The 57,671-nt window shown below is 74.6% G+C and carries 39 protein-coding genes (1 of these 39 running past the window's edge); 11 read left to right on the top strand and 28 right to left on the bottom strand.

Features of this window, described 5'->3' with window-relative positions; genetic code table 11:
- The 4 genes from IF43_RS0120295 to IF43_RS0120280 form a co-directional block, all read right to left on the bottom strand.
- Window positions 1-4,956, bottom strand: partial view of a type I polyketide synthase gene (locus IF43_RS0120295; protein ID WP_030202423.1) — the 5' portion only. 2,184 nt of this gene lie to the left of the window's left edge; 4,956 of the gene's 7,140 nt are visible here — the first part of the coding sequence; its start codon is at window positions 4,954-4,956; its stop codon lies beyond the left edge, outside the window.
- A complete protein-coding gene (locus IF43_RS0120290) occupies window positions 4,949-7,102 on the bottom strand; it encodes a beta-ketoacyl synthase N-terminal-like domain-containing protein (RefSeq protein ID WP_234332354.1) in 2,154 nt (717 codons plus the stop codon). The genes IF43_RS0120295 and IF43_RS0120290 overlap by 8 nt, the downstream gene beginning before the upstream one ends.
- A complete protein-coding gene (locus tag IF43_RS0120285; RefSeq protein ID WP_234332348.1) occupies window positions 7,099-8,250 on the bottom strand; it encodes a cytochrome P450 in 1,152 nt (383 codons plus the stop codon). The genes IF43_RS0120290 and IF43_RS0120285 overlap by 4 nt, the downstream gene beginning before the upstream one ends.
- Before the next feature lie 168 nt (window positions 8,251-8,418).
- Window positions 8,419-9,639: a beta-ketoacyl synthase gene (locus tag IF43_RS0120280; protein ID WP_030202420.1), complete on the bottom strand. Its 1,221-nt coding sequence runs from the start codon at window positions 9,637-9,639 to the stop codon at window positions 8,419-8,421.
- 320 nt (window positions 9,640-9,959) lie between these two features.
- On the opposite strand from IF43_RS0120280, the gene IF43_RS0120275 reads away from it, so the two are divergent.
- Window positions 9,960-12,542, top strand: coding sequence for an AAA family ATPase (locus tag IF43_RS0120275; RefSeq protein WP_324605119.1), 2,583 nt, complete (start codon window positions 9,960-9,962; stop codon window positions 12,540-12,542).
- Between the two features lie 92 nt (window positions 12,543-12,634).
- On the opposite strand, the gene IF43_RS0120270 is transcribed toward IF43_RS0120275, so the two are convergent.
- Window positions 12,635-14,392, bottom strand: coding sequence for a 3-hydroxyacyl-CoA dehydrogenase family protein (locus IF43_RS0120270; RefSeq protein ID WP_030202418.1), 1,758 nt, complete (start codon window positions 14,390-14,392; stop codon window positions 12,635-12,637).
- Between the two features lie 45 nt (window positions 14,393-14,437).
- Entirely contained in the window at window positions 14,438-15,526 is a 1,089-nt protein-coding gene (gene ccrA, locus IF43_RS0120265; protein WP_030202417.1) for a crotonyl-CoA carboxylase/reductase, read from the bottom strand.
- Window positions 15,527-15,679: 153 nt separating this feature from the next.
- Between ccrA and IF43_RS0120260 the strand changes: the two genes are divergently transcribed.
- Window positions 15,680-16,471: a thioesterase II family protein gene (locus IF43_RS0120260; protein WP_030202415.1), complete on the top strand. Its 792-nt coding sequence runs from the start codon at window positions 15,680-15,682 to the stop codon at window positions 16,469-16,471.
- Here IF43_RS0120260 and IF43_RS42165 read toward each other — a convergent pair.
- The 3 genes from IF43_RS42165 to IF43_RS0120245 form a co-directional block, all read right to left on the bottom strand.
- On the bottom strand, window positions 16,408-17,307 hold the full coding sequence (locus tag IF43_RS42165; RefSeq protein WP_199922751.1) for an AfsR/SARP family transcriptional regulator: 900 nt from the start codon (window positions 17,305-17,307) through the stop codon (window positions 16,408-16,410). The two genes, IF43_RS0120260 and IF43_RS42165, sit on opposite strands and share 64 nt — an antisense overlap.
- Before the next feature lie 285 nt (window positions 17,308-17,592).
- Window positions 17,593-18,792, bottom strand: a complete 1,200-nt coding sequence (locus IF43_RS0120250) for an aminotransferase class V-fold PLP-dependent enzyme (RefSeq protein WP_051795679.1) — start codon at window positions 18,790-18,792, stop codon at window positions 17,593-17,595.
- Window positions 18,789-19,985 (bottom strand): thiamine pyrophosphate-dependent enzyme, encoded by a 1,197-nt coding sequence (locus IF43_RS0120245; protein ID WP_051795677.1) that lies wholly within the window; start codon window positions 19,983-19,985, stop codon window positions 18,789-18,791. Before IF43_RS0120245 ends, IF43_RS0120250 begins: the two co-directional genes overlap by 4 nt.
- A 344-nt stretch (window positions 19,986-20,329) precedes the next feature.
- Here IF43_RS0120245 and IF43_RS0120240 point away from each other — a divergent pair, with 344 nt between their 5' ends.
- A complete protein-coding gene (locus IF43_RS0120240; protein ID WP_030202409.1) occupies window positions 20,330-21,058 on the top strand; it encodes a DUF72 domain-containing protein in 729 nt (242 codons plus the stop codon).
- Between the two features lie 70 nt (window positions 21,059-21,128).
- On the opposite strand, the gene IF43_RS0120235 is transcribed toward IF43_RS0120240, so the two are convergent.
- Complete coding sequence (locus IF43_RS0120235) at window positions 21,129-22,679, bottom strand: MFS transporter (protein ID WP_030202408.1); 1,551 nt, start codon at window positions 22,677-22,679, stop codon at window positions 21,129-21,131.
- Between the two features lie 106 nt (window positions 22,680-22,785).
- Here IF43_RS0120235 and IF43_RS0120230 point away from each other — a divergent pair, with 106 nt between their 5' ends.
- Window positions 22,786-24,849: a S9 family peptidase gene (locus IF43_RS0120230; RefSeq protein ID WP_030202407.1), complete on the top strand. Its 2,064-nt coding sequence runs from the start codon at window positions 22,786-22,788 to the stop codon at window positions 24,847-24,849.
- A gap of 176 nt (window positions 24,850-25,025) precedes the next feature.
- Here the strand turns inward: IF43_RS0120230 and IF43_RS0120225 are convergent, their stop codons facing one another.
- The 14 genes from IF43_RS0120225 to IF43_RS0120160 form a co-directional block, all read right to left on the bottom strand.
- Window positions 25,026-25,970: an ABC transporter ATP-binding protein gene (locus tag IF43_RS0120225; protein WP_107048539.1), complete on the bottom strand. Its 945-nt coding sequence runs from the start codon at window positions 25,968-25,970 to the stop codon at window positions 25,026-25,028.
- A gap of 260 nt (window positions 25,971-26,230) precedes the next feature.
- Window positions 26,231-27,316 carry an ABC transporter ATP-binding protein gene (locus IF43_RS0120220; RefSeq protein ID WP_234332346.1) on the bottom strand — a complete coding sequence of 362 codons (1,086 nt, stop codon included), beginning with the start codon at window positions 27,314-27,316 and terminating at the stop codon, window positions 26,231-26,233.
- 17 nt (window positions 27,317-27,333) lie between these two features.
- Window positions 27,334-28,320 carry an ABC transporter permease gene (locus IF43_RS0120215; protein WP_030202403.1) on the bottom strand — a complete coding sequence of 329 codons (987 nt, stop codon included), beginning with the start codon at window positions 28,318-28,320 and terminating at the stop codon, window positions 27,334-27,336.
- Between the two features lie 43 nt (window positions 28,321-28,363).
- The gene (locus tag IF43_RS0120210) at window positions 28,364-29,317 is read right to left on the bottom strand and encodes an ABC transporter permease (RefSeq protein WP_030202397.1); all 954 of its coding nucleotides are present in this window, start codon (window positions 29,315-29,317) and stop codon (window positions 28,364-28,366) included.
- 29 nt (window positions 29,318-29,346) lie between these two features.
- Window positions 29,347-31,092, bottom strand: a complete 1,746-nt coding sequence (locus tag IF43_RS0120205; RefSeq protein WP_030202395.1) for an ABC transporter substrate-binding protein — start codon at window positions 31,090-31,092, stop codon at window positions 29,347-29,349.
- 192 nt (window positions 31,093-31,284) lie between these two features.
- A complete protein-coding gene (locus IF43_RS0120200; protein WP_037889264.1) occupies window positions 31,285-32,022 on the bottom strand; it encodes a GntR family transcriptional regulator in 738 nt (245 codons plus the stop codon).
- 41 nt (window positions 32,023-32,063) lie between these two features.
- Window positions 32,064-33,020, bottom strand: a complete 957-nt coding sequence (locus tag IF43_RS0120195) for an ornithine cyclodeaminase family protein (protein ID WP_030202388.1) — start codon at window positions 33,018-33,020, stop codon at window positions 32,064-32,066.
- Entirely contained in the window at window positions 33,017-34,078 is a 1,062-nt protein-coding gene (locus tag IF43_RS0120190) for a proline racemase family protein (protein WP_234332344.1), read from the bottom strand. Before IF43_RS0120190 ends, IF43_RS0120195 begins: the two co-directional genes overlap by 4 nt.
- Window positions 34,075-35,076, bottom strand: coding sequence for a proline racemase family protein (locus IF43_RS0120185; RefSeq protein ID WP_030202384.1), 1,002 nt, complete (start codon window positions 35,074-35,076; stop codon window positions 34,075-34,077). Before IF43_RS0120185 ends, IF43_RS0120190 begins: the two co-directional genes overlap by 4 nt.
- 2 nt (window positions 35,077-35,078) lie before the next feature.
- Window positions 35,079-35,990, bottom strand: coding sequence for a dihydrodipicolinate synthase family protein (locus IF43_RS0120180; RefSeq protein ID WP_030202382.1), 912 nt, complete (start codon window positions 35,988-35,990; stop codon window positions 35,079-35,081).
- 79 nt (window positions 35,991-36,069) lie between these two features.
- On the bottom strand, window positions 36,070-37,743 hold the full coding sequence (locus tag IF43_RS0120175) for an NAD(P)/FAD-dependent oxidoreductase (RefSeq protein ID WP_063753370.1): 1,674 nt from the start codon (window positions 37,741-37,743) through the stop codon (window positions 36,070-36,072).
- Entirely contained in the window at window positions 37,724-38,083 is a 360-nt protein-coding gene (locus IF43_RS36615; protein WP_030202376.1) for a (2Fe-2S)-binding protein, read from the bottom strand. Before IF43_RS36615 ends, IF43_RS0120175 begins: the two co-directional genes overlap by 20 nt.
- 58 nt (window positions 38,084-38,141) lie before the next feature.
- The gene (locus tag IF43_RS0120165) at window positions 38,142-39,314 is read right to left on the bottom strand and encodes an FAD-binding oxidoreductase (RefSeq protein ID WP_030202373.1); all 1,173 of its coding nucleotides are present in this window, start codon (window positions 39,312-39,314) and stop codon (window positions 38,142-38,144) included.
- Between the two features lie 105 nt (window positions 39,315-39,419).
- Entirely contained in the window at window positions 39,420-41,816 is a 2,397-nt protein-coding gene (locus IF43_RS0120160) for a collagenase (RefSeq protein ID WP_030202369.1), read from the bottom strand.
- Between the two features lie 218 nt (window positions 41,817-42,034).
- Between IF43_RS0120160 and IF43_RS0120155 the strand changes: the two genes are divergently transcribed.
- A complete protein-coding gene (locus IF43_RS0120155) occupies window positions 42,035-43,411 on the top strand; it encodes an aminopeptidase P family protein (protein ID WP_030202366.1) in 1,377 nt (458 codons plus the stop codon).
- Window positions 43,412-43,460: 49 nt separating this feature from the next.
- On the opposite strand, the gene IF43_RS41705 is transcribed toward IF43_RS0120155, so the two are convergent.
- Both IF43_RS41705 and IF43_RS0120145 read right to left on the bottom strand, forming a co-directional pair.
- Window positions 43,461-43,604, bottom strand: a complete 144-nt coding sequence (locus IF43_RS41705) for a hypothetical protein (RefSeq protein WP_158939405.1) — start codon at window positions 43,602-43,604, stop codon at window positions 43,461-43,463.
- Window positions 43,605-43,718: 114 nt separating this feature from the next.
- Window positions 43,719-44,663: a MerR family transcriptional regulator gene (locus IF43_RS0120145; protein ID WP_030202364.1), complete on the bottom strand. Its 945-nt coding sequence runs from the start codon at window positions 44,661-44,663 to the stop codon at window positions 43,719-43,721.
- A 138-nt stretch (window positions 44,664-44,801) separates the two neighbouring features.
- Here IF43_RS0120145 and IF43_RS0120140 point away from each other — a divergent pair, with 138 nt between their 5' ends.
- The 3 genes from IF43_RS0120140 (at window position 44,802) to IF43_RS43525 (ending at window position 52,021) form a co-directional block, all read left to right on the top strand.
- On the top strand, window positions 44,802-46,319 hold the full coding sequence (locus IF43_RS0120140; protein ID WP_030202363.1) for an alpha/beta fold hydrolase: 1,518 nt from the start codon (window positions 44,802-44,804) through the stop codon (window positions 46,317-46,319).
- Between the two features lie 103 nt (window positions 46,320-46,422).
- Window positions 46,423-46,938 carry an RICIN domain-containing protein gene (locus tag IF43_RS0120135; protein WP_030202360.1) on the top strand — a complete coding sequence of 172 codons (516 nt, stop codon included), beginning with the start codon at window positions 46,423-46,425 and terminating at the stop codon, window positions 46,936-46,938.
- A 1,024-nt stretch (window positions 46,939-47,962) separates the two neighbouring features.
- Complete coding sequence (locus IF43_RS43525; RefSeq protein WP_030202357.1) at window positions 47,963-52,021, top strand: GDSL-type esterase/lipase family protein; 4,059 nt, start codon at window positions 47,963-47,965, stop codon at window positions 52,019-52,021.
- Window positions 52,022-52,064: 43 nt separating this feature from the next.
- Here the strand turns inward: IF43_RS43525 and IF43_RS0120125 are convergent, their stop codons facing one another.
- Together IF43_RS0120125 and IF43_RS0120120 are read right to left on the bottom strand one after the other, a co-directional pair.
- Window positions 52,065-52,469 (bottom strand): RidA family protein, encoded by a 405-nt coding sequence (locus tag IF43_RS0120125; RefSeq protein ID WP_030202355.1) that lies wholly within the window; start codon window positions 52,467-52,469, stop codon window positions 52,065-52,067.
- Window positions 52,470-52,509: 40 nt separating this feature from the next.
- Entirely contained in the window at window positions 52,510-53,619 is a 1,110-nt protein-coding gene (locus IF43_RS0120120; RefSeq protein ID WP_030202344.1) for an acyl-CoA dehydrogenase family protein, read from the bottom strand.
- A gap of 234 nt (window positions 53,620-53,853) precedes the next feature.
- On the opposite strand from IF43_RS0120120, the gene IF43_RS0120115 reads away from it, so the two are divergent.
- From IF43_RS0120115 to IF43_RS0120105, 3 genes are all read left to right on the top strand, one after another.
- Complete coding sequence (locus IF43_RS0120115) at window positions 53,854-55,518, top strand: AMP-binding protein (protein WP_030202342.1); 1,665 nt, start codon at window positions 53,854-53,856, stop codon at window positions 55,516-55,518.
- A 4-nt stretch (window positions 55,519-55,522) separates the two neighbouring features.
- The gene (locus IF43_RS0120110) at window positions 55,523-56,380 is read left to right on the top strand and encodes a PaaX family transcriptional regulator C-terminal domain-containing protein (RefSeq protein WP_030202338.1); all 858 of its coding nucleotides are present in this window, start codon (window positions 55,523-55,525) and stop codon (window positions 56,378-56,380) included.
- 170 nt (window positions 56,381-56,550) lie between these two features.
- Window positions 56,551-57,381: a GNAT family N-acetyltransferase gene (locus IF43_RS0120105; protein ID WP_030202335.1), complete on the top strand. Its 831-nt coding sequence runs from the start codon at window positions 56,551-56,553 to the stop codon at window positions 57,379-57,381.
- Window positions 57,382-57,671: the final 290 nt, after the last annotated feature.

Here is a 57,671-nt window from a genome sequence, read left to right as displayed (position 1 = left end):
GGTCCCCGCGGCCGCGGCGTCGAACAGGGCCAGGCCGGCGGCCGTCTCGAACGGCGCGACGCCGTTGCGCCGCAGGCGCAGCAGGTCGCTCTCGTCGAGGTGGCCGGTCATGCCGGTGGCCTCGGACCACAGGCCCCAGGCCACGGAGCGGGTGGGCCGGCCCTCGGCGGACCGCCAGGCGGCGAACTGGTCGAGGAAGGTGTTGGCACCGGCGTAGTTGGCCTGGCCGGGGCCGCCGAGCACACCGTAGAGGGAGGAGAACAGCACGAAGAAGCGCAGGTCGTCCTCGCGCGTCGCCGCGTCCAGGTGCCAGGCCGAGTCGACCTTGCTGCGCAGGACGCGGCGCAGCTGGTCGGGGGTCATGTTCGCGACGATCGCGTCGTCGAGCAGACCGGCGGCGTGCACGACGCCGGCGACCGGTCCGCGGGACCTGATCTGCGCGAGGGCGCGGCGCACGTCGTGCGCGTCGGCCGCGTCGGCCGCCAGCACCTGGACGTCGGCACCGAGTCCGACCAGTTCGGCGCGGAAGTCCGCGATGCCCGGGGCCCGTTCGCCGCTGCGGCTGAGCAGGGCCAGGGACCGCACCCCCCACGTGGTGACGAGGTGGCGGGCCACCTCGCGGCCGAGGGTGCCGGTGCCGCCGGTGAGCACGACGGTGCCGTCGCCCACCTCGGGCCGGGCCGCGGCGGCGGGGGCGTGCGGGACGAGCTGGGGCACCAGTACGCGGCCGCCTCGCACGGCGAGCTGCGGCTCGGTGCGGCGCAGCGCCCGGAGCAGGCCCTCGGTGGCGGCCAGGGCCGCGGCGTCGGCGTCGACCACGCGGAACTGGCCGGGGTACTCGGTCTGGGCGGAGCGGACCATGCCCCAGACCGCGCTGTCCCCGAGGGCAAACGTTTCGTCACCGGGGACGGCCACGGAGTCCTGCGTCATGAACGTCAGCACCGCGGTGTCCGCCAGGGCCTCGGCGCGCAGCCACGTCTGCAGGGCCGCCAGGGTCCGGTCGGCGGACGCGTGCGCCTGCTCGACCGTGGTGTTCCGGGGGGCCGGACAGCCCATGACGACCTGCCAGTTCCCCGGTATCGACGAGACGATCATGATCGCCTCGTCGAGGGTGGCCACCGAGATGCCCTCCCGGTTGGCGTCCCGCAGCGCGGCCGGCAGCGGACCCTCGTCCCCGCCGACCACGCACAGCCGCACGTCCTGGGGCGCCTCGCCCGCCGGCTCCTGCCAGTCGGTCGCGAAGAGGCCGGCGTGGTCGAGGTCGACCGGGGCCGCGCCGGCCCCGTCGAGGGCCAGGCCGCGTACGACCATGCGCTCGACCTCGAGCAGGACGGTGCCGTCGGCCGCGGCCAGGGTCAGCGCGACGGCGTCCGGGCCGACCCGGTAGGCCAGCGCCTCGCAGGCCACCGCACCGGCGGCGGCCGCCGCCGTCCGTACGCCGTTGAAGACGAACGGCACCGCGATCCGCCCCGGCTCCGGCTCGCCGAGCAGGCCGCAGGCCACGGCGGCGTGCAGCGCGGCGTCGGTCAGCGCGGGGTGGGCGGCGAATCCGCTGTGGTTGACCAGGGCCGCCCCGGGCAGCTCGATCCGGGACCGGACCCAGTCGGCGCCGAGGTGCTCTCCGGAGCGCACGCCCTGGAAGGCCTCGCCGTAGCCGTAGCCCAGGCCGCGCAGCAGCGGGTAGAGGGATTCGGCGGCGGGCAGCGCGGTCGCACCCGGCGCCGCGGCCAGGTCCACCGCGTCCGTACCGGGGCGGGCTGCGCCCAGCAGGCCCTCGGCGTTGCGCACCCAGCCGACGTCGGCGGCGGCGCGCGAGTGCACGGTGGCGGTACGCGTGCCCTGGGCGTCCGCGGGCGCGACCGCGACCTGGACGTCCACGGCCGTACCGGCCATCGGCAGCAGCAGCGGGTCGCTGACGACCATCTCCTCGAGGCGCTCGCAGCCCACCTCGCGGCCCGCGGTCAGCAGCAGCTCCATGAAGGCCGTGCCGGGCAGCAGGGCGGTGTCCTCGACGCAGTGGTCCATCAGCCACGGGTGGCTGCGGACGGACAGCCGGCCGGTGAGGAGCACCGTGCCGTCGGCCGTCTCGACGACGGAGCTGAGGAACGGGTGCGCGCCGTCGGCCACGGAGGCGGGGCGGACGACCGGCACCGTGCCGACGGCCGGGGCCGGGGCGGCCGGGACCACTGACGGCATCGCGGACGGGGTCGTGACCTGGGCCGCGACCGGGGTCACCCGGCCCACGCCCTCGGTCTCCAGCCAGAAGCGCTCCCGCTCGAACGGGTAGGTCGGCAGTTCGACGGCCGCCACGGCCCGGGCGGGCACGGCGGGCAGCAGGCCGGTCCAGTCGAGCGCGTGCCCCTGGACGTGCGCCTCGGCCGCCGCGGCGAGGAACCGCTCGAGGGTGCCCTGGTCGCGCTTGAGGGTCGCGGACACCGGTGCGGTGCTGCCGGCCTCCTTCAGGACCGCCTCGAGCGAGCCGGTCAGGACGGGGTGCGGGCTGATCTCGAGGAAGGCGTCGAAGCCGTACGAGGCCATCTCGGCGATCGTGCCGGCGAACCGGACCTGGCCGCGCAGGTTGCGGAACCAGTAGTCGGCGTCGAGCTCGTCGCCGCGCAGCCGCGCCATCTCGACGGTGGAGAACATCGGGACGGCCGACGGGACCGGGGCGACCCCGGCGAGGCCTTCGAGGACCTCCTCGCGGAGCTCCTCCATGACCGGGGAGTGGGAGGCGCACTTGGCGGGGACCCGGCGGGCGTAGCGGCCCCGCTCCTCGCACAGGTCGAGCAGGCGCGCGAGGCCGGGCTCGTCGTCGCCGGAGACCACCACGAACGAGGGGCCGTTGACGGCCGCGACCACCAGGTCGGCGCCGGCCTCGGCGAGCAGCGCCGCGGTCTCCTCGGGGGAGGCCGCCACCGCGGCCATGCCGCCGCGGGAGTGCTCCAGGACCCGGCTGCGGCAGGCCACGATCAGGGCCGCGTCCTCCAGGGACAGCGCGCCGGACAGGCAGGCCGCGGCGACCTCGCCCTGGGAGTGCCCGACCACGGCGGCCGGCTCGACGCCGGCGGACTGCCACAGGGCGGCCAGGCCGAGCATCGTGCAGAACAGCAGCGGCTGGATGACGTCGGTGCGCTCCGGGTCGGTCTCGTCGTCCTCGCCCCAGAGCACGGCCATCAGGTCGTAGTCGAGGTACGGCTTGAACGCCGCGGCGCACTCCTCGACCCGCAGCCGGAAGACGTCGGACTCGGCGAGCAGCGAGGCCGCCATGCCGGGCCACTGCGAGCCCTGGCCGGGGAAGACGAAGACGGGGCGGCGGATGCGCCGGGCCTCGCCGCCGATGACCGGTGCGTCCTCGTGGCCGGCGGCGAACGAGCGCAGCGCGGCGGAGAGTTCGGCGCGCCCGGTGCCGAGCGCGGCCGCACGGTACTCGTAGCCCTCGCGTCGGGTGCGCAGGGCCTGCGCGACCGCCGGCAGGGGGTCGGTCCCGGCGTCGAGTGCGGTGGCCAGCGCCTCGGCGTAGGCGGCCAGCGCGGTGGGGGTCTTGGCGGACAGGGTCAGGACCTGGGTGCCGTCGGCCGGGCCGGCGGCGGGACCGGTTGCGGCGTCGTCCGCGGCGGTGCGGCCGTCCGGCGCGTCCTGGGCGTCCTGGGCTGCCCCGGCGTCCGCGGTCTCGTCCCAGCCCTCCAGGATGACGTGCGAGTTGGTGCCGCTGACACCGAAGGAGGAGACGGCGCAGCGCCGGACGCCGTCGCGGGTCGGCCAGGGCCGGTTCTCGCGCAGGACGTCCACCGAACCCGACCAGTCGACCAGCGAGTTCAGCGGGCCGTCCACGTGCATCGTGCGGGGCATCTCCCCCGCGCGCATGGCCGTGAGGCACTTGATGACGCCGCCGACGCCGGCGGCGGCCATGGAGTGGCCGATGTTGGACTTGAGGGAGCCGAGCCAGACCGGCTCGTCGCGCTCGCCCGCGCCGTACGTGGCGTGGATGGCGTTGACCTCGATCGGGTCTCCCAGCCGGGTGGCGGTGCCGTGCGCCTCGACGAGCTGGACGTCCTCGGGGGCCAGGCCCGCGTCGGCCAGCGCCTGCTCGATGACCTTGGCCTGTGCCTTGCCGCTGGGGGCGGTCAGGCCGTTGCTGGCGCCGTCCTGGTTGACGGCGGTGCCCTTGATGACGCCGAGGATGCGGCGGCCCAGGCGACGGGCCTTCGACAGCGGTTCGAGCACCAGGACGCCGGCGCCCTCGGCCCACACGGTGCCGTTGGCGGCGTCGGAGAAGGTGCGGCAGCGGGCGTCGGGCGACAGCGCCTGCTTCTTGGCGTAGTCGACGAACATGCCGGGGCCGGCGAGCACGGTGCAGCCGCCCGCCAGCGCGAGGTCCGTCTCGCCGCTGCGCAGCGAGCGCACGGCGGTGTGGATGGCCACGCCGGAGGAGGAGCAGGCCGTGTCGATGGTCAGGGCCGGGCCTTCCATGCCCAGCAGGTAGGAGATGCGGCCGGAGGCGACGCTCGGCGAGGTGCCGGTGCCCATGAAGCCGGCCGTCTCGTCCTGCCAGCGCCACAGCGGCATGCCGTACTCGTTGGGCATGACGCCGACGAACACGCCGGTGCGGGAGCCCTTGAGGGTCGAGGGCACGATGCCGGCGCGCTCGATGGCCTCCCAGGCCACCTCGAGCAGGGTGCGCTGCTGCGGGTCCATGGCCTTGGCCTCGGCGGGCCGGATGCCGAAGAAGGCCGCGTCGAAGCGGTCCGCGCCGTGGAGGAAGCCGCCCTGGCGCACGTACGCCGGGTCGTACAGGTCGTCGGTGTCCCAGCCGCGGTTGTCGGGGAACTCGCCCACGGCGTCCCGGCCGCCCGCGACGAGGTCCCACAGGGCCTCCGGGGTGTCCACACCGCCGGGATAGCGGCAGGCCATCCCGATCACGGCGATGTCGTCGCGCACCATGTCGTTCTCAGCCATGCCTCGACTCCATCTCCTTGTTCACACAGGCCGCCATTTCGCTGATCGTGGGGTGGTCGAAGACGACGGTCTCCGAGAGCTCGAGGCCGGTCGCCTCGATGAGCCGGTCCAGGAACTCCAGGAGCGTCATGGAGTCCACGCCCAGGTCCGTGAGGGGGACCTCGGGGTCCAGGTCGGGGACCGAGCCGCCGAGCACGGCGGCGAGTTCGCGTTCGAGCAGGACCTGGGTGGCCCAGAGCCGCTCGCCCTCGTCGCCGGCGGCCGCCCAGGACCGCGGGTACGCGGGGGCGGCGGACCCGGGGGCGGGTCCTGCGGCCGGAGCGGGCCCGGGCGCCGGGGTGGCTACGGGCGCCGGGGCGGCCGGGGCGGATCCCGCGGCGGCGGTGGCCGGGGCCGGTCCCGGCAGCGGGAAGCGCTCCCGCTGGAAGGGGTACGTGGGCAGGCCCGGCACCGGGCGGTGCCGTCCCCGCCCCCCGGACGGGGACGGCACCTCCGGGATCCGGCCCGCGTGGACGTAGTCGCCGGCCGCCCGGACGCAGCCGGCCCCGGCCGGGCCGGCCGCCGTCGCCCAGTCCGCGGGCACGGCGAAGCCGTGACCCGCGGCGACCTTCGCCAGCCCGTCGCGGAAGTGGGCCCAGTCGGCGCCGACCACCGCCGCCCGGTGCTCCCAGTGGGTGCGCCGGGCCAGGGTGGCGCCGACCGCCCGGACCCCGGCCGCGGGGCCGCCGGCGGGATGCCGGTCCAGCTCCCGCAGCAGGGCGTCCGCCAGGTCGCGGACGGCCTCCTTGGAGCGGCCGGACAGGCACCACACGGTGCCGGTGTCCTCGTCCTGGTCGGGGTCCGGTACCGGGTCCTCGGCCGTCGCCGGGGCCGGGCCGAGCACGACGTGGACGTTCGTGCCGCCCATGCCGACCGAGGTGACGCCGACCAGCTCGCCGGCGCCGAACGGCCGGTCCTCGTAGGCGTCGACGACCCGCAGGCCCTGCCCGGCCGGGTCGACGGCGGGGTGGGGCGTCTCGAAGTTGAGGCTCGGCGGCAGGGCGCCGTGCGTCAGCACCAGGCAGGCCTTGATGAACCCGGCGATGCCGGCGGCCGACTCCAGGTGGCCGATGTTGGTCTTGACCGACCCGACGGGCAGCGGGTTCCCGGCGGGCCGGGCACGGCCGACGGCGGCGCCGAGGGCGCGGGCCTCGACCGGGTCGCCGACCTGGGTGCCGCTGCCGTGGAGTTCGACGTACGCGAGGTCCTCCGGCCGGGCGCCGGCCACGCGCAGCGCGCGGGTGACGGCCTCGTACTGGGCGTCCTCGGACGGTACGGCGAGGCCGCCGCGGCCTCCGTCGTTGCCGACGGCGCTGCCGCGCACGACGGCGTAGACGTGGTCGCCGTCGCGCAGGGCGGCCGGCAGCGGCTTGAGGAGCACGCAGCCGCCGCCCTCACCGCGTACGTAGCCGTTGGCGCGGGCGTCGAAGGTGTGGCAGCGGCCGTCCGGCGACAGCCCGCCCCAGAGCCCGATCTGGTCGGTGACCTCCTGGAGGAGGTTGAGCTGTACGCCGCCCACGAGCGCGGCCTCGCACTCGCCCAGCCGCAGGCTCGACACCGCGCGGTGCACGGCGGCCAGGGAGGAGGACTGGCCGGTGTCGACCACCTCGCTCGGGCCGCGCAGCCCGAAGTGGTGGGAGACCCGGTTGGCCAGCATGCACCGGGCGGTGCCGGCGTGGCCGAACCGGTCCAGGCCGCCGCCCGTGAGGTAGCGCGCCCGGAAGTCGTCGGCGGCGGCACCGACGAACACGCCCCAGCCGGAGTCGCGGAGGTCCGCCGCCGGCCGGGCGGCGTCCTCGAAGCACTCCCAGGCCAGTTCCAGCAGCAGCCGCTGCTGGGGGTCCGTGTAGCGCGCCTCGCGCTGCGAGACGCCGAAGAAGGCGGCGTCGAAGGCGTCGGCCCCCTCGACGAAGCCGCCGCGCGCGGCGTCGGCGCCGGGGGGAGCGGTGGCCGGGCGGCGGTCGGCGGGGACAGGGCCCACGCTGTCCGTACCGGCCGCCAGGTTGTGCCAGAAGCGGGCCGGACCGGCCGCTCCCGGGAACCGGCAGGACATCCCGATGACGGCGACGGGGGTCATGGCCCCGTCGCCGGAAGTGTGCTGTGTCATTGCTCCCGTTCCCAGCCTGCGGAGGCGGGGCCGGGCCCGACGCGCAGGGTGCGCAGCCCGCGGAACGTCGGGCTGGCCTTCCAGTCGAATTCCTCGTCCGGTGTGAGCACGGTCAGCCCGGGGCAGCGCTCGATGAGCGTCTCGAAGGCGACTTCCGCCTCCATCCGGGCGAGGTGCTTGCCGATGCAGTTGTGGATGCCGCCGCCGAAGGCGAGGTGGTCGCGGCGCGGTTGGGTGATGTCGAACGTGTCGGGCTCCGGGAAGCGGCACTCGTCGCGGTTGGCCGCGGCGAAGGCCAGGAAGACGATCGCGCCCCGGGGGATCAGGACCCCGTTCAGCTCCACCGGCTCGGTCACGTAGCGGTAGAGGGAGAGGTTGAAGGGCGACTGGTGGCGGAGCATCTCCTCCACCGCGTCCGGGACCAGGCCCGGGTCGGACCACAGGCGGGCCAGCTGCCCGGGGTGGTCCGCGAGCGTCAGGAACCCGGTCACGATGAGGTTGGCCGTGGTCTCGTAGCCGGCCGCGAGCAGGGCGTACGCCTGGGCGACCGCCTCGTCCTCGGCCAGCGACGTGGCCAGCTGGGTGAGCACGTCGTAGGAGGCGTCGGGGGCGCCGGCGGCGGGTGCGCCGGCGCCGTCCCGCCGGTCGCGGATCAGGCCGCGCAGGTACTCGACCATCAGCCCCGCGTCGCGTCGCAGGACCTCCGGGGGTGCGTCACCGGTGATCGTCTGGACCCAGCCGTTGAAGGTGCCGCGGTCGGAGTCCGGGACGCCGAGGGTGCGCGAGATCACGGAGATGGAGAAGGGAAAGGCAAAATCCTGGACAAGATCGAAGCTCTCCGCTCCGGCCACCTTCGCCAGCGTCTCCCGGGCGGCGCGTCGGACGCCGTCCCGCCGCCCGGCCACCGAACGCGCCGTGAACATCGCGTTGAGCGGCTTGCGCAGCCGGGTGTGGACCGGGGGATCGTTGTTCGCCATGTTGTTGTAGAGCAGCGAACCGCGGGCCGCGCCGGCCCCGCCGCTCCGCGCCGCGAAGAGGGGCATGGCCTCGTCGATGCTCTTGCGGAAGCGCGGGTCCCGGAGGACGAATTCGACGTCCTCGTACGCCGTGACGAGCCAGGCCTCCAAGCCGGGCGGCAAATACGCCATTCCCGTCTTCAGAACGATGGGCGTCGGTTTGTTGCCGTTCTCTTTGATGACCCGGTAGGCCGGATGCGGATCTGCGTAGAAATCGTGATCGAGGGCTATCGGACACTGACCGGTCCGGCCGCCGTTGCGACCTGTCATCTCAACCTTCAAAGGGGGTGCTTTCGGAAACTAGGGCCGGCCGAGCACGAGGGAGACGTTGTGCCCGCCGAAGCCGAAGGAATTGGCCAGCGCGTACTCCCAGCTCCCGGTGCGCGGGGCGCCGCGTACGACGTCCAGTTCGACCTCGGGATCCGGATCGTCCAGGTTGCGCACGGCGGGGACCGAGCCGTCGCGCAGCGCGAGCAGCGCGGCGATGGCGCCCAACGCGCCCGAGGCGCCCAGCAGATGGCCGGTCATGGACTTGGTCGCGGTCACCACGGGATGGGTGCCGACGGCCTCGGCGATGGCCCGGGCCTCCGCCACGTCGCCCTGCGGGGTCGAGGTCGCGTGCGCGTGCACGTGGCCGATCCGCTCGGGGGCGACGCCGGCGTCGCGCAGCGACATCCGCATCGCGCGGACCTGCCCGACGACGTCGGAGGCGGTGATGTGGGTGGCGCTGGAGCTGATGCCGGCGCCGAGGACGGTGCCGTGCGGGGCGGTGACGCCGCGGGCCCGTGCATGGTCGGCGCGCTCCAGGACGACCACCGCCGCGCCCTCGCCGAGGACGAAGCCGTTGCGCTTGGTGTCGAAGGGGCGGCAGGCGTGCGCCGGGTCGTCGTTCTGCGTGGACAGGGCCATCATCTGGGCGAACGCGGTCAGCGGCAGCGGGTGCACGCTGGCCTCGACACCGCCGGCGACGACGATGTCCGCCCGTCCGGAGCGGATGAGGTCCAGGCCGAGGGCGATGGCCTCGGCACCGGAGGCGCAGGCGCTCACCGGGGCGTGCGCACCGGCCTGGGCGCCCAGGTCCATGCTGACCCAGGCGGCCGGCCCGTTGGCCATGAGCATGGGGACGGTGTGCGGCGAGACCCGGCGCGGACCGGAGGTCTCCAGGACGTGGTTCTGGCCGAGCAGCGACGTCAGGCCGCCGATGCCGGTGCCGATGACGACGGCGAGGCGCTCGGGGTCCGGCTGCGGGGCGCCCGCGTCCGCCCACGCCTCGCGGGCGGTGAGCAGGGCCATCTGCTCGGAGCGGTCGAGCTTGCGCGCTTCGGTACGGGGCATGGCCGCGGCCGGGTCGGTGGTGAGCCGGGCCGCGATGCGCACGGGAAGGTTTTCCGCCCAGCTTTCGTCGAGCGCTGCGATTCCGTTCTCACCGGATTGCATCGCCGCCCACGTCGTGGGCAGGTCGGCGCCGAGCGGTGTCATGGCTCCCAGGCCCGTGGCCCATACCTCAATCGCGTTCTGCATGTATATGGACGCTAGTCAGCCCACGACTCGGCTGGCAAGTTTTCAATTCGCTCCGCACCCCCTGGTTTTCCGGGCACTAGGGGGTCCCCTATTAGCCCCCTATTACGGCTCCCGCGAATGCCTGTTCCCCTATAGGGGGTAACCGTTGGCGGGCTGTCGGCCGACGCTGCGCGGAGCCGTCCGCGCCGCCTCCCCGGGCGTGCCGGGAGCGTTCCGGGCGACGCGTGCCGGGCCGGTGTCCGGGGACGCCGGTGCCCGGTGTCCGAAAACGCTCATGGCGTCTCATGTTTTGATCTACCTGAACCACGCAACACAGGCCGGTGAAACCGGCCATCTTGAGGGGAGCGTCCGTGGCAACGGCAGACGGGGGCCGGGCGCGAGAGGTCCTGGAAGACCTTTTCGCACGGGCACGCGAGGGACAGGGACGGGCGGTGCTCCTCACCGGGGCCGCGGGCATGGGGAAGACCACCCTCGTCCACGAGCTCCAGGACCACGCGCTGAGCTCGGGGGCGAGAGTGCTCACCGCCATCGCCTCGCGCGCCGAACGCGACCTGCCGATGGGGGTCGTCGGCCAGCTGACGGCCGCCGCGGGGGCGCCCGTCGACACGGCCCTCCCGCCCGCCGGAGCGGACGGCACCTCCACGGGGGCGACGCTCCAGGCCGTCGACGCCTTCCACCGCCTCATGCACGGGCTGGCCGAGCGCGACCCCCTCGTGATCACCGTGGACGACGCGCACGAGATGGACGCCGCCTCCCGGCACTGCCTGCTCTACCTGGTCCGCCGGGTGGGCTCCGCCCGGATCCTCGTGGTGCTCGGGGAACGGGCCGACACCTCCCAGCCGGGCTCCGCGCTCACCTCGGAGTTCGTCCGCAACCCCCGCTGTGCGCTGGTCCAGCTGGGGCGGCTGTCCGTCACGGCCACCGCGGCCGTGCTCGCCGCGCTCCCCGGCCCCCGGCCCGCCCCCGAGACCGCGCCCCTGTGGCAGCGGGCCTCGGGCGGGAGTCCGCTGCTGCTGCGGGCCCTGCTGGAGGACCGGACCGACGGCGCCGCCGCCGAGCCGGCCGCCGGCGAGGCGTTCCGCCTGGCGGTGCGCCACCTGCTCGACCAGCTCGACCCGGCCGCCACCCGCACCGCCCACGGCCTGGCCGTCCTGGGGGACGACGCCACGACCGCGGACCTCGACCGGCTGCTGGACCTGCCCGGCGGCACGGCGGCCCGGGCCGTGGCGGCCATGGACGCGCTCGGCCTGACCGAGGACGGCCGCTACCGCGTCCCGGCCGTACGGGCCACCGCGCTGGCGGAGCTGGCTCCGGAGGACCGCGCCGCCCTGCACCGGGCCGCGGCCCGGCTGCTCTACCGGCAGGCCGCGACCGGTGAGGTGGCCCGCCACCTGGTCGCCGGCGGTCCGGTGGACGAGAGCTGGGCGCTGGCGGTGCTGCGCGACACGGCCGAGCAGGCACTGCGGACGAACGACCCGGAGCGTGCCCTGACCTGCCTGCGGGTGGCACACGACGGGTGCTCCGACCCGCGCCAGCGGGCCCAGGTGCGGGCCGAGCTCGTGCAGGCCGAATGGGAGGTGGACCCCGCGGCCGTCCGGGTCCACCTGCCCGGGCTGGTCGAGGACCACCGCGCCGGGCTGCTCGGCCACCGGCAGAGCATCCGCCTCATCGCCCACCTGCTGTGGCACGGCCGGCCCGAGGAGGCGGACGCCCTGTTCGCCGACCTGGACCCGGTGGAGGACCGGTTGCCGGAGGACTGCAAGGCGCAGCTGGAGACGATGCGGGTCTGGTTCGCGCACTCGTACCCGGTGCTCGGGGCCCGTTACCGGGAGCACACGCTGCTGGACGCCGCGGCGCTGCGCCGCAGCGTGGGCGCCCTGGACCCGCAGGCCGACGGCGCGCTGGTGCTGCACGCGCTGATGTCGGAGGGGCCGACGGGCTCGGTGCTGGAGACCGCCGAACGGCTGCTCCAGGGCGTGGTCCTGCACGATCCGCCGGTGGCCCCGACCATCGCCGCGCTGGCCACGTACATGCACGCGGCCCGGCTGGACCGGGCCGCGGACTGGTGCGACCTGCTGCTGCGGGAGGCGGAGGGGCGCACGCCGGTGGTCCGCGCGATCCTGGCGGCCGCCAGCGCCGCGGTCGAGAGCAGGCTCGGCAACTTCGAGGTGGCGCGTCGGCGTGCCGACCTCGCGCTGACGCTCGTGGGCCCGACCTCGTGGGGCATCGCCATCGGCGTGCCGCTGGCCGCCAAGGTCCTGGCGTGCACGGCCCAGGGGGACCGGGAGGGAGCCGCCGAATGCTTCCGGGTGCCGGTGCCCGACGTCATGTTCCAGACCCTGCCCGGACTGCACTACCTGCAGGCGCGGGGCCGCTACCACCTGTCGGTCGGCCGGTACCACGCGGCGCTCGGCGACTTCCACGCCTGCCGGGACCTGATGGCCGCGTGGGACCTGGACGTCTCCACCTCGCTGTCGTGGCGGGTGTACGCGGCCGAGGCGCTGATCGAGCTCGACAGCCCGGCGCAGGCCCGGGAACTGCTGGCGGAGGAGCTGGCCCGGCAGGGCGACGGCAGTGGCGGCAACCCGTGGCTGAAGGAGCGTTCGCTGCAGTTGCTCGACCGGCTGGGGGACCCCCGTCCGGCGGGGTCCGCGGCGGCCGCTCCGGGGCGAGGCGTGCCGGAGGAGAGCGGTCCGGAGGAGCTGAGCAAGGCGGAGCAGCGGGTGGCGCTGCTGGCGTCGCAGGGCTGCACGAACCGGGAGATCGCGGCCCGGCTGTTCGTCACCGCGAGCACCGTCGAGCAGCATCTGACCCGGGCGTACCAGAAGCTGGGGGTACGGGGCCGGGCCGATCTGCCCGCGGTGCTGGGCCGGGTGCCGGCCGGGCGGCCCGCCGACTCGTAGCCGACCGGGGGCGGGCGGGGGCAGGACCCCGCCCGCCCCCCTCCCTCCCGCCCCCCGGATGCCTCCTGGCGCTCCGCCCCCGCCGGCCGGCGTCAGGCGAGCCGGACCCGGGCGGGTGCGCGCCGGAACCCCTGGCCGCTCTTGCGGCCGAGGCAGCCCCGGGCCACCAGCTGCTCCAGCAGCGGGGGCGGGGCGTAGCGGCCGTCGGGGAACTCCTCGTCGAGCCGGCGCAGGATGGCCAGGGAGACGTCGAGCCCGATGGTGTCCAGCAGGGCGAACGGCCCCATGGGGTGGCCGAGCCCCTGCGCGACGGCGGCGTCGATGCGCTCGATGTCGACGTCGTGGCCGTCCCGGCCGTCGAGCAGCCGGACCGCGTCGGTGAGGTAGGGGAAGAGCAGGTGGTTCACGAGGAACCCGGCCCGGTCGGCGCACGGGACCACGGTCTTGCCGAGCCGCTCGCAGAAGGCGCGGGCGGTCGCCGCCGCCCGGGCACCGGTCCCGGGCGTGGTCACGAGCTCCACGAGCCGCATGACCGGGGCCGGATTGAAGAAGTGCAGGCCGAGGACGTCCCCGGGCCGGCCGGCGGCCTCCGCGCAGGCGGCGACCGACAGGCTGGAGGTGGTGGTGGCCAGCAGGGCGCCCGGCTTGCACAGCCCGCCGAGGGTGGCGAACATCCGCTTCTTGAGCGCCAGGTCCTCGGCGGTGGCCTCGATCACCAGGTCGCAGTCCGCCAGCTCCGCCGGCCGGTCGCCGGCGTCGAGCAGGCCGAGGGCGGTGCGCTTCTGCCGCGGTTCGATCCGGCCGCGGCGCACGGACGCGGTCAGCGAGGCCTCCACCGCCGCGCGGGCCGCCTCCGCCCGCGCGGTTCCGCGCGCCACCAGGACGGTGCGGAAGCCGGCGACGGCGACGGCCTCCGCGATGCCGCGGGCCATGGTGCCCGAGCCCAGGACGCCGACCCGACGGATGCCGTCGGCGGCGGCCGGGTCGGCCGCGGGGGTCACCGGGGAGTCGAGCGGGCGGCCCAGTTCGTCGTACGCGTAGAACCCGTGGCCCGTCTTGCGGCCCAGCAGACCGCTGCCGGCCAGGGACTCCAGCAGGGCCGCCGGGCGGTACGCCTCGTCGCCGGTCCGGGCCAGCAGCCCGGCCAGCCCGGCGCGCACGGTGTCCAGTCCGATCTCGTCCAGGAGCTGCAGCGGTCCGGAGGGGAGCCCGCAACCCAGCCGCATCGCGGTGTCGACGGCCTCCTGGCCGGCGTACCCCTGCTCGAGGACCCGGACGGCGCGGTTGAGGTACGCGTACAGCAGCGCGGTGACGGCCGCGCCGGACCGGGCCCCGATGGGCGCGGCCGCCAGCCCGAGCCCGTCGAGCAGGGCGTCCAGGGTGGCGACGGCGTCATCGCTGCTCATGGCCGTGCACAGGGGCTCGACCGTGCCGCCCGGGACGGGCGGGCGCAGCATCCGCAGGCCCAGCGTGCGGGCGGGCCGACCGGACGCGATCGCCAGGTGCGGGAGCGACAGCGAGGCCGAGGTGGTGACCAGGACGGTGCGGTCCAGGCAGACGGCGTGCAGCCGGCGCAGCACCTCGGTCTTGCCGGCCAGGTCGTCCGGTACGGCCTCCACGACCACGTCCGCACCCACGAGGGCGACGGTGTCGTTCGTGAGGGTGTAGCCACCGGCCCGGCCGGTGCCCCCGGCCGTGCGGGTCCTCATCCGCCGTTCCACCCGTGCCAGGACGTCGGGTTGCTGGTCGACGCCGATTACCTCGTACCCGGCGGTGTGCAGCAGGGCGAGCAGGGGCTGGCCGACGGAGCCGAGCCCCACGACGCCCACGACGGATGAGTTGCGCGGCATGACCTCGCTGTGTTCCTTACTCTGCGGTGGGTTGCGGGGGCGGGCTCAGCGTCCGGCGGCGCGGAAGCGGTTGATGGCGTCGAGGTGCCGGGCGCGCATCTCGTGGTCGCGTACGCCCAGGCCCTCGGCGGGGGCGAGGCCGAGGACGCCGACCTTGCCCTGGTGGAGGTTGCGGTGGACCTCGTAGGCGGCCTGGCCGGTCTCGGCCAGCGGGTAGACCTTCGACAGGGTCGGGTGGCCGAAGCGCTTCCACTCGCGCGGGTCCTGGGTCTGCTCGTCCTTCCAGAACTTGTAGCCCTCGGCGTTGCGGTCGATGACCGCCTCCGCGCCCATCCTGCGGCAGATCTCGGCCTTCTCCGGGGAGGAGACGACGCAGATCGGGTTGGCGCCGCCGGCCAGGGCCAGCTGCGTGGCGTAGGAGCCCAGGCCGCCGCTGGCGCCCCAGACCAGGACGTTGTCGCCCTGCTTCATGCCGGCGCCGTTGCGGGAGACCAGCTGCCGGTAGGCGGTGGAGTTGACCAGACCGGGGCTGGCGGCCTCCTCCCAGCTCAGGTGCTCCGGCTTGGGCATGAGCTGGTTGGACTTCACCAGCGCCAGCTCCGCCAGACCGCCGAAGTTCGTCTCGAAGCCCCAGATCCGCTGCTCCGGGTCGAGCATCGTGTCACCGTGGCCGTCGGCCGACTCCAGCTCCACCGACAGGCAGTGGGCGACCACCCGGTCCCCGGCCTTCCACCGGTTGACCCCCGGCCCGGTGCGCAGCACCACGCCCGCGAGGTCCGAACCCAGCACGTGGTACGGCAGGTCATGACGCCGGGTCAGCTCGCTGAGGCGGCCGTACCGCTCCAGGAACCCGAACGTCGGCAACGGCTCGAAGATCGACGACCACACGGTGTTGTAGTTGACCGCCGAGGCCATCACCGCCACCAGGGCCTCACCCGGGCCGGGCACCGGCGTCGGAACGTCCTGCAGGTGCAACGACTTCCGCGGGTCCTTGTCCGCCGTCGCCATGCCTTCGAACATGCCCGTGTCTTCTTTTCGGACGACGCTCCCCCGGTAGCTGTCGGGGATGCGCAGACCGGTGAAATCCCCGGCCTCGGCGTCGTCGGAAAGGATGGCGCTGACTATTTCTTTCACGAGGCCAGGGTAGGAACGAGGGCCGCGGTCCGGAAACCCCGATTCCCCGTCCGGGACCCCCCAGAAAGCGGGTAGGGGGGTTGCCCGCCGGAAAGCAGCTCCGTCATTCTCGATTCGGCGCACCAGTGAGAACAGGCATGAAGGAAAGTGGAAATGATGGAGAGTCCCGACCACGGCGGCGGCCAGGGCAGCGTCGACACCGGCTCCTGGATCCGCGGGTTCCACCCGGTCCCCGACCCGGCCGCCCGGCTCGTGTGCTTCCCGCACGCCGGGGGCTCCGCCAGCTTCTTCTTCCCGCTCTCGCGCGACCTCGCACAGCGCGGCGTCGAGGTGCTCCCGGTGCAGTACCCCGGGCGGCAGGACCGGCGGGCCGAGCCCAACGTCCCCGACATGGCGGTCATGGCCGACCGGGTCGCCGAGGCCCTCGCCCCCCGTCTGGACCGGCCGTTCGCGCTCTTCGGCCACAGCATGGGCGCCACCCTCGCCTACGAGGTGGCCCGCCGCGTGCAGGACGCCGGCCGGGCGCCCGTCGCCCTGTTCGTGTCCGGTCGGCGCGCCCCGCACCGGGTGGTCGACGACGGGCTGCACCTGCTCTCCGACCGGGAGCTGGTCGAGGACATCATGGCCCTCGACGGCACGGAGTCGGGGATGTTCGGCGACCCCGAGCTGCTGGACCTGGTCCTGCCGGCCATCCGCAGCGACTACCGGGCCGCCGAGACCTACCGGTACGTGCCGGGGCCGCAGCTGCGCTGCCCGGTTCACGCGCTGACCGGGTTCTCGGACCCGCGCGTGGAGGTCGGCGAGCTGCACCACTGGGCCGGGTGCACCGACGGGCCGTTCGAGCTCCAGGTCTACCCCGGCGGCCACTTCTACCTCACGGATCACGCCGAGGCGATCACCACGGGCATCGCGGAGCGGCTGGCCGCGGCGACCGCCGCGGCCTGACGGGCGGTTCCGGCCGGGCCGACGGCGGTCCCGGCCGGGCCGGCGGCGGGCCGGGCCGGGGGCGCGTCGAGGACGGGGTCCCGCCGCAGGATCGCCCGGTGGAGCAGCCGGATCGGGTCGCCCGGCTCCATGCCGAGTTCGGCCACGAGGGTGGTGCGGATCCTGCGGTAGGCCTCCAGAGCCTCGGGCACCCGGCCGCTGCGGTAGAGCGCCAGCATGAGCTGGGCGTGGACGGCCTCCCACATCGGGTGCTCGTCGACGAGTTCGTACAGGTCCGCGATCGCGGCCTGGTGGCGTCCCAGCCCCAGCCGCAGGTCGAAGCCCCGTTCCAGGGCGCCGAGGCGCCTCTCGTCGAGGGCGCGTCCGAGCGCGGCGAAGGCCGGCAGCCCGCGCAGGTCGGCCAGGGCGGGCCCGCGCCACAGCGCGCACGCCCGGCTCAGCCGCCGCAGTTCCTCCTCGGGCTCCGGGACGGGGCGCTCGCCGGCCGGTGCGCCGCGCTGCGGGCCGCCCTCGCACAGCGCGTCGAACCCGCGCAGGTCCAGCCGCTCCGGCTCCAGCTCGAAGACGTACCCGTGCGGCTTGGTGACCAGGCGGCCGGCGAGGTCGCCGTGCTCGTCGAGGAACTTGCGCAGCTTGGACACGTACACCTGCAGCGCCGTGCGGGCCGTGCGGGGCGGATCGCCCGCCCACAGCGCGTGGGTCAGGGACTGCCTGGAGACGACCGTGCCCGACTTCACGCACAGGAGCGCCAGGAGGCACCGGAGCTTCTCCGCCTGCGGCGTCACCACCCGTCCGCCGGCTTCGACCTCGATCGGTCCCAGGACCTTGAATTGCACGTCACATTCCCCTGTTTTCGCTGCCTGCACTCCGTCAGCGTCCGCCAGTCGAACATGACTCGAGGGGGCGGTCAACCCCAATCGAGGAAGGCCGGCGACCGCTCCCGACCGGTAGGGGGATCCCCAGAATTGCGCCGTCCGGCAACGGAGGACAACGGCTTCACCGAGCCGGTGAATTTCCCGCGGACAATGCGTCCGGGCGATGGCGGAAAGGCCTCGTGATTGCGTACGGCCGCGGCCGCGACGAGGAATTCCGGCGGGCGGCGGGCGGCGGGCGGCGGGCGGCTACCCGCCGCCGGTGCCGGCGGGCGTGCCCGGCGACGGCTCCGCGCTCCGCCGGCCGTCGGCGTCCGCGGCGGGCGCCGGCAGCACGGTCTCGAGCACCGCGAGGAGGCGGTCGACGTCCGCCGCGCCCCTGCGGCCCGTCGTCGGCAGCCGGAAGAACCCCTCCGCCAGCGGTCCCTGGCACGGGTGGATGGCGAACCCCGTCCGCTTCAGCACCTCGTGCAGCCGCTCGTACGTCATGCCCTCCGGCAGGTGCACGGCGGTCAGGCCCACCGCCGGGCGATCTGAGGCGAGCAGCCCCAGGCCGAGCCGCGCCAGCCCGGTGCGCAGCCGCTCGGCGAGCGCCCGGTAGCGGTCGCCGCGGGCCGCGACACCCTCCGCGAGCACCAGGTCGAGGGCCGCCTCGAAGGCGTGGAAGAGCGGCACGGCGGGGGTGAAGGCGGGTGCCCGGTCCCCCTCCTGCGCCCGGTAGTGGCGGTGCAGATCGAGGTAGAAGCCGCGTCGCGGGTGCCCGGCGAGCTCCTCGAAGGCCTCCCGCCGGGCGCACACGAAGGCCAGGCCCGGCACGCCCTCCAGGCACGTGTCGGCGGTGCCGACGAGCCAGTCGATGCCGTCGCGCGCGACGTCGACGTCCTCCGCCCCGACGCTGCCGACGGCGTCCACGACGGTGCGACGGCCGTGCGCGCGGGCCACGGCGGCGACGGCCGCGACGTCGTTCAGCACGCCGGTGCTGGTCTCGTGGTGGACGACCGCGACGTGCCCGAGCGTGGGGTCGGCTGCCAGCAGCCGGCCGATCAGCCCGGGGTCGACCGCGGCGCCCCAGCCGAGCTGGAGGCGGCGGCTGCGGATGCCGTGCGAGGCCAGGACGGCGTGCAGGCGCTCGCCGTCGTGCCCGTTGTCGATGACGAGGACGCCGCCGTCGGCGGGTACGGCCGACGCGAGGGCCGCCTCGATGGCCGCGGTGCCCGAGCCGGTCAGGACGACCGCGGTGTGCTCCGCGCCGCCGCCGCAGACGGCGGCGACCTTCTCGCGGACCCGGGTCATCAGGTCGCCGAACCCGGCTTCCGGGTGGCACGGGTCCGGCTCGCCGGGCGCCGGCCGGACGGCCGGGCCGGGGCGCGCCGGGCCGGGGTGCGCGGGGCCGGGGTGCGCGGGGCCGGGGTCCACGAGGTGGGGCCGGCCGGCGGGGTACGGGCTCATGCGCGGACCTCCGCGGCTAAGCGGGCGGCGGACGGCGCGGGCAGCGCCCGCCGGGCTGGCCGCGGGTCGGGCCGCGGGTCGGCGCCGGGCGCGATCCGGACCCGCACGAACGCCGGCCCGGGGGCGCCCAGTTCGGCGGCGAGGGCGGCGGCCAGCGCGCCGGGTCCGGCCACCTCGGTGGCGGAGCAGTAGCCGCAGGCCGCCGCGATCTCGGTGAAGTTGACCTCCGCGGAGCCGGCGGGCCGGCCACCGGCGGCGTCGTGCGGACCGTCGTCGAGGAGCACGTGCAGCAGGTTCGGCGGGCCGAGGCGGCCGATGGCGGCCATGGCCTCCAGCCGCCCGGGGGCGGCGCCGTCGCCGTCGAGCACCACCACGCGGCGGTCGGGGGCGTTCAGCGCGACACCGAGGGCCACGCCGGGGGCGCGGCCCGTCGGGCCGACGACGTACGGGGGGCCCGGCCGGTCCCGGTCGCGCTCCAGCGCGCGGGCGGTCCCCCCGGCGGTGGCTACGACGAGGGCGTCCTCGCCGACCGCGCGCACGACGTGGCCGACGGCCTCGCTCCGGAGCATCGGCCCGGCGGCGCCTCGGGCGACCGCCACGGCCGGACCGGCGGGCGGCCCGGTGCGGGGCGCGACGGCGCCCTCCGGCACGATGAAGGCGAAGGGCAGCCCGGTCCCGTGCAGGTGTGCCGCGGCGGCGGCCAGCCGGTCGCGCAGGGCCTCCTCGCCCGTCGGGAACGGCTCGTGGCGGATGCCGAGGGCGGTCAGCAGTTCGGGGGCGATCCGGCCCGTGAGCTCGTGGTGCGGCTCCTCGGGGGCACCCGGCCGGGGTCGTCGGAGGCCGGACGCAGCGTCAGCGATTCCACCGCCGCCACCGGCCGACCCACCGCGCCGGGTGACCAGCAGGAGGACGGGCAGCCGGAGCGTGCCACAGAGCGAGGTGAGGGGGGCGACGGCGTTGCCGAGTCCCGAGGCCTCCAGGATGACCACCGGCAGCCGGCCGGCGAGCCGGGCACCGGCGGCGACGGCGACGGCCGCGCCCTCGTCGGCGACGGCGGTGTACCGGCCGGGGCGGCGCTCCTCGAGCACGCCGACGACCGGCCCGAGAGGGGAACGGGGGACGCCCGCGTACGGGCCGAAGCCCGCCCCCTCGAGGAGGGCGACCACCCGCTCGGGGTCGAGGCCCGCGGCCACGCTCCGCACCGCCCCCGGCCGTGCGGGAAGGTCCCGCGGGCTCGGCGCGACTTCCGGCATGTTCGTCCCGTCCCCGCTCCAAGGGGGCCCTGGCGGCCCCGGTCGACCTGCCACGCTAGGAGTGGCGCAGGCCCCCCGCAATGGCCGGTGGCCCCGTTTCAGCGCCCGTGCCGCAGGGGCGCAAGCGGGGTTTTTGCACCGCCCCCGGCCGCTCTTTAACCACGCTTTAGCGCACCCGTCGCGCCCCGTCGCGCCGGCGGGCGCGTAGGACGTCCGCCCCGGGGTAGGCGCCGCGCGGGGACACCGCCGGCGACCGTGCCGGACGAGCGGAGGCGGGTGGGACCGTGGCCGTGCACGTGGGGACCTCCGGATGGCAGTACCGGGACTGGGCGGGGGGCGCGTTCTATCCGTCCGGGTGCCCGCAGCGGTCGTGGCTGGAGGAGTACGCCCGCCGGTTCACGACCGTGGAGAGCAACAACGCCTTCTACCGGCTGCCCGAGCGGGCCACCTTCGCCGCATGGCGGGAGCGCACGCCCGCGGGGTTCGTCTGGGCCGTGAAGGCCAGCCGGTTCCTCACCCACGTCAAGCGTCTGCGGGACCCGCAGGAGCCGGTGCGGCGCCTGCTCGACCGGGCGGCCGGACTCGGGGACCGGCTGGGTGCGGTGCTGCTGCAGCTGCCGCCCACCCTGCGGGCCGACACCGAGGCCCTCGACGCCGTGCTGCGGTGCTTCCCGAGCCGGGTGCGGGTGGCGGTGGAGCCGCGGCACGACTCGTGGTGGGACGAGGAGGTGCGCGACGTCCTCGCGGCGCACGGCGCCGCCCTGTGCTGGGCCGACCGCGACTCGCGGCCCGTCACCCCGCTGTGGCGCACGACGGACTGGGGCTACGTGCGCTTCCACGCCGGCCGTGCGCAGCCGCTGCCCCGGTACGGGCGGACGGCGCTGCGCAGCTGGGCGGGCCGGATCCGGGACACCTGGCCCGCCACGGCCGAGGTGTACGCGTACTTCAACAACGACCGGGGCGCGGCCGCGGTCCGCGACGCGGAGGCCTTCCGCCGGCTCGTGGAGGGGTGACCGGGCGACGGCCCGGGGAGCCGGGCGCGGTCAGGCTCCCGGCATCGGGCTCAGACTCCCGGCATCGGCCTCAGGCTCCCGGCATCGGCCCGTGGTTGCCCTTGAGCCGCTCGATGTCGTCGGGGCGGACCTCGATGACGAAGAAGGCGATCAGGGCGCCGACGACGGAGAAGGCCGCGGCCGCGATGAAGGCGCGGGTGACGCCGTACGTGAGGACCTGGTCGCCCCACGGGTCGGGCAGCTGCCGGGTGCGCGCGAAGTACAGCTTCTGCGCGGGCGAGCTCTCCCGCAGGAAGGTGGGGACGACGGTCTGGGCCTCGGTGCGGCTGGCCGTGCCGAAGACGGTGACCAGGATCGACAGGCCGAGCGAACCGCCCACCTGCTGCATGGCGTTCAGCAGGCCGGAGGCGGCGCCGGACTCCTGGTCGGGCACCCGCGAGAGCGCCATCAGGGTCAGCGAGACGAACTGCAGGCCCATGCCGGCGGCGAAGACGAGGATCGGCCCGAGGATGCTGCCCAGGTACGTGGAGTCGATGTCGCACTGCGTCAGCCAGGTCAGGCCCGCGGCGGCGAGCAGCGCACCGACCACCATGAAGGGTTTGGGCCCGAACCGCGGCAGCATCTGCGAGGTGAACCCGGCGGCGACCGCGATGACCGCGCTGACCGGCAGGAAGGCCAGGCCGGCCTCCAGGGGACTGAAGCCGAGGACGTTCTGCACGAAGAGCGTCAGGAAGAAGAACATGCCGAAGATCGCGCAGGCGAGCATGAGCATCATGCCGTAGGTGCCGGCGCGGTTGCGGTCGGCGAACATGTGCAGCGGTGTGATCGGTTGCGTGGAGCGCCGCTCGATGAAGATGAACGACGTCAGCAGGATGACCGCGGCGGCGAAGGACCCGAGGGTGAGCGGGTCGCGCCAGCCTTCCTGGGCCGCCCGTATGAACCCGTAGACCAGCGCCACCATGCCCAGGGTGGCGGTGAGTGCGCCCGCCAGGTCGAAGTGGCCCGTGTGCCGCTCGGACTCCTTGATGACCCGTGGGGTGGCGAAGGCGATGAGGGCCGCGATGGGCACGTTGACGAAGAAGATCCACCGCCAGTCGAGCCATTCGACGAGGATGCCGCCGAGCAGCAGGCCGATCGCGCCGCCGGCGGCCGAGACGCCGGCGAAGACGCCGAACGCCCGGTTCCGGGCCGGGCCTTCGGTGAACGTGGTCGTGATCAGGGCCAGGGAGGTGGGGGACGCGATGGCACCGCCGACGCCCTGGAGGGCGCGTGCGGCGAGCAGTTGCCAGTCGTTCTGCGCGAGGCCGCCGAGCAGGGAGGCCAGGCCGAAGAGCAGGACGCCGAACATGAACACGCGGCGGCGGCCGAGGATGTCGCCGGCCCGGCCGCCGAGGAGCAGCAGACCCCCGAAGGTCAGCGTGTAGGCGTTGACCACCCAGGAGAGGCTGGTGGTCGAGAAGTTCAGCGCCGTCTGGATGTGCGGCAGCGCGATGTTCACGATCGTGATGTCGAGAACGATCATCAACTGGCAGGAGGCGATGACGAACAGGGCGAGCCCGTTCCCGTCTCCGCGGACCTTGCCGTCGGTCCCGGTGGTGGTCGGCTGGGCACTCGGTTCCACCCTTTCGACGGTATGCCCGGTGCGCAGGTGCCACCACTCGGCCATACTTCGCTCCCACCGCCCCAGGGCTGGGCGGGTGCAATTTCACATGTCACACTCTTGTGCCATGGACCATAAGGACCCGTACCTCGACCTCTCGGCCCGCACCGGCCGCTTCGCGTACGGCGCCCCGCGCGCCGCCGCCTTCGGCGCGGCCGGCCGGCTGCTGTACTTCCTGCGCTCGACCGGTCCCACGGACCCGGTCGAGCGCCTGTGGGTGCTCGACACCGCCGACGGCACCGAGCGCCTGCTGGCCGACCCGGCCGCCCTCGTCCCGGAGCCGGGCGAGCTGCCGCTCACCGAGCGCCGGCTGCGCGAGCGGGTCCGGCTGTGGGCCCCCGGCATCGGCTCCTTCGCCCTCGCCGGCGACGGCACGAGCGCCGTCTTCGCCCTGTACGGGCGCCTGTTCCAGGCCTTCGCCGACGGTACGCAGGCCAAGGAGCTGGACGCGGCCGGCCCCGTCTTCGACCCCCGCCCCAACGCCGACGGCTCCCGCGTCGCGTACGTGACCGGCGACGCCCTGCACACCGTGCCCGGCGGCCGCGTCACGCCCGACGACGGGGCCCGCTGGGGCGTGGCCGAGTTCGCCGCCGCCGAGGAGCTCGGCCGCCCCCGGGGCCACTGGTGGTCGCCGGACGGCGTGACGCTGCTGGCCGCCCGGGTGGCCGAGGGCGCGCTGGAGCGGCGGTACTTCACCGACCCGGCACACCCCGAGCGGGCCCCGGAGTCCTTCGCGTACCCGCAGGCGGGCGGCCCCAACGCGGACGTGCAGCTGTGGGTGTTCGGCCCCGACGGCCGCCGGGTGCGGCTGGAGTGGGACGCACGGGCCTTCCCCTACCTCTCGGACGCGGGCTGGGAGTCCTCCGACGAGATCCTCCTGACCGTCCAGGACCGGCTCCAGCAGAACGTCCTGCTGCTCACCGCCGACCCGGCCACCGGCCGCACCCGCGAGCTGTCCCGCACCACGCACCCGCAGTGGGTGGACCCGCTGCCCGGCACCCCCGCCCGCCTGTCCGGCCGCCGCCTGCTCACCGCCGCCGACACCCCCGGCGGGGCCGCCCGGGCCCTCGCCCTGGACGGCCTGCTGCTCACCGGCCCCGGCATCCAGGTCCGCCGGGTGCTGGGCGAACACGCGAACGCGCTGCTGATCGAGGCGGGCACCCGGGATCCCTCGGAGCAGCAGGTGCTCCTGGTCTCTCCGGACACCGGGGCCGTCACGGCCCTCGCGGACGGCCCGGGCGTCAACTCCGCGCTCGCCTCGGACGGCGCCCTGCTGCTGACCTCAGCCGGCCCGGACGGCGTACGCCGCACCCTACGCACCGCCGACGGCCGCGAGTTCACCCCGCGCGACCTCTCCGAACCGCTCCCCCACCGCGTGGTCCCACGGCTCACCCGGGTCACCGACCGGGGACTGCCCACCGCGCTGGTGCTCCCCCGCGGGCACGTGGCCGGCCATCGCCTCCCGGTCCTGCTGGACGTCTACGGCGGCCCCGGCTACCAGGCCGTGTCCGCCGAACCGCGCCGCTGGCAGCAGCGCCAGTGGTGGGCCGACCAGGGCTTCGCCGTGGTGACCACCGACAACCGGGGCACCCCGTTCGTCTCCCCCGCCTTCACCCACGCCGTGTACCGGGGCTTCTCCGCGGTGACGCTGGAAGACCAGGTCGACGCGCTGCGGGCCCTCGCCGACCGCGAGCCCGACCTCGACCTCGACCGGGTGGGCGTCCGCGGCTGGTCGTACGGCGGCTACCTGGCCGCGATGGCGGTCCTGCGCCGCCCGGACGTCTTCCACGCCGCCGTCGCCGGCGCCGCCCCGACCGACTTCCGCCTCTACGACACGGCGTACACCGAGCGCTACCTGGGCCTGCCGCAGGAGAACCCCGAGGTGTACGAGCAGGACTGCCTGCTCAAGGACGCGGCGCACCTCACCCGCCCCCTCCTCCTCGTCCACGGCCTGGCCGACGACAACGTCCACCCCTCCCACACCCTCCTGCTCTCCCAGGCCCTCACCACGGCCGGCCGCCCCCACCACCTCCTGGCCCTCCCCGGCGTCACCCACATGACCCCGAACGGTGTGGACGAGCAACTGGTGGCCCTGGAACGGGAGTTCCTCCTCCGCGAGCTGGCCGCCTAGCCTGCCGGCAAAGGGAACCCGCACACCACGGGACCCGCCCTCGCAGCGAGCCCTCCGAAGCCCCCGCCCCGCCGGCGGGGAGAGCCGGCCGGCCCCGGCCTTACCGGAAAACGGTTGGACGGCGGGCCCGGAGCGCATCGCGCCCCGAACCCGCCGTCCCGGACGACCCGGGCAGGTCAGTCCTCCGGGAAGTGGCAGGCCACCTCCCGCCGCTCCCCCGCCGCCGCGATCCGAAGCAGCGGGCGCTCGGTGCGGCAGACCTCCTGCGCCTTCGGGCAGCGCGGGTGGAAGGAGCAGCCCGGCGGCGGCGCGGCCGGGCTCGGCGGGTCGCCGAGCAGCGTGATCCGCTCCCGGCGCCGCTCGGCCGCCGGGTCGGGCAGCGGTACGGCGGACAGCAGCGCCCGCGTGTAGGGGTGGCGCGGGTGCTCGTACAGCTCCCGCTTGTCTCCGATCTCCACGATCCGGCCGAGGTACATGACCGCGACCCGGTCGCTGACCCGCTTGACCACGGACAGGTCGTGGGCGATGAACACGTACGCCAGGCCCAGCTCGCGGCGCAGCCGCTCCATGAGGTTGACGATCTGGGCCTGGACGGAGACGTCCAGCGCGGAGACCGGCTCGTCGGCGATGACGAGCCTCGGATCGGTGGCCAGCGACCGGGCGATGCCGATGCGCTGGGCCTGGCCGCCGGAGAACTCGTGCGGGTAGCGGTCGATGTGCTCGGGGATGAGGCCGACCAGCTCCATGAGCTCGGCCGCCCGGCCCCGGGCGTCGGCCCCGCTCCACCCCTGGACCAGCAGCGGGTCGGAGATGATCCGGGCCACGGTCTGGCGGGGGTTGAGGGAGGAGTGCGGGTCCTGGAACACCATCTGCAGGCGGGTGCGCAACGGGCGCATCCGGCTCTGCGAGAGGTGGGTGATGTCCTTGCCGTCGAAGGTGATGCTGCCGGAGGTGGGCTCCAGCAGCCGGACCAGCATCCGGCCGGTGGTGGACTTGCCGCAGCCGGACTCGCCGACGAGGCCCAGGGTCTCCCCGGCGGCGAGGTCGAAACTCAGGCCGTCGACGGCCCGGATCGGCGCGCCCCGACGGCCGGTCGCACTGCGCCGACCGGGAAAGGTCATCGCCAGGTCGCGTACGGACAGCAGCGGCGTACTGTCGGCACCCGCGCCCGCCCCGGCAGGAGCAGCCGCCACCACAGGAGCACCCGCACCCCCGGCAGCACCCACCCCCGCGGAACCGGCCACCCCCGCAGAACCCGCCGGCCCCGTAGAACCGTCCGACCCCGCAGAACCGGCCACCTCCGCAGAACCGGCCGACCCCGCCGCCCTGCCCCACCGCTCACCCACGCCCTCGGAGTCCCCCGCGGTCACGGATTCGGCAGTCATCGGACCCCCTCCTTCACAGCAGCGGCCGGACCGGCCGCAGCCGGCCCCGCGAAGTGGCAGGCGACGCTCCGGTGCGCCGACCCGGCCCCGTACGCCGTCAGCACCGGCCGCTCCCGCGCGCACCGGTCCCGCTCCGCCTCCCCGGCGGCCGCGGCCCGCGCGCAGCGCGGCGCGAACGCGCACCCGGGGGCCGGGGCGAGCAGCGAGGGCGGGGCGCCGGGGATGGCCCGCAGCGGGGCGTCGTCGGCGTCGTCGAGCCGGGGCAGCGACTCCAGCAGCCCCTGGGTGTAGGGGTGCACCGGTCCGGCGAACAGGTCGTCCACCGGGGCCTGTTCGGCGGCCCGGCCGCCGTACATGACCAGCACCTCGTGGGCGACCCGGGCGACCACCCCCAGATCGTGGGTGATCATGATGACGCCCAGGCCGCGGTCCTCCTGCAGGCGTGCGACGAGTTCCAGGATCTGGGCCTGGACGGTGACGTCGAGCGCGGTGGTCGGCTCGTCGGCGATGAGCAGGTCGGGCTCGCAGGCCAGCGCCATCGCGATCATGGCCCGCTGGCGCATGCCGCCGGAGAACTGGTGCGGGTACTCCCCCGCGCGGCGGGCGGGTTCGGGGATGCCGACCTCGCCGAGCATGTCCACGGCCCGCCTCTTGGCGGTGGCCCGGGAGGCCCTGAAGTGGACCCGGTAGTGCTCGGCGATCTGCTCGCCGACGGTGTAGTAGGGGTGCAGGCTGGAGAGCGGGTCCTGGAAGATCATCGCCATCTTCCGGCCGCGCAGCCGGGACAGCTCCTTCTCGGACAGCCCGGTCAGCTCCCGCCCGTCCAGGGCGATGGAACCCTCCACCTCGGCGCCCCGGTGCAGGCCCATGACCGCCAGCGACGTGACGGACTTGCCGGAGCCGGACTCGCCGACGATACCGAGGGTGCGGCCGGCCTCGACGGTGAACCCGATCGAGTCCACCGCCTGCACCCGTCCCCGGGGTGTGGTGAAGGCGACGCGCAGGTCGCGCACTTCGAGCAGGGGTGGCATGACCTCGTGGGAAACCAGAGCCTCGTGGGGCATCAGAACCTCGTGTGGCATCAGAACCTCGTCGGGCATCAGTACCTCACCCTCGGGTCGACGACGGCGTACAGGAGGTCGACCGCGAGATTGGCGACGACGATGAAGAAGGCGGCGAGCAGGGTGACGCCGAGGACGACGGGCTGGTCGGAGCTGACGAGCGCGCCGTAGAACAGCCGCCCGATACCGGGGAGCCCGAAGATGGACTCGGTGATGACGGCGCCGGCGAGCAGGCCGCCGAGGTCCATGCCGAAGATGGTCAGGATCGGGGTCATGCCGGACCGCAGGCCGTGCTTGACGACGACGGCGCGCTCGGGCATGCCCTTGGCGCGGGCGGTGCGGATGTACGGCTCGGCCATCGCCTCGATCATCGAACCCCGGCTCTGGCGCGCGTACATGGCGGCGTACAGCAGGGCCAGCGCGATCCACGGCAGCAGCAGGTTCGACGCCCAGGCGACCGGGTTCTCCGTGAAGGCCTGGTAGCTGGGGTACGGCAGGAGCCCCGCGATGCGGATGACGCCGTAGATCAGCATGACGGAGGTGAAGTACACGGGCAGGGAGGCGGCGGCGACGGCGCCGACCATCAGGGCCCGGTCGGTGAGGGTGTCCTTGCGCAGGGCCGCCCAGACGCCCGCGCCCAGGCCCAGCACGAGCCACATGGCCGCGGCGCCGACGGCGAGGGAGGCGGAGACCGGCAGCCGGTCCATGAGCAGGTCCCAGACGGGCAGGGAGTTCTCGTACGAGTAGCCCAGGCAGGGGAAGTCGCACTGGACGGCGAACTGCCCGGTGCCGAGGGTGCGGCCGGTGAAGATGCCGGTGACGAACTCCCGGAACTGCTCCCAGAGCGGTCGGTCCAGTCCGAGGTACTCCCGTACGCTCGCCAGCCGCTCGGGACTGCACGTCTTGCCGCACGCGGCGGCGGCCGGGTCGGAGGGCAGGACGTAGAAGATGAGGAAGGTGACGGCGGCGATGGCCAGCAGCACCCCCGCCACCCCGGCGAGGCGGCGCAGCAGGTAGAGGATCACGTACGGCCGCCCTTCGGGCCGGGGGTGTCGCGCAGGTAACCGATCACGTCCGCCCGCCCCTCGGGTCGAGAATGTCCCGCAGCGCGTCGCCGAGCAGCGTGAAGGCGAGTACGGCGAGGAAGAGGAAGGTGCTCGGGATGACGAAGTACATGGGGTCGGTCTCGTAGAAGGCCACGCTCTCGGCGATCATCTGGCCCCAGGAGGGGGTGGGCGGCCGGACGCCGACGCCCAGGTAGCTCAGGGCGGCCTCGGTGCTGATCATGCCGGGGATGAGCAGGGTGGTGTACGCGATCACCGGTCCGGAGACGCCGGGCAGGATGTCGCGCGTGAGGATGCGCCAGGCCCCGGAGCCGCCGACGCGGGCGGCGTCGACGTACTCGCGGTGCTTGAGCGAGAGGGTCTGGCCGCGCACCACGCGGGCCACGCCGGGCCAGCCGAACAGGCCGATGACGGCGGTCATGAGGACGATGCGGTTGACGTCCTTGGCCACCGACAGCATCGCGATCATGAAGATCAGCGAGGGGAAGGACATGGTCAGGTCCATCAGCCGGGACAGCACGGCGTCGGTGCGGCCGCCGAAGTAGCCGGCGGCGATGCCGGCCGCGGTGCCGGCGACCACGACGATGACGGTGGCCAGGAAGGCGATCATGAGGGAGACCTGGGCGCCGTGCACGACGCGGGAGAACAGGTCGCGGCCCGTGACGGGTTCGACCCCGAGCCAGTGCTCGGGGCTGATCCCGCCGAACGAGCCCAGCGGGAGGCCGCCGAGGTACGGGTCGACGGCGGACTTGTCGAACTCGTCGGGCGACCAACCGCCGAGCGCGCCCAGCCAGGGGGCGGCGACGGCCATGAGGACGAAGAGGACGACGACGGCGAGGCTGACGCGGACGGCGGGGCGGCGGCGGAGTTCCCGCCGGGCGAGCTGCCAGGGGCTGCTGCCCGGGGGAGCGGCCGGGGCCGGCGCGCCGTCGGCGGGAGCCGGGGCGGTGGCGGTCATGTGAGTGGCCTCTGAGGGGTTCCGGCCGGTCAGCCCTGGCTCTTGGCCGGGTCCTTGAGTCCGACGGTGGCGTAGTCGATCTGGCCGACCCAGACCGGGTGGCCGAACGCGCCGGCGATGTTGGTGCCGACGAGCAGCGGCTTGCGCTCCAGCAGGACGGGGACGGCCGGGGCCTTGGCCATGATCTCGGCGTCGAGGTCGATCCAGGCCTTGTTGGCCTGCGCGGCGTCGGCCATGGCGTTGATCTCGTCGATGCGCTTCATGGTCGCCTCGTCCTTGAACTGGGCGTAGTTGCCGCTGTTGCCCTTGACCTTGATGGTGCGGCCGTCGAAGACGAAGGGCAGGAAGGTGGAGCCCGAGGGGTAGTCGGGGCACCAGCCGCTGAGGGTCATGTCGGGGGCGGTGGTGGTGTCGCCGATGACGTCGTAGAACGCGCCCGGGTCGACGGTGTCGATGACCACCTCGACGCCCACGCGGGCCAGGCCCTGCTGGATGGCCTCGGCGCGGCCCTTGTCACCGGTGGAGACGGTGAAGGAGACCTTGAGCTTGTCCTTGCCGGCCTCCTTCAGCAGCTGCTTGGCCTTCTCCGGGTCGCCGGCCGGGGCGATCTTCAGGGTGTCGGCCTGGGCGCCGCCGGAGAGCGCGGCGGGCAGGTAGGCGGTGGCGATCTGGTTGAGGGCGGGGCCGCCGCCGGCGGTCAGGACGGAGTCCTTGTCGACGGCGTACTGGATGGCCTGGCGGACCTTGACGTCGTTGAACGGGGCCCGGGTGGTGTTGAGCTGGAGCATGGTGGTGCAGCCCTGGGACTCGGCCAGCAGGCGGGACTTGACCTCCGGCTTGGGAAGCACCTTGGGGGCGCTCTCGGGGCGCATGTTGGCCCATTCGACGGCGGAGGCGTCGGCGCCGGCGGAGGCGATGATCCGGTCGTCGATCTGCCCGCCCTTGAGGCCCATGACGACCACGAACCTGTCCGGGTAGGCCTTGCGGACGGGGTCGGTGTTCGGGTCCCAGTGCTCGTTGCGGACCAGGACGAGCTTCTTGTCGCGGGCGTACGACTCGACCTTGTACGGGCCGGAGGAGAAGGGGCGGGCGTCGTACTGGGTGCCCTTCTCCTTGGACTGCGGCACGGGCGAGAAGGTCGGCAGGGTCGCCGTGGCGGAGAACTCGGCGACCGGGCGGTTCAGTTCGAAGACGATCGTCTTGTCGTCGGGGGTCTTGACGGAGTCGAGGTGCTTGCCCTGGAGGGGGCCGGTGTAGCCCTTGGTGCCGGCCAGGTAGCGGGCGGCGTAGTCGGGGCCGCCGGTGAGGTCGGGGGAGAAGGACCGCTCGACGTTGTACTTGACGTCCTGGGCCTTGATCGGGCTGCCGTCCTCGTACTTCAGGCCGTCCTTGAGGGTGAAGGTCCAGGTGCGGCCGCCGTTGGAGGGCTTCCCGAGGTCGGTGGCGAGGTCCGGGACGAGCTCGCTGCCGGCCTTGCCGGGCTCGGCCTTGAAGGTGACCAGGGTGCGGTAGAGCAGCCGGGTGCCGAAGTCCATGGTCGGCATGACCCAGTTGCGGGCCGGGTCGAGGTGGGAGAAGTCCTGGTTGGACAGGACCGTCAGGGTGCCGCCCTTCACCGGGGTGCCGCCGAGGATCTTGCCGTCGTTGGCAGCCGCCGGGTTCTTGCCGCCGGGGGCGGACGAGCCCTTCTTCGCCGGGTCGGAGCAGCCCGAGGCGCCGAGTGCGAGTGCGGCCACCAGGGCGGTGGCGAGGGCGAGTTGGGTGCGCTTGGTCATGGGTCACTCCAGGGAAGGGCCGCGCTCTGAGATCGCGCTCTAAGGTGTGACCGGTAACATAGTAATGTGAAATTGTACTGACAAGGGGTGTGCGGCGCCGTTATCCAGCCGTGTCCGAATCCCTTACGGGGCAACGCAGTTGGGCCCCCGACCGGGCAGGTCGGGGGCCCGGGGGCCGAACGGGAGGGTCCGCTACGAGGCCGTGCGCGTCCCGCCGAGGCGCCGCTTCTGGCGCGGCTCGACGGGCTCGTCGCGGCCCTGCGCCCACAGCGAGCGGACGTGGCCCAGGTGGCTCGCCATCAGCCGCTCGGCCTCGGTCGCGTCACCCGAGACGACGGCCTCCAGCAGGTCGTCGTGCTCCTCCGCGGAGTGCACCAGCATCCCGGCCTCGTCCAGCCCGGTCAGCCCGTAGAGCCGCGAGCGCTTGCGCAGCTCACCGACCGTCTCGACCAGCCGCTCGTTGCCCGCGAGGGCGAGCAGCGCGAGGTGGAAGCGGCGGTCGGCCTCCAGGTAGGCGATCAGGTCGTGGTCGCGGGCCGCGGCCACGATCTCCTCGGCCACCGGCCGCAGCGCCTCCAGCGCCTCCCTGACGGCCGGGTCCTCGGCCGACAGTCGCGCGACCCGGCCCACGGTCGGCACCTCGATCATGGCGCGCAGCTCGGTGTACTGGTCCAGGTCGCGCTCGCTGACCTCGGTGACCCGGAAGCCCTTGTTGCGTACGGGCTCCACGAGCCCCTCGCGCGCCAGGTCCAGCATCGCCTCGCGCACCGGGGTGGCCGACACGCCGTACTCGGCCGCGAGGCCGGGCGCCGAGTAGACCTGGCCGGGCCGGAGTTCACCCGCTATCAGCGCCGCGCGCAGGGCGTGGGCGACCTGGTCGCGGAGCCGCGCCTGGGCCGTGATGAGATTGCGCTGCTTCAGGTCACCCATCGCTCTTCCTCCGATATCCAGCAGAGGAACAGCGTACAATGTCACGTTTCGCTGTTCGCCCTCACGGTGCGGTACACGGCCGCTGCCACGGCGAGATCCTCCCAGGCCATGCCGACGCTCTTGAAGACCTGTGGACGGTCCTCCTGCCGCCGATGCGTTCCGGCCACCAGGTCGGCGAGCGTCCCGGTGACGTGGCCGGTCCCGATCGCCCCCTCCGCGACCGGGACCAGCAGGTCCCCCGCCTCGCGCAGCGCCGCCGCGCGGGACTCGACGTACACCGCCGCGCTCCGCACCAGCGCCGTGTCGAGCTCGCGGGCGTCCGGCTCGTGCGAGCCGACCGCGACGACCACCGCGCCCGGGGCCACCAGCCGCCCGTCGAAGAGCGGTTCGCGGGCCGTGGTCGCGCACACGACCACGTCGGCACCGGCCACGTCCGCCGGGGCGCCGGCCCGGGCCCGCGGCACCCCGAGCTCCCGGGCGTACCCGAGGAGCCCGGCCACCGCGTCCGGCCGGCGCCCGACGACCACCACCTCGGCCGGCTCCGCCACCGCGCACACCGCTTCGAGGTGCCCCCGGGCCTGCGGGCCGGTGCCGAAGAGCACCAGGCGCAGCGGCCCGGGGCGCGCCAGGTGGCGCAGGGCGAGGACGGAGACGGCCGGGGTGCGCAGCGCGGTGAGGGCCGCGCCGTCCAGGAGGGCCACCGGGGTGAGGGTGGGTCCGTCCAGCAGCAGGTAGCTGCCGGTGATCCGGGGCAGCCCGCGGGCGGGGTTGCCGGGCACCACCCCGGCGATCTTCACCCCGGCCCAGGAGCCGGCGGCCGCGGGCATCAGCAGCAGCTCGCCGGCGGGCGCGGCGACGCCGGTGCGGTGCGGGCAGGACTCGGGGTCGAGTCCCGCGCGCAGCGCGTCGGCCAGCGCCTCGGCGGCCGCGGCGGGGCCGAGGGCCGCGACGGGCCCGGCGCCGAGGTACGCCGGCGCCGTGCCCGTACCCCCCGTCACAGCAGGAACCCGGTGGCCAGCCCGTCGTGCGGGTCGAGGTGGAAGGCGTGCTCGCCGGTGCGGTACGCCGTCCCGGTCACCTCGGTGACCAGGCCCGCGTCCGCGGCCCGTGCCGCCTCCGCCTCGGGCACCCGTCCGGTGAACACGGTGCCGCAGACGGACTCGTGCAGCAGGTCCTGCCCGGGGGCCAGGGTCCCCTCCTCGACCATCATGGCGAGCCGCGCCGACGTGCCCGAGCCACAGGGCGAGCGGTCGATCTGCCCGTCGGCGAAGACGGTCACGTTGCGCTGGTGCGGGCCCAGCGGCGTGTCCGCCAGCTCCTCGTACAGGACGACCCCGTAGACGCCCGACAGCAGCGGACCCTCCGGGTGCCAGGTGGCCGGGTGGGTGGCGAGCGCGGCCCGGATCTCCCGGCCCGCCCGGACCAGCTCGGGCAGCTCGGCCGGGGTCACCTTCAGGCCCAACTGCCGGGCGGGCACGGCCGCGTAGCAGGCGCCCGCGTGCGCGATGTCCACCTCGACCACGCCGCGTCCGGTGGCCACCGGCACCCGGCGGGCGGCCACCCGCGCGGGCACGTTGCGGAAGGTGACGCCGGTGGTGCGGCCGCCGGTGCGGTGCACGGTGGCCCCGACCCGGCCCGAGGGCACGTCGATGCGCACCTGTACGTCGCCGTCGTCGGGGGCCGGCACCCGGCCGCTGTCCACGGCCCAGGCGCCCAGCGCCATGGTGCCGTGGCCGCAGGCGGTCGAGTAGCCGTCCTTGTGCCAGAACAGCACGCCCAGGTGGGCGCCGTCGTCGTCGGGCGGTACGACGAAGCCGCCGTACATCCCGGCGTGCCCGCGCGGCTCCTGCACGAGCAGCCGGCGCACGTCGTCCAGCGCGCCGCGCCGGGGCGCCGTACCGGAGCCGCCCGCGCCGATGGCGGTGGCGCAGCGCTCGGCGACGGTGTCCCCCGGCACGGGCGGCAGCCCCCCGGTGACGATCCGGAAGGGCTCACCCGCGGTGTGGTAGTCGGTGGTGCGCACCGGGTCGGTCCCCGGCGCCCCGGTGGGGCTCACAGCAGGAACCCGGCGGGGAACGGGTCGGTCGGGTCCAGGAAGTACTGGGCCGTGCCGGTGATCCACGCGCGCCCGGTGACCGTCGGGACCACGGCGGGCAGTCCACCGACCGTGGTCTCCTCGACCAGCCGGCCGGTGAACTCGGTGCCGATGAACGACTCGTTGACGAAGTCCCGCCCCAGGGGCAGCTGTCCGCGGGCGTGCAGCTGCGCCATCCGCGCGGAGGTGCCCGTCCCGCACGGGGAGCGGTCGAACCAGCCCGGGTGGATGGCCATGGCGTGCCGGGAGCGGACGGCGTCGGAGCCGGGGGCGGCGAGGTAGACGTGCTTGACCCCGCCGATCGAGGGGTTCTCGGGGTGCACCGGGCGGTCGGCGGCGTTGATCGCGTCCATGATGGCCAGTCCGGCGTGGACCAGGTCCTGCTTGCGGTCCCGGTCGAAGGGCAGGCCGAGGGAGTCGAGCTCGACGAAGGCGTAGAAGTTGCCGCCGTAGGCGAGGTCGTAGGTGACCGTGCCGTGGCCCGGGACCTCGACCTTGCGGTCCAGTCCGACGCAGAAGGAGGCGACGTTGGTGAGCGTCACCGCCTTCGCCCGGCCGTCCTCGACCTGGACGTCCACGCTCACCAGGCCCGCGGGGGTGTCCAGCCGGACCGTGGTGACGGGCTCGGACACCGGGACCATGCCGGTCTCGACGAGCACGGTGGCCACGCCGATGGTGCCGTGGCCGCACATGGGCAGCAGGCCGGAGACCTCGATGTAGAGCACGCCCCAGTCGGCGTCGGGCCGGGTGGGCGGCTGCAGGATCGCGCCGCTCATCGCGGCGTGGCCGCGCGGCTCGTACATGAGCAGGGTGCGCAGGTCGTCCATGTGCTCCATGAAGTGGAGCCGGCGCTCGGCCATCGTGGCGCCGGGGATCACCCCGACGCCGCCGGTGATGACGCGGGTGGGCATGCCCTCGGTGTGGCTGTCGACCGCGTGGTAGACGCGTGTGGTCCGCATGGCTAGTTCAGGCCCTCGGCGAGGGCCTTCTCCGTGGCGGCGCGGACGGCGGCCTCGGTCTCGCCGGTGAGCGGGAAGCGCGGCGGGCGGGTGGCGCCGCCGGGCCGGCCGGCGATGTCCATGGAGAGCTTGATGGCCTGCACGAACTCGGTCTTGGAGTCCCAGCGGAGCAGGGAGTGCAGGGACTTGTAGAGCGGCAGCGCGGTCTCCAGGTCGCCGGCGACGGCGGCCCGGTAGAGGGTGGCGCAGGAGGCGGGCAGGGCGTTGGGGTAGCCGGCGATCCAGCCGACCGCGCCGGCCAGGGCGAGTTCGAGCAGGACGTCGTCGGCACCGATCAGGAGGTCCAGGCCCGGGGCGAGCTCGGCGATCTCGTAGGCGCGGCGGACGTCGCCGCTGAACTCCTTGACGGCCACGATGCTGCCGTCGGTGTGCAGCCGGGCGAGCAGGGCGGGGGTGAGGTCGACCTTGGTGTCGTACGGGTTGTTGTACGCGACCACCGGGAGGCCGGACTTGGCGACCTCGGCGTAGTGGGCGCGGACGGTCTCGTCGTCGGCACGGAAGGCGTTGGGCGGCAGCAGCAGGACGGAGCCGGCGCCCGCCTCGGCCGCCTGGTCGGCCCAGCGGCGGGCCTCGGCGCTGCCGTAGGCGGCGACGCCGGGCATGACCCGGTCCCCGTCGCCGGCGGCCTCGACGGCGGTGCGGACGACGCGGGCGCGCTCCTCGTCGGTGAGGGTCTGGTACTCGCCGAGCGAGCCGTTGGGGACGACGCCGTCGCAGCCGTTGGCGATCAGCCAGGCCACGTGCTCGGCGTAGGCGTCGTGGTCGACGCTGAGGTCGTCCCGCATCGGCAGCGCGGTGGCGACCATGATTCCGTGCCAGGGACGGGTGCGGGGCGGGATGGACGCGACGGTCATGGCAGGACACTCCCTAGTGTGATGTGTGACATTGTACTGAGTGGCGTGAAAGCCCACAAGGGCCCGGTGGGGGGTGGCGTCAGTGGGTGGTGCCGGACGGGTCGGCCGCGCCCGGACCGGCACCGGATCCGCCGGCGGGCCGGGCCGGGACCGCGGGGCCGGCGAGCCCCGCCGACCCGTCCTGCGGCAGGGCCGCGAGGTGCCGCAGCGGCACCGGGCAGGACAGCGGACGGCGGTCCGCCGTCGCGTCCCGGCCGGTCAGGGCGGCCACGGCAGGGCCGCACATGCGGCCCTGGCACCAGCCCATCCCGGCGCGGGTCAGGAGCTTGACCGTGCGCGCGTCGGTCGCCCCGAGGTCGGCCACCGCCTCGCGGATCCGGCCGGCCGGCACCTCCTCGCAGCGGCACACGTCGGTGTCGTCGGTGAGCCAGCCGGTCCAGCCGGCGCCGGGCTCGTGGGCCGCCGCCATGGCGTCCGCGAAGGCGCGCAGCCGGGCCCGTCGGCGCACCGGCGCCGCGGGGGCGGCCGGTACGGGGCCGCCCGCCGCGAGCGTGCCGCGCAGCGCGCGGGCGACGGCGTGGGCGGCCAGCTCCCCCTCGGCGAGGGCCAGTTGGGCGCCGCCGATGCCGCCGGTCTCGCCGGCCGACCAGAGGCCGGGTACGGAGGTGAGCTGGTCGGCGTCGAGGACGAGGGCCCGGGTGCCGTCGGCGGTGCGACGGGTGGTGCAGCCGAGGGCGGTGGCGAGCTCCAGCTGCGGAACCAGGCCGTGACCGACGGCGAGGGCGTCGCAGGGGATGGTCCGGCCGGTGCCCGGCACCGGCCGCCAGTCCCGGTCGAGCCGGCTGACGGTGACGGCCTGGACGCGGTCGGTGCCGTGGGCCGCGGTGACGGCGTGCCGGCTCAGCAGCCGCACCTGGTGGCGCAGCAGGGCGCCGCCGTGGAGCACGCCCTCGGCCAGCTTGCCGGGGTTGCGCAGCAGGGCCGGGAGTTCACCGGCGTACCCGGTGTAGGCAGCCGCCTCCACCACGGCCGGCACCCGCGCACCGGCGGCGGCGAGCGAGCCGGCGACGGCCAGCAGCAGCGGTCCGCTGCCGGCCACGACCACGCGCCTGCCGGGCAGCACGAGCCCGGCCTTGAGCATGGCCTGGGCGCCGCCCGCGCCCACGACACCCGGCAGCGTCCAGCCGGGGAAGGGCAGTTGGCGCTCGTACGCGCCGGTGGCCAGCAGGACGGCGCGGGCGTGGACGGTGGCGGGGCGCTCCCCGTACGGCTCCCCGTCCGGCTCCCCGGCCGAGCCGTCGCCGACGCCACCGACACCGGCACCGACACCGGCACCGACACCGGCACCGGTCGCGGCACGGTCGGCCGGTGCGGCGGGGCCGGAGGCCACCGCGTGCAGGGTCCAGTGCGGTGCCGCGCCGGTCACGCTCCATACGTGGTGGCCGGGCAGGTACGTGATCCGGCCCGCGGACCGGTGCGCGCGCAGGGCGGCTTCGAGTTCGGCGAAGGCCCGCCAGCCGTGGTGCAGGGCCTCGGGGCGCGCGGCGCCGAGCCCGGAGGCGGGGTGCCGGTAGTACTGGCCGCCGGGCCGGTCGGCCGCGTCGAGCAGGACCACGCTCAGCCCGAGTCGGGCCGCGGTGACGGCGCCCGCCAGGCCGGCGGGTCCCGCACCGACCACGGCGAGGTCGGCGCTCGGGGGCGCCGGTGCGTCGGCGCGCGGCCCGGGCCGCGGGTCAGACGGCGAGGTCGGCATGGCCGGTGCCCTCCTGGGTGGTGACGGTGTCGCCCGGCCGGGCGGGGACGAGGCAGGCGCGCTGGTTGGGGCGCCCGTTGACGGTGACGAGACAGTCGTAGCAGGCCCCGATGCCGCAGAACGCGCCGCGCGGGGCGCCGCCGTCGCGGGTGGTCCGCCAGGCGAGGATGCCGGCGCCCCAGAGGGCGGCGGCAATGGTCTGGCCCGACTCCGCCGCCACGGGACGGCCGTCGAAGTCGAGGTCGAAGGCCTCCTCGGCACGGCCGCCGACGAGCGCGCGCGGTCCGCGCCCGGGCCCGCCGCGGCGGTCGCGGCGCTCCTGGCCTGCCGGGTCGGTCATCGTCGGCCCCTTCGGGTGGGTGGTGTCGTACGGGTGGCGGTGCGGGCGCGGGGACGGCTCATCCTCGCGTCCCCCGCCCGGGGTCGGCGAACCGCTCGGGGCGGAAGGGGGTGAGGTCCAGGCTGGTCGCCCGGCCGGCCAGGGTCTCGGCGACGAGCAGTCCGGTGGCCGGGGCGAGTCCGATGCCGGCGCCCTCGTGGCCGCAGGCGTGCAGCAGTCCGGGGGCCCGCGGGTCGGGGCCGATGGCCGGCAGGTGGTCGGGCAGGTAGGGGCGGAAGCCGTGGTAGGTGCGCATCACCTTGACGTCGGCCAGCACCGGGAAGAGGGCGGCGGCCTGGCCGGCGAGCCGGCGCAGGGCCTCGGTCGAGAGGGTGCGGTCGAAGCCGACGCGTTCGCGCGTGGCGCCGATGAGCACCGGGCCGGCGGGCGTTCCCTCGACGACGGCGGAGGACTGGAGGGCGGCGGAGCCACTGGCCACGTCGGCGATGTAGTCGGCGGCGTAGACCTTGTGGCGGACCACGCGGGGCAGCGGTTCGGTGACCAGGACGAAGCCCCGGCGGGGCAGCACGGGCAGGTGGACGCCGGCGAGTCCGGCGATCCGGCCGCCCCAGGTGCCGGCGGCGTTGACGACGTGCGCGGCGGCGATGTCGCCGCCGGTCGTACGGACCCCGCGCACCGAGCCGTCCGGGCCGGTGAGGAGCCCGGTGACCTCGGTGCCGAGGCGCGGCTCGACACCGTACCGGCGGGCCGCGCGCAGCAGTTGGGCGGCCGCCTGGGCGGGCTGGACCTGGGCGTCCTGCGGGTAGTGGAAGCCACCCGCGAGGCCGGCCGCGAGGTGCGGCTCCAGGTCGGGCAGCCGGTCGGCGTGGACTTCCTCGGCCACCACCCCGGCTGCCCGCTGGCCCTCGGCGAAGCCCCGGAGGGCTTTGAGGGTGGTCTCGTCGGGCGCCACGACGAGACCGCCTTTGGGTTCGTACTCCGTCTCCGGTGGGAGAGCGTCGGCGAGCTCGCGCCACAGTCGGGTGGACAGCAGCGCGAGGTCGAGCTCGGGGCCCGCCTCTTTGTCGGAGACGAGCAGGTTGCCTTCCCCCGCGCCGGTCGTCCCGCCCGCGACGGGGCCGCGGTCGACCACGGCGACGGAGAGGCCGGCGCGGCCCGCGTAGTAGGCGCAGGCCGCCCCGACGACGCCGGCACCGATGACGACGACGTCCAGGGAGTGTCTGTTGGGCACGTCAGTAATATGTCACATAACTCTGAAGGGGGGAAGGACCCGCCCCGCCCCCCGTGGCGCGGGGCGGGTCCTCCGCCGGTTCCGGACGGGGGGCGGCGGCCTGGACTAGCTGCGCAGCGGGCCCTCGCAGCTGTAGGAGGACGTGCCCGCCTTGCTGTTGCTCCAGATCTCCACCGGGCCGAACGAGCAGTTCATGTCGGCCAGGTTGTTGGAGGCGGCGCCGGCGCGGTCGAGGATGAAGTAGTCGACCGTCTCGGACATGTCCTTGAAGACCTGGTCGGGGCTGCGGAAGTTCGACAGGTTGGCCGTGATGCGGCCGGTGCAGACGAAGCGCCGCTTGCCCGTGTCGCCGTTCTCCACGCAGTCGGGGTTGTTGTACGTGGCGGTGGCGAAGGCCTGGCGCACGGCCTCGGCGGAGGCGTCGCGCAGCTGCGCGTTCGGGGTGAACACGGTGTTCGGCACGAACAGGTCGTTCACCTTGGCGATCTGCGCGTCGAGGAAGCGGTCGTACTCGCGCTGCAGGTACGTGTCGGCGCCCGTGCGGTGGCGCCAGGCGTCGTAGCCCGCCACGTCGTTCGCGCGCAGGTAGCCGTACATCTCGCGCAGCATCGACGGGTGCGAGGTCCACAGGAACTCGAAGAACGTGCCGGCGTAGTTGTAGAACCGGAAGCCGTCGCCGTCGTACGTGGCGTTCAGCAGCTGCTCGACGGACATGCGGGGGCCGCCGCCCGCCGTGTCGTTGACGATCCCGCGCACCAGGGACTTGCGCACCGCGATGCCGTCGTCGCGGGTGGCGCCGTCGAAGAACTCGGCGGTGCCCTCGTCCATGGCGGTGGTGCGGTCGCCCTGGTACCAGTCGCCCTCGCCGAAGTAACCCGGCACGGCCCAGCGGCCGTTGAGGTAGTGGGTGTACTCGTGGCGGAAGAGCTCTTCGAGGGTGAGCGTGGAGTCCTGGGGGACGCGCCGCTGGTACGTGTAGAAGGTCGCGCCGCGCTCGATGTAGATGCCGCCGTTGTTGGTGCCCATGCCCGTGAGGATCGGGTGGTACATCTCGTAGTCCAGGCGGGAGGCGTACAGGACGATGTTCAGCGTCGTGTTGGTGTCGCCGGCCAGCGGCTTGTCGGTGCCGATGACACGGAAGAACTGGGACTTCACGCGCTTGCTGGCGTAGTAGAGCTGGTCGACCGTGGCCCGGTCGAGCGCGGTGCGGACCTTGATGCCGCCGTTGTCGTACGTGTACGTGTAGGGGAAGAGCTGCCGCTCGATGTCCTCCTTGCACACGCCGTACTGCTGGCAGGCGCCGTAGTAGTTGAGCCAGGAGACGACCTTGGCCCACTGCTCGCTGCCGGCGCCGAAGGTGTTCCTGGTGGTGGTGACGAGTCCGCCGAGGTCGGCGACGACGCCGGCCTTGAGGGAGTCGATCTGGCCGAAGCGGCCGTACTCGCCCAGCGCGTCGCGGGCCACCCAGGCGTTGGCGGTGCCCTTGAGGTGGGTGTAGCCGCCGAAGGCCTTGAACAGCGCCCGGTAGTCGGCGTCGGCGGCGACCGCGGCCTGGAAGGCGGCGTCGTTGTTGCCGGGGTAGACGCCGAGGTAGTTCACGGAGAGGGCGGCGAGCGCGGCGCCGGCCCAGGAGGTGTCCGTGTGGGTGGCCGGGTGGGCCGGGTCCATGGTGGCCAGGACCTTCTTGATGAGGCCGATCTGGTGCTGGCGCAGGCCGGGGGCGCTGGCCGCGTAGAGGGCCTCGCGCAGGGTGTTCGCGTTCGAGCGGGTGACGTCGAAGGTGCGGGCGGCGGCACCGAAGTCGGCGACGGCGCGGCGCATGGCGTCGACGGTCGGGGCGTCGGTGACGTCGATCTCGGTGCGCGAGTAGTCGTGGTAGGCCACGGCGTGGAGGTAGGTGAACATCTCCTCCAGGTGGCTGGTGCCCTTGCCGTCGTGGCCCGCGGCCAGGCCGGATATCCGGCGCGAGACGGCCTGGACGTGGGCGTCGGACATGACCGGGGCCAGCCGCGCGTCCCAGGTCCAGATCAGGTTCCGCAGACAGCCGTCGGCGGTGACGGCGGGATCGGCGAGGAAGTCCGCGAAGGCCTCCGGCGACAGGCCGGTGACGCCGTCGAGGGTGCAGGGGACGCCGGCGGCGGTCCGGTCGGCGGCGGCGCTGCCGCTCGCGCCCGCGGCGTCCTTGGACTTGGTCCCGGCCTTGGCGGCCGGGGCCTTGACGGCGCCGGCGACGCGGCCGGCCGCGAGGCCGCCGGGGGCCGGGGCGGGACGCGGGGTGGCCTTGGGGGCCTTGCCGAGGTGCTGGACCTCGTCGAAGGGGTTCGACCGGCCGTCCGCCGGGCCGGGGCGGGCCCCGGTGAAGGCGGCGGGGGCGGCCTGCGGCGCGGCTGCCGGAGCCTCGGCCTGCGCGGCGGACGCGGCGGTCTGACCGACGCCGGCGAGCAGGGTGACCGCCACGGCGGCGGCGAGGAACGGCTTGCGCACGGTGCTCAACTGGGACACCAAGGACTCCTGGGTGGGGAGAGGTGGGGGGTGTGCTTGGACGGGCATGGGAATGCCAGGGCGTGCGTGAAATGCCTTGAAAAGCACGGCAGTTGACGGGTGCATGCCCGGTGCCATGTGAGCTGTAACATAGTAATGTGAAATTGCACTGACAAGAGGTGTGCATCTCCCGTTTTTCGGAACTACACATTCCGCCCGCCGCCCCCGAGGGAGCACCCGTGCCCGAGACCCCCTCCCGCCTGCACATCGGCAGCCACGACCTGCCCGCATCACCGGAGTTGAGCCGGTTCATGGCCGGCAGCTGGGCGCCCTCTCCGCTGCCCGCCGACGCCCGGGTCGACGCGTACGCCGTCACCCCGGCCCGGCGCGCCCGGCTCTCCGCCCGCTTCCCCGGCGAGCGGCTGATCGTCCCGGCCGGCGAACTACGGGTCCGCTCCAACGACTGCGACCACCGCTTCCGCCCACACAGCGCGTACGCCTGGCTCACCGGCCTGACCGGCGAGGACCAGGTCGGCCACGTCCTGGTCCTGGAGCCCGCCGGCCCGCAAGGCCACGAGGCGGTCCTCTACCTGCGGCCGCGCTCGGCCCGCGCCGACGGCACCGAGGAGTTCTACCGCGACCGCCGCTACGGCGAGTTCTGGGTGGGCCGCCGCCCCGACCTCGCCGAGGCCGAGCGACTCACCGGCCTGCGCTGCGCCCACCTCGACACCCTCGGCACTCCCACGGGGCGCGACGCCACCGCCGACCCCGAGCTCGCCGCCGCGCTGTCGGAGCTCCGACTCGTCAAAGACGCCTGGGAGGTCGGCCAGCTCCAGCTCGCCGTCGACCACACCGCCGCCGGCTTCGAGGACGTCGTACGGGCGCTCCCCCGGGCCCTCGCGCACCCGCGCGGCGAGCGCTGGATCGAGGGCGTGTTCGGGCTGCGGGCCCGCGCCGAGGGCAACGGCCTCGGGTACGAGACCATCGCCGCCTCCGGCGCGCACGCATGCGTCCTGCACTGGATCCGCAACGACGGCCGGCTGGACCGGGACGAACTGCTGCTGCTCGACGCGGGAGTGGAGACCGACAGCCTCTACACCGCCGACATCACCCGCACCCTGCCGCTGTCGGGCCGCTTCTCCCCCGTCCAGAAGCAGGTGTACGAGCTGGTGCTCGCCGCGCAGGAGGCCGGCATCGCCGCGCTGCGGCCGGGAGCCAGCTTCCGCGACTTCCACCGGGCCGGCATGCGCGTGATCGCAGAGGGCCTTGCCGACTGGGGCGTGCTCAAGGACGCCGAGGGCGACCTGCACCGCCGCTACACCCTGTGCAGCAGCGGCCACATGCTCGGCCTCGACGTGCACGACTGCGCGAAGGCCCGTGCCGAGACGTACCTGGACGGCGTGCTGGAGGAGGGCCAGGTCCTCACGGTCGAGCCCGGCCTCTACCTCCAGCCCGACGACGAGACGCTCCCCGCCGAACTGCGCGGCATCGGCGTCCGCATCGAGGACGACCTGGTCATCACCGAGGACGGCGCCCGGCTGATGTCGGGCGCGCTGCCGCGCACCGTGGCCGGCATCGAGGAGTGGATGGGCACCCTGCTCCACGGCACGCACTGATCGCGCCGCGTGCGGCGGGACCCCTGCGGTCCCGCCGCACGCGGGGGCGTCACCGACTCTCGTCGCGGCGCTCCCCGGCCCGCTCGGCCGGGGCGTCCGGCCGCAGTCCCAGCAGCACGTCGCCGGCGGCGTACAGCAGTCCTTCGACCACCCGGACCACCACCTTGCCCACCGCGAACACGGCCTCTTCCATCGTCAGTGCCCCTTCCCCCGGTCGTCACCCGGCCGTCACCGGGTCTCACAGGAGCAGACGCCCGGACGGGCACGGTGGTTGAGCCGCCGCGCCCCCCCGATCCGGCGCCCGGCCTCACGCCGCCCGCAGGGCCGGGTCCGCGGTCAGGGCGGCGAGCAGCCAGTCGTGTGCGGCGCCCGGGGTGGGCACCGGCCGGCCGTCCCGCGACCCCCGCACCTCCGCCACCAGCTCCCAGTAGCGGTCGATGCGCGGGTCCCCCGCGAGCTGGTCCCCCAGCACGTGCCGGAAGCCGGCCGTGTCGCGGGTCCGGAACGCGTCGGCGTACGCCCCCACGAAGCAGTCCAGGGCCTCCCCCGACCGCGGTTCCCGCCCCCGTCGCAGGTGCGGTGCGGCCAGGTCGTACGCCTCGGCCAGGCCCGCGTACAGCACGTCCGGCCGGAACTCGGGAGAGTGGTGCGCGGCCGGCTGGCAGGGGTGGTCCGCGATGCACGGCTGCGTCACGAAGGCGTTGAGCCGGGCGAAGGCCAGTACCTGCCCGGGCTCCGGATCTACCGGCGGGGCCGGCACGGCGACCTCGAGGAACGCCGCCCGGTCCGGGGCCGCCATCCGCGGCGGCAGCCAGGCCCGCCAGAACCGCACCAGCGTGTCCGTGTTCGGCGGCGCCGCCACCGCACCGATCAGCCGCAGCCGGTCGGCCCGCTCCTCGGGCGCGCACTCCTGGACCAGCTGCAGACCCGCCTCGCGCCACCGCAACGCCTGGATCCGGTCGCCCAGTTCGCGCAACTGCCCGGCGACGGCGTCCGCCAGCACGGCGCCGCCCGTCCCGTCGTCCTCCAGGATCCGCCGCACCTCGGGCACGGGCAGGTCCAGCGCCCGCAGCGAGCGGATCAGCTCCAGCCGGTCCAGCGCGTCCGGCCCGTACCGGCGGTGCCCCCCGGAGCTGCGGGAGGCTTCGGGCAGCAGGCCGCCGTCGGAATAGAAGCGGACCGTCTTGACGGTGGTGCCGGCGCGCTCGGCGAGTTCGCCGATGCTCCACGGGCCGTCCTGCGGAATCGTCACTTGAACCTCCCCCAACGGGAGTTCCTACCCTACTCGCGAGCGCGGACGGCGATCATGAAAACGGGGGTGCCGTCCGCGCGCAGACCGTACGGAGCCGCCGCCGGGCGGCTTCCGGGGCACGACGAAGGGGAGAAGGCCATGACCGCATTCATTCTGGTGGCGGGTGTGTTCACCGGCGGGTACGTGTGGGACGCGACGGTGGCGCGACTGGCCGCGGCGGGTGCCGAGGCGCACGCGGTGACCCTCACCGGGCTCGACGGGGAGGCTGCCGCCGCCCCCGGCACGGACCTGGAGACGCACATCGCCGACGTCGTCCGGGCGATCGACGCGGTCGAGGCCGGACAGGACCTGGTGCTCGTCGGCCACGACTACGGGATCCACCCGGTGCTGGGCGCCGCCGACCGGCGCGCGGAGCGCGTCACGCGGATCGTGTACGCCGACGCGGGCATGCCGCAGGACGGCCTGCCGGCTCTGGCCGCCGTGCCCGACCAGGCGCTGCGCGAGGAACTGGCGCTGCTGGCCGAGCAGGGCGGCGAGGCCGCCGCCGGCCTGCTCCCCGCCCCGGCCCACGCCACCGAGTGGCAGCGCTGGGGCAGCACCGCCGGGGTCCCGGCGGAAGAGCTGGAGCGGCTGACCCTGCGCGCCGTGCCCCAGCCGCTGGGGACCCTCCTCCAGCCGCTCCGCCTCACGGGGGCGGTGGCCGCGGTGCCCACGTCGGCCGTGCTGTGCACCGGCAACGGGGCGGGCATCGAACTGGTCCAGAACTTCGTGAACATGGGCCACCCCGCCCTGCAGGCCCTCGTCGATCCGCGCGTCTCCTTCTTCGAGCTCGCCACCGGCCACTGGCCGATGCTCTCCCACCCCGACGGGCTGGCCGGCGCGCTGCTGGCCGCGGCCGCCGGCGAGGGCCACCGGCTGACCCGTCCCGACGCGGAACTCCCGGCGCACCTGAAGCCGTTCGCGCTCGAGGCGCCCGAGGTGCCGCGCGAGCGCCACGACCGGCTCGACCTGTACCTGCCGGACGCCGACGGCCCCCTGCCCGCCGTGCTGTTCGTCCACGGCGGCCCGGTGCCCGCCGACGCCCGGCCCACCCCGCGCGACTGGACGCTGATGACCGGGTACGCCCGTCTCGCGGTCGAGGCCGGGGTGGTGGGCGCGGTGCTCGACCACCGGCTGCACGACCTCACGGACTTCCCGCGCGCCGCCGCGGACGTCGCGTCCGCGGTGGAGCAGCTGCGGGCCGACCCCCGGGTGGACGGGGACCGCGTCGCGCTGTGGTTCTTCTCCGGCGGCAGCCTGCTCTCGGCGGAGTGGCTGTCCGCTCCCCCGGCCTGGCTGCGCTGCCTGGCCGCGACGTACCCGGTGCTGGTCCCGATGGGCAACTGGGGCCTCCCCGAAGGCCGGTTCCGCCCGGCGGAGGCGGTGCGCCGCGCCGGGAACCTCCCGATCGTCCTGACCCGGGCGGGCCGGGAGACGGCGGAGATCGACGCGACCGTCGAGGAGTTCCTCGCCTCGGCCCGGGACTGCGCCGCGGAACTCGAGGTCGTCGACGTGCCCAACGGCCACCACGGCTTCGAGACCCTGGACCCCACGGACGAGTCCCGCAAGGCCATCCGCCACGCCCTGGCCTCCGTCCTGGCCCACCTCCGTCCCTGACCCGGTCCCGGCCCCACCGCCTTGGTGACGACTTCAAGATCAAGTATGGTCGGTTCGAATTCGTTGAAAGCGGCCGTGACCGGCCATATGGGGGAATTTCTTCGTGCGCCTGACCATCATCAAGTCCGTCCGCCGTGCCCTGGGTGCCGCCCTCGGCGCCGTGCTCATCTCGCTCGCCGTGCCCGCCTCACCCGCCGCGGCCGTGGAACTGTCCCAGTGGGGCACGCTGAACAACAACTACAGCAACCTCTGCCTGGAAGTGAGCGGCTGGTCCACCGCCGACGGCGCGGCCGTCGACCAGTGGGACTGCCACGGCGGCGCCAACCAGCAGTGGATCGGGGAAACCCGCGGAAACGCCCGGCTCATCCGCAACGCCAAGAGCGGCAAGTGCCTCGAGGTCCAGGGCTGGTCCACCGCCAACGGCGCGACCATCGACCAGTGGGACTGCCACGGCGGCGCCAACCAGCTGTGGCAGCTGCGCCCCACGAGCACCTACACGGTGGCCCTGTACAACGTGAACAGCGGCAAGTGCCTGGAGATCGGCGGCTGGCGCATCGACAACGGCGCCCCGGCCACCCAGTGGGACTGCCACTGGGGCCTGAACCAGCGTTGGTACTAGTCCGCCCCGCGGTGTGACGGAGAACCCCAGGCGATTCACGGCAGGGGCTGTCAAGAGGACCTGGTAGCGACCCGCACCGCAACTGACCGGCAGAGGCCGGCTGCCCCGCCCTTCCCGGAGCGGTGCAGCCGGCCTCTGCCGTACCCGCATCCCGTCCCCGGTCGGGGACCGCATCCGTCCTCGGCCGTACGCGCGACCCGTCCCCGGTCGGGGACCGCGGACCCTCCCCGGCCCCTCCGAGGACCGACCGGGCCCCGGCCGAACCCGGCCCTTCGCCCCACCGCCCCGGGACGGCCGTCCCGAGTCGCGCGTCCCCTGCGCCCCCGACGGCGGCGGCGTCCCGGCCCGTCCCGCCGTGGTCCCGGCGGTTCCCGGCCCGCCAGGCGCCGGCCGTCCCGCAATCCCGCCCGGGGCCCACGGACTTCCCACGGCCGCCCGCGGGAGCCCCCGGGGCGGGACGTACCCCCGCACCCCGCGCTCCCCGGCCGGTACCCGCCGCGGCACGGGACCGGGGAACCGGTTCCCACCCCGGATCCCATCCGCCCGCCGGGACCCCGCGGCACACGCGGGACGCCCCGGGACCCCCCGCGCCCGCCCGCCGCGGCGCACGCCCCCGACCTCCCGGCGCCCACCGCCCGTCCCCGGTACGTCCCCGCCGTCTCCCGTCGTCCCCCACACCCCGTCCCACACCCCCCGCCCCCCGGAGACGTCCCAGAGACACTCGCGACTCCCCCCACCAGCCCGAACACGCCCTACATTTCTGCCGGTCGGGGCCGGTCATCGAGCCCGTCCCGCGACCGGCCACCCCCGCGGCGGCCGTTTCTCCTCACTTCACCTCACCTCACCTCCCACTGCCGGACGTCCTCCCGCGCGCCCTCGTGCGCCCGGGCGGCTCCGGCACGGACGCATGGAAGAGACCACCTTGAGAAGATCCGTCAGCCCGCTCTCACGGCCGGGCCCAAAGGGCCCCGGACGAGGCCCCGGCCGGCATTCGGCGGTCGCCGTCCTGCTCGCGACGGCCGCGATGACCTCGTCCCTCGCCCTGCCCGCCGGCACGGCCGGCGCCGCTCCCGTCCCGCGCACGGACGCCCGCCCGGCCACCGCAGGCGCCGGCGCCGAACAGCACCCGGCCGCGGTCCCGCCCGCCGCGCGCAGGAGCGTGGTCGGGAAGGCCTCGGACCGGGCCTGGACCACCTCGGGCGACGCGGCCGGCTTCCACGTCCTGGTCGCCGACGCCGCGGCCGGCTACCGCTGGAAGACCGCCGCCACGCTGTCCGAGCCGGGCTTCGACACCGACGCCTGGATCGGCAACGCCTGTGTGACGGAGTCCGGTCGACGGGCCGTGGTGGCCTACGCCCCGCGGACGTTCACCAACAAGCCCGAGCTGATGACCCGCGGCGCGTTCACCGCCGTGGTCGACCTCGCCACCGGCAAGGTCACCAAGCTGCCCGTCCGCGCCTCGCTGTCGTTCTTCTCCCCCGGCTGCGGCGAGGGCGAGCAGGCGGTGCTGTCGCAGTTCACCGACGACGCCTCCCGGCGCAACGCCACCCGTCTCGTCACGGTCGACGCCTCCGCCGGGCGCGCGGCCGCGCCGCGCCAGCTGCCCGGCCAGGTCACGTCCGCGATCCCGTACGGCGGCGGCGAGGTCGTCGCCGCCGCCGGCCGGGACCTGGTCCGGATCGGCAAGGACGGCGTCCGCCGCCGGATCGCCACCGCCGAGCAGACCCCGTTCGAGATCACCAAGGACGCGGCCGGCGGCATCACCTTCCTGGACCGGCCCGCCCGGCAGCCCAAGGGCGCCAAGCCGGTCGGCCAGGTCAAGCACGTGGACGCCACCGCGGTCCGCACCGCCGGCACCCGTACCGGCAAGGCCGCCGGCAGTGCCGCGGCCGACGCGACCCGCACCGCCCGCGTGGTGGCCACCGGCGAGTTCACCGGACTCGACGTGGCCGGCTCCGCCTCCGGCGAGGTGTACGTCACCGGCGCCGCGCGCACCGCCGGCACCCTGCCCGCGCACGTGCACAACCCCGGCGGCCTCGCCAAGGGCGCGCTGCTGAGCACCCGCGGCCAGGCGGCCGTCACCTCCCGCTGGGCGCACGGCGCGGGCGGCTCGCCGGTCAACCCCAGCCAGGCGGTCACCGAGCGCACGGTGGTCACCGGCGTGAAGGTGCTGGGAACCGGCCGGGCGGTCGCGCTGCAGGCCACCCCGGGCGCCGAGCCCGTGGCCCCCGCCCAGGTGGCGGCCGGTGCCGCCATGTCCCCGGCCCTGGCCCCGCGCGCGGGGGCGCCCGTACGCTCCGCCGCCCCCAAGGGCACGGCCGGCGTCCAGGCCGCCGACCCGAACGACCCGGTCGAGGCGGAGCGCACCTGCTCCGTGGCCCGCGGCGACATCCGCAGGCAGGCCTTCCAGCCCACGCCCCGCCAGGTGGAGTGGGCGGTGGACCAGGCGGTCATCAACGCCCTGGACTCCAAGATCGTCCGGCTGCCCAACTGGAAGGGCACGGGCATGGCCGGCTACAAGCCGCAGTCGCTCTTCCCGCTGCGCGTCCTGAGCGGCGACCCGAACGGGTACGTCGACAAGGCCGACGAGTGGCACATCCCGGCACAGATCCTCCTGGGCATCACCGCGCAGGAGTCGAACATGTGGCAGGCCAGCCGCATGGTCGTGCCCGGCACCACCGGCAACCCGCTGATCGGCAACTACTACGGCATCGAGTACGCGCCGAACGGCCAGCAGGGTGACCCGTGGGCCGTCAACTGGAAGAAGGCGGACTGCGGTTACGGCATCACGCAGATCACCGACGGCATGCGCCTGCCGGACCACGACCAGCCTACGATCAGCACCATCCAGCAGGAGGCGGCGGCGCTCGACTACACGGCCAACATCGCCGCGGGCGCGGACAAGCTCGCCGAGAAGTGGAACCAGACCCGGGACGCGGGGCTGACCCTCAACAACGCCAAGCCCAAGTACATCGAGAACTGGCAGTTCGCCCTGTGGGCGTACAACGCGGGTTTCTACCCGCAGGCCGACGCGGGCAAGAACAACGGCACGTGGGGCGTGGGCTGGACCAACAACCCGGCCAACCCGCTCTGGAAGGCCAACCGCACGCCCTTCCTCGAGGCCGCCAACGGCGGTGACGACTACTCCCACGCGTCACATCCGCAGGACTGGCCGTACCAGGAGAAGGTGATGGGCTGGGCGGCCCGCCCCCTGTCGGCCATGTTCAAGCCCGGCACGATGGGCGTCGCCTACCGGCAGGCCTGGTGGGCGACGGCCGCAGATCGGACCGCGGGCCTGAAGCCGTCCGAGGCGATGTTCTGCGACGCCACGAACGAGTGCAACCCGGACCGGATCGGGCCGGACGACAAGAACGAGCCCGGGCTGGGGGCGTGCAACCGCGCCGACCTCCACTGCTGGCACCACCACTCGGTTTCGTACAAGAACTGCGACCAGAACCAGTGCGGCCAGGCCACCCACCGCTTCGACACGACCTACCCCGAGCAGCCGGACGAGAACTCCTCGTACCCGCCGCGGTGCCCCGTCATCTCCTCGCAGGGCGTGGACACGGGCCTGCCCTCGAACGCGTTGATCGTCGACGACGTGCCCAACGGCTGGCGCCCGGCCGGCTCCGACGCGCGCAGCTGCGGTGCGGTCGCCTCCGCGGGCACGTTCAAGTTCGACTTCACCCTCTGGAACGGCACGTACCCCGGCAAGATCGACATGCACCAGATCGGCGGCGGCTACGGCAACCACTTCTGGTTCTCGCACACCCGTGACACCGCCGACCACGACGGCGGCCGCCTGCTGACCACCGGCACCTGGACGCTGGGCCAGAACATCCCGGGCAGCGGCTGGGCCCGGGTCGTGGTCCACATGCCCGACCACGGTGCGCACACCCGCCAGGCGAAGTACGTCATCCAGGGCACGGACTCCACCAGCCCGGTCCGCGTGGCCCCGCAGCGCACCCGGGAGAACCGCTGGGTCGACCTCGGCGCCTTCCACTTCACCGGCACCCCCAAGGTGTCGCTGAGCACGCACGCCGACGGCGGCAACGGCAGCGAGGACGTCGCCTGGGACGCGGTGGCCTTCCAGCCGCTGCCCGGCCGGCCGCAGCACATGATCGTCTCGATGGGCGACTCCTACTCCTCGGGCGAGGGTGTGTCGGCCACCGGCGGCGCCGACTACTACAAGGAGAGCAACTACCGGGACAGCACGAACCCCTCGACCCGGGACGCCTGCCACCGCTCGACCAAGGCCTGGTCCCGCCAGGCCACCCTCCCGGGAACCAGCCAGTCGATCGGCACGCTGGCCGACACCCGTGACCCGTCGATGGACTACCACCTGATCGCCTGCTCCGGTGCCCGCACCTACAACGTCCTCACCAAGGCCGAGGGCTTCGGCAAGTCCGAGTACGGCGAGCTGCCGCAGCTCGACCTGGGGTACCTCGACCAGCACACCGACCTCGTCACGATCTCCATCGGCGGCAACGACACCCTCTTCACCTCGGTGTTCACGTCCTGCTACGCCGACAAGGTCGACTGCTCGCGCAGTCACGTGGAGGACGTGCTCGCGGACGGCACGAAGACCGGCAAGGACTCGCCACCGCTCAGTTCCTACCTGCCCGACCGGATCAAGAACCTCGTGCACCCGCAGATCACCAAGACGCTGATGGCGATCCACGCCCGCGCTCCGTTCGCCCGGATCGTGCTGATGGGCTACCCGCCGCTGCTGGAGAACAACGGTCTCTGCGTCGGCCTGGGCATGGTGCAGACGAACTTCCTCAACGGCGTCGGCAACACGCTGCTGGACGAGATGGCGGCGGCCGTGAACGACGTCCGGGCCCAGGGCGTGCAGGCCTGGTTCTCCAACCCGAAGGAGGATTTCAAGGGCAAGGCCATCTGCGGTGACCCGGAGTCGGTCCACGGCTTCGTGAAGGACCTGGTCGAGAGCGACGACCCACTGATCGACATCGACCTGATCAAGGCGGGCATCTCGGCCCAGTCCTTCCACCCGAAGCTCGAGGGCGCCCGGCTCTACGCCAACGCGTTCCAGAGGACGCTGGGCGAGATGGGCAGCCACTGACCCCGCGCCTCCTCGCAGGGCCCGCGTGACGGGCCCTGCGACCTCAGCCCTGGTCGAGCACGGCGATCCCGTCGAGCTCGACCAGGGCTTCCTCGTCCCACAACCGGGTCGTGCCGATCACCGCCATGGCCGGATAGTCGCGTCCCGCCAACCGGCGCCAGATGCGACCGAGTTCGGGGGCGCAGGCCCGGTAGTCGGCGACGTCTACGGCGTACACGGTGACCCGGGCCAGCCGGTCGGGCGTACCGCCGGCCGCCTTCAGGGCGGCGAGCAGGTTGGCCAGCGCCGTCTCGAACTGCTCCGGCAGCGTGTCGCCGACGACCCGGCCCGCCCCGTCCAGGGCGGTCTGCCCGGCGAGCATCACCAGTCGGGAGCCGGTGGCGACCACGGCGTGCGAGAAGCCGGTGGGCGGGGACAGTTCGGCGGGGTTCACGCGCTCCAGGCTCATCGGGCATCCCCGGCCTTCCGCTTCCGTACGGGCACGGTGGTCATCGGTAGAGCTCCTTGGCGATGATGGTCCGCTGGACCTCGCTGGCGCCCTCGTAGATACGGGGGGCGCGCACCTCCCGGTAGAGGTGTTCGAGCAGGTGGCCGCGTTCGAGGGCGCGGGCGCCGTGCAGCTGGACGGCGTGGTCGACGACGTACTGGGCGGTCTCGGTGGCCATCAGCTTGGCCATGGCCGCCCGCCGCGGCACGTCCGGGTCCCCGCTGTCGTACGCGCCGGCCGCCGCGTACACCAGCAGCCGGGCGGCCTCGGTGCGGGTGGCCATCTCGGCGACCCGGTGGGAGACGGCCTGGAGGTCGGCGAGCACGCCGCCGAAGGCGGACCGCCCGGCGGTGTGGACGAGGGTGGCGTCGAGGGCGGCCTGGGCCATGCCCACGGCGAAGGCGCCGACGCTGGGCCGGAAGAGGTTGAGGGTCTCCATGGCGACCCGGAAGCCGCCGCCGGGCGCGCCGAGCCGGTCCTCGGCCGTGACCGGGACCCCGTCGAAGGCGAGGGAGCCGATCGGGTGCGGGGAGAGCATGTCCAGCGGACGCCCGGTGAGCCCCGGCCGGTCGGCCGGGACCAGGAAGGCGGTGACCCCGCGGGCCCCGCCGTCCTCACCCGTCCGGGCGAAGACGGTGTAGAAGTCCGCCTCGGGGGCGTTGGAGATCCAGGTCTTCTCGCCGGTCAGCCGCCACCCGGAGCCGTCCGGCTCGGCGCGCAGGGTCAGGGCGGCGGCGTCGGAGCCGGCCGCCGGCTCGCTGAGCGCGAAGGCGGCCACGGCGCGTCCGGCGCGCACCTCGGGCAGCCAGCGGTCACGCTGTGAGGGCGTGCCGGAGCGCAGCACGGGGTGGCCGCCGAGGCCCTGCAGGGCGAGGGCCGTCTCGGCCTCGGTGCACGCGTGGGCGAGGGATTCCCGCAGGAGGCACAGGTCGAGCGCACCGGAGGTGAACACCCTGTCGAGGAGGCCGAGTTCGCCGAGGGCGGCGAGGAGGGGGCGGTTGACGCGGCCGGGTTCGCCCTTGTCGGCGAGCGGGCGCAGCCGGTCGGCGGCCAGGGTCCGCAGCCGGGCGCACCACTGCTGCTGGTCGGGGTCGAGCGCGAAACCGGGCACGGGCGGCCTCATTTCCGTCGCGACGGGGGGCGTCGCGGTCAGTCGCGTTCGGTCAGTTCTGTCGCGGTGGTCGGAGCTTCGGTCGGTTCCAACGCGTCGGTCAGTTCTATCGCGTTCGGTTGACTGCCGTCACCATCACGATACGCTCGTGGGGCGACCGCACGGCACCCGGCACCACCCCTTTTCCGGACCACCACCCCTCCCTCCGGACACCCGCAAGGGGGCGATCCCGCCTTGGATCTCCTGCCATCCGCCCACGCCGACACCTTCGCGCGCGACCACCTGCCGCCGCCGGGCCAGTGGCCCCGACTGCTCTTCGAGCTGCCCGAGCTGGCCTATCCGGACCGGCTGAACTGCGGGGCCGAGCTGCTGGACGCCACCGTCGCCCGGCTGGGCCCGGACCGCCCGGCCTTCCGGACGGCGGACGGGGCGGTGTGGTCGTACGGGGAGCTGAGCGACCGGGTCGACCGGATCGCGCACGTCCTCACCGGCCGCCTGGGCGTCGTCCCCGGCAACCGGGTGCTGCTGCGCGGGCCGACGGGCCCGTGGTTGGCGGCCTGCTGGCTGGCCGTGACGAAGGCCGGGGCGGTGGCCGTGACGGTACTGGCGCAGCAGCGGTCGGCGGAGCTGGCGACCGTGTGCGCCATGGCGCGCGTGACGCACGCGCTGTGCCACGTCGACGCGCTGGACGACCTGGTGAAGGCCGAGGTACCGGAGCTGCGGATCACCCCGTACGGCGGGGAGGCGCCCGACGACCTGCTCGGCCTGGTCGCCGCGGCCGGGCCCGAGCCGTTCACGGCGGTGGACACCGCTGCCGACGACGTGGCGCTGATCGCGTTCACCTCCGGCACCACGGGGCGTCCCAAGGGCTGCATGCACTTCCACCGGGACGTGCTCGCGATCGCGGACACCTTCGGACGGCACGTGCTCAGGGCGGAGCCGGACGACGTGTTCGCGGGCAGTCCTCCGCTGGGGTTCACCTTCGGGCTGGGCGGGCTGGTGGTCTTCCCGCTGCGGGTGGGCGCCTCGGCGCTGCTGCTGGAGCAGGCCGGGCCCCGGCAGCTGCTGCCGGCGCTGGCCGCGCACCGGGTGTCGGTGCTGTTCACTGCCCCGACCGCGTACCGGGCGATGCTGGACGAGCTGGCGGCCGAGGCGGGGGCGACGGGCGCGGGGACGCAGACCGCGGGGACGACCGCGGGGACGGCGTACGACCTGGGCGCGCTGCGCCGCTGCGTGTCCGCGGGCGAGAACCTGCCGGCGGCCACCTGGGAGGCCTGGCGGGCGGCCACCGGGCTGCGGATCATCAACGGCATCGGCGCGACCGAGCTGCTGCACATCTTCATCTCGGCCGCGGACGACGACATCCGCCCGGGGACCACCGGCCGTCCGGTGCCCGGCTGGCAGGCGCGGGTGGTGGACCCGACCGGGCGGCCGGTACCGGACGGGGCGCCGGGACTGCTGGCGGTGCGCGGCCCGGTGGGCTGCCGGTACCTGGCCGATCCGCGGCAGCAGGAGTACGTCCGGGACGGCTGGAACGTCACCGGGGACACGTACGTGCGCGAGCCGGACGGGTACTTCCGCTATGTCGCCCGCGCCGACGACATGATCATCTCCGCGGGGTACAACATCGCCGGGCCGGAGGTGGAGGAAGCCCTGCTGAGGCACCCGGACGTGCTGGAGGCCGCGGTCGTGGGCCGGCCGGACGACCGGCGCGGTCAGGTCGTGGTGGCGTACACCGTGCTGCGGGACGGGTCGCCGGTCACGGAGGAGGACCTGAAGGCCTTCATGAAGGCGGAGCTGGCCCCGCACAAGTGCCCGCGGGTGTTCGTCTTCTCCCCCGCGCTGCCGCGCACGGCGACGGGCAAACTGCAGCGGTTCCGGCTGCGCGATCTAGAGTGAACCCGTGGCCGAGCAGCACACCCCGCGATCCCTGATCGTCACCTTCTACGGCGCCTACGGGCGGTCGGCACCGGGCCCTGTCCCGGTGGCCTCGCTGATCCGCCTGCTGGGCGCCGTCGGGGTCGACGCGCCGTCCGTGCGGTCGTCGGTGTCCCGCCTCAAACGCCGCGGGTTCCTGGTCGCCGACCGGACGGCGGAGGGCGCGGCGGCGTACGGCCTGTCGGCGGAGGCCCGCGAGCTCCTCGAGGACGGCGACCGGCGCATCTACGGCTACCGCGACGCGGTGGCGGCGGGCGCGGGGGCGGGCGTGGCCGAGGCGGGCGAGACCGGCGGGGCGGGCGAGGCGGGCTGGGTACTCGCCGTGTTCTCCGTACCGGAGCAGGAGCGGCACAAGCGGCACCTGCTGCGCTCGCGGCTGGCCCGGCTGGGCTTCGGGACGGCGGCGCCGGGCGTGTGGATCGCCCCGGCCCGGCTGTACGACGAGGCCCGGCACACGCTGGAGCGGCTGCAGCTGCGGCCGTACGTGGAGCTCTTCCGCGGCGAGCACCTCGGGTTCGCGCCCACCGTCGAGGCGGTGGGCCGGTGGTGGGACCTGACGGCCATCGCCAAGCAGCACGAGGAGTTCCTGGACCGCCACGAGCCCGTGCTGCGCGGCTGGCAGTCAGGGCGCGAACCGGCCCCGCAGGAGGCCTACCACGACTACCTGATGGCGCTGGACTCCTGGCGCCGGCTGCCGTACGCCGACCCGGGCCTGCCGACCGCCCTGCTGCCCTCCGACTGGCCGGGCGACCGCTCGGCCGCCGTGTTCGCCGAACTCCACGCCCGCCTCCACACCGCGGGCGCCGCGTACGTGCGGCTGTAGAGGTCCGTCCCGTCGGCACGGGGCGGTTCGACCGCCGCGCCGAGCACGGTGCCGGGGTACGTCGTCGTCACGAGGGCGTCGGACCCGTGCACGTGGATGGGGCCCCTTCTGGCTGGCGCCCGCCGGAAAATGCCGTGCGCCGCCGGCCGGAGGGCCGGCCATACTCGGGCATGACATGGACTTTCGGTGAGGACCTGGGCGCCTTCGCGGCTGCCGCCGGCGCCACGGTGGAGGCCCGGCCAGTAGAGAACACGCTGATGCTGAGTTGTGTGGACGCGCTCCGGCGGCGCGGGCCGAACGCCTTCGGGGCGGAGCCGCCGCTGTACGGCTGGTGGACGGCGGCCGACGGGACCGTCACCGCGGCCGCGCTGTGCACCCGCCCGCACCCGATGCTCCTCACCGCGCTGCCGGCCGCGTCCGTGCGGCCGCTCGCCGCGGCCCTGGCGGCCGAGCCCCTGCTGGCGGGCGTCACCGGGTTCAACGCCGAGCGCTCCGATGCCGCGTCGCTCGCCGGCGCCTGGGGCCGCCCGTCGCGGGTGACCGAGGAGCAGCGGCTCTACCGCCTCGCCGGGCTCGTACCGCCGGCCCCGGCCCCGCCCGGTGCGCCGCGGATCGCCGGCGAGGCGGACGTTCCGCTGGTACTGGACTGGGTGAACGCCTTCGCCGCGGAGCTGGAGGATCTGGCCCCGGCCGACGAGGGCTGGGTCCGGGACCGGATCGGGTACGGCGGGGTCGTGCTGTGGGAGCACGAGGGGACTCCCGTCTCCCTGGCCTGCCGGACCCGACCGCTGGGCGGGGCCAGCAGGGTCGGTCCCGTGTACACCCCGCCGGAGCACCGGGGGCGCGGCTACGCCGCCGGGGTCACCGCCGAGGCCTCCCGCCTCGCCGGGACGCCCGAGGTACTGCTGTTCACCGACCTCGCCAATCCGACGAGCAACGGCGTCTACCGGCGGATCGGGTACGTGCCCGTGATGGACCGGGTGCTGGTCAGGGGTGGGTGAGGCGGGGGGTGAGGGAGGTGACTGAGGAGGGGGAGGGAGGGCGGTGTGGGGGAAGGCCGGGGGCGCCTGGTGTGCGGCCGGTGTTGGGGCCTGCTTGCTCGCTTCGGGGGTGGGTCGCGTGGTGTGTGGGTCCCCTCGGCGCTTGACAGGGGCGGCCTGCAGGCCCAGCGGCAGGCCCACCCCAGGGGCAAGCTTCCGTTCTAGTGGTCGTCGCAACACCCCAGCTCAGGGGATGCGATGGACTTCAAGATCCGGGAGATCCGGACGGCGCAGGGGCCGAAGAAGCTGGT

Origin of the sequence: Streptomyces sp. NRRL S-87 (assembly GCF_000719335.1) — a bacterium.
Taxonomy (GTDB): domain Bacteria; phylum Actinomycetota; class Actinomycetes; order Streptomycetales; family Streptomycetaceae; genus Streptomyces.
This window is presented reverse-complemented; position numbering and strand designations above follow the sequence as displayed.

Bases quoted from the DNA above. Each gene is read 5' to 3' on its own strand.
- IF43_RS0120105 (WP_030202335.1), top strand. From the start codon at position 56,551: ATGACATGGACTTTCGGTGAGGACCTGGGCGCCTTCGCGGCTGCCGCC.
- IF43_RS0120280 (WP_030202420.1), bottom strand. From the start codon at position 9,639: ATGCAGAACGCGATTGAGGTATGGGCCACGGGCCTGGGAGCCATGACA.
- IF43_RS0120230 (WP_030202407.1), top strand. From the start codon at position 22,786: ATGGACCATAAGGACCCGTACCTCGACCTCTCGGCCCGCACCGGCCGC.
- IF43_RS0120225 (WP_107048539.1), bottom strand. From the start codon at position 25,970: ATGACCTTTCCCGGTCGGCGCAGTGCGACCGGCCGTCGGGGCGCGCCG.
- IF43_RS0120290 (WP_234332354.1), bottom strand. From the start codon at position 7,102: ATGACACAGCACACTTCCGGCGACGGGGCCATGACCCCCGTCGCCGTC.
- IF43_RS43525 (WP_030202357.1), top strand. From the start codon at position 47,963: ATGACCTCGTCCCTCGCCCTGCCCGCCGGCACGGCCGGCGCCGCTCCC.
- IF43_RS0120260 (WP_030202415.1), top strand. From the start codon at position 15,680: ATGATGGAGAGTCCCGACCACGGCGGCGGCCAGGGCAGCGTCGACACC.
- IF43_RS0120140 (WP_030202363.1), top strand. From the start codon at position 44,802: ATGACCGCATTCATTCTGGTGGCGGGTGTGTTCACCGGCGGGTACGTG.
- IF43_RS0120250 (WP_051795679.1), bottom strand. From the start codon at position 18,792: ATGAGCCCGTACCCCGCCGGCCGGCCCCACCTCGTGGACCCCGGCCCC.
- IF43_RS0120180 (WP_030202382.1), bottom strand. From the start codon at position 35,990: ATGACCGTCGCGTCCATCCCGCCCCGCACCCGTCCCTGGCACGGAATC.
- IF43_RS36615 (WP_030202376.1), bottom strand. From the start codon at position 38,083: ATGACCGACCCGGCAGGCCAGGAGCGCCGCGACCGCCGCGGCGGGCCC.
- IF43_RS0120125 (WP_030202355.1), bottom strand. From the start codon at position 52,469: ATGAGCCTGGAGCGCGTGAACCCCGCCGAACTGTCCCCGCCCACCGGC.
- IF43_RS41705 (WP_158939405.1), bottom strand. From the start codon at position 43,604: ATGGAAGAGGCCGTGTTCGCGGTGGGCAAGGTGGTGGTCCGGGTGGTC.
- IF43_RS0120205 (WP_030202395.1), bottom strand. From the start codon at position 31,092: ATGACCAAGCGCACCCAACTCGCCCTCGCCACCGCCCTGGTGGCCGCA.
- IF43_RS0120200 (WP_037889264.1), bottom strand. From the start codon at position 32,022: ATGGGTGACCTGAAGCAGCGCAATCTCATCACGGCCCAGGCGCGGCTC.
- IF43_RS0120175 (WP_063753370.1), bottom strand. From the start codon at position 37,743: ATGCCGACCTCGCCGTCTGACCCGCGGCCCGGGCCGCGCGCCGACGCA.
- IF43_RS0120185 (WP_030202384.1), bottom strand. From the start codon at position 35,076: ATGCGGACCACACGCGTCTACCACGCGGTCGACAGCCACACCGAGGGC.
- IF43_RS0120285 (WP_234332348.1), bottom strand. From the start codon at position 8,250: ATGGCGTATTTGCCGCCCGGCTTGGAGGCCTGGCTCGTCACGGCGTAC.
- IF43_RS0120210 (WP_030202397.1), bottom strand. From the start codon at position 29,317: ATGACCGCCACCGCCCCGGCTCCCGCCGACGGCGCGCCGGCCCCGGCC.
- IF43_RS0120270 (WP_030202418.1), bottom strand. From the start codon at position 14,392: ATGCCGCGCAACTCATCCGTCGTGGGCGTCGTGGGGCTCGGCTCCGTC.
- IF43_RS0120220 (WP_234332346.1), bottom strand. From the start codon at position 27,316: ATGCCACACGAGGTTCTGATGCCCCACGAGGCTCTGGTTTCCCACGAG.